The organism is Thiomonas sp. SCN 64-16 (genome assembly GCF_001725585.1).
In the GTDB taxonomy this organism is placed as follows: domain Bacteria; phylum Pseudomonadota; class Gammaproteobacteria; order Burkholderiales; family Burkholderiaceae_C; genus Thiomonas; species Thiomonas arsenitoxydans.
On record NZ_MEGQ01000018.1, the window covers coordinates 1 to 43,832 of the forward strand.

42 protein-coding genes are annotated in these 43,832 nt (G+C 66.6%); 19 read left to right on the plus strand and 23 right to left on the minus strand.

Features of this window, described 5'->3' with window-relative positions; genetic code table 11:
- From secF to yajC, 3 genes are all read right to left on the minus strand, one after another.
- The coding region (secF, locus tag ABT24_RS06470) for a protein translocase subunit SecF (protein WP_286737545.1) at window positions 1-732 on the minus strand (732 nt) is incomplete at its 3' end.
- Between the two features lie 39 nt (window positions 733-771).
- Window positions 772-2,742, minus strand: a complete 1,971-nt coding sequence (gene secD, locus ABT24_RS06475; protein WP_013121898.1) for a protein translocase subunit SecD — start codon at window positions 2,740-2,742, stop codon at window positions 772-774.
- A gap of 118 nt (window positions 2,743-2,860) precedes the next feature.
- Window positions 2,861-3,196: a preprotein translocase subunit YajC gene (yajC, locus tag ABT24_RS06480; protein ID WP_013104244.1), complete on the minus strand. Its 336-nt coding sequence runs from the start codon at window positions 3,194-3,196 to the stop codon at window positions 2,861-2,863.
- A 297-nt stretch (window positions 3,197-3,493) separates the two neighbouring features.
- Between yajC and argC the strand changes: the two genes are divergently transcribed.
- A complete protein-coding gene (gene argC, locus ABT24_RS06485; RefSeq protein WP_276729341.1) occupies window positions 3,494-4,552 on the plus strand; it encodes an N-acetyl-gamma-glutamyl-phosphate reductase in 1,059 nt (352 codons plus the stop codon).
- Window positions 4,553-4,628: 76 nt separating this feature from the next.
- Window positions 4,629-5,006: an iron-sulfur cluster insertion protein ErpA gene (erpA, locus tag ABT24_RS06490; protein ID WP_013104241.1), complete on the plus strand. Its 378-nt coding sequence runs from the start codon at window positions 4,629-4,631 to the stop codon at window positions 5,004-5,006.
- A 62-nt stretch (window positions 5,007-5,068) separates the two neighbouring features.
- Here erpA and ABT24_RS06495 read toward each other — a convergent pair whose 3' ends face one another.
- From ABT24_RS06495 to ABT24_RS06505, 3 genes are read right to left on the minus strand one after another with little or no spacing between them, the layout of a single operon-like run.
- Window positions 5,069-6,181: an anhydro-N-acetylmuramic acid kinase gene (locus ABT24_RS06495; RefSeq protein ID WP_276729343.1), complete on the minus strand. Its 1,113-nt coding sequence runs from the start codon at window positions 6,179-6,181 to the stop codon at window positions 5,069-5,071.
- A complete protein-coding gene (locus tag ABT24_RS06500) occupies window positions 6,171-7,649 on the minus strand; it encodes a M23 family metallopeptidase (RefSeq protein ID WP_276729345.1) in 1,479 nt (492 codons plus the stop codon). The genes ABT24_RS06495 and ABT24_RS06500 overlap by 11 nt, the downstream gene beginning before the upstream one ends.
- Window positions 7,642-9,060, minus strand: coding sequence for a M23 family metallopeptidase (locus ABT24_RS06505; protein ID WP_276729347.1), 1,419 nt, complete (start codon window positions 9,058-9,060; stop codon window positions 7,642-7,644). Before ABT24_RS06505 ends, ABT24_RS06500 begins: the two co-directional genes overlap by 8 nt.
- Window positions 9,061-9,362: 302 nt before the next feature.
- On the opposite strand from ABT24_RS06505, the gene tyrS reads away from it, so the two are divergent.
- On the plus strand, window positions 9,363-10,598 hold the full coding sequence (gene tyrS, locus ABT24_RS06510) for a tyrosine--tRNA ligase (protein ID WP_276729350.1): 1,236 nt from the start codon (window positions 9,363-9,365) through the stop codon (window positions 10,596-10,598).
- 27 nt (window positions 10,599-10,625) lie between these two features.
- Here tyrS and ABT24_RS06515 read toward each other — a convergent pair whose 3' ends face one another.
- Window positions 10,626-10,865 (minus strand): GlsB/YeaQ/YmgE family stress response membrane protein, encoded by a 240-nt coding sequence (locus ABT24_RS06515; RefSeq protein ID WP_013104236.1) that lies wholly within the window; start codon window positions 10,863-10,865, stop codon window positions 10,626-10,628.
- Between the two features lie 69 nt (window positions 10,866-10,934).
- Window positions 10,935-13,811: an excinuclease ABC subunit UvrA gene (gene uvrA, locus ABT24_RS06520; RefSeq protein ID WP_276729352.1), complete on the minus strand. Its 2,877-nt coding sequence runs from the start codon at window positions 13,809-13,811 to the stop codon at window positions 10,935-10,937.
- Window positions 13,812-14,072: 261 nt separating this feature from the next.
- On the opposite strand from uvrA, the gene ABT24_RS06525 reads away from it, so the two are divergent.
- The 3 genes from ABT24_RS06525 to ABT24_RS06535 all read left to right on the plus strand — a co-directional run bounded on the left by ABT24_RS06525 (window position 14,073) and on the right by ABT24_RS06535 (window position 16,313).
- The gene (locus ABT24_RS06525; protein WP_276729355.1) at window positions 14,073-15,335 is read left to right on the plus strand and encodes an MFS transporter; all 1,263 of its coding nucleotides are present in this window, start codon (window positions 14,073-14,075) and stop codon (window positions 15,333-15,335) included.
- Window positions 15,336-15,439: 104 nt separating this feature from the next.
- Window positions 15,440-15,910 carry a single-stranded DNA-binding protein gene (gene ssb, locus ABT24_RS06530; RefSeq protein WP_286737551.1) on the plus strand — a complete coding sequence of 157 codons (471 nt, stop codon included), beginning with the start codon at window positions 15,440-15,442 and terminating at the stop codon, window positions 15,908-15,910.
- A 133-nt stretch (window positions 15,911-16,043) separates the two neighbouring features.
- The gene (locus ABT24_RS06535) at window positions 16,044-16,313 is read left to right on the plus strand and encodes a hypothetical protein (protein ID WP_276729357.1); all 270 of its coding nucleotides are present in this window, start codon (window positions 16,044-16,046) and stop codon (window positions 16,311-16,313) included.
- 153 nt (window positions 16,314-16,466) lie between these two features.
- On the opposite strand, the gene ABT24_RS06540 is transcribed toward ABT24_RS06535, so the two are convergent.
- From ABT24_RS06540 to ABT24_RS06585, 10 genes are all read right to left on the minus strand, one after another.
- Window positions 16,467-17,162: a response regulator gene (locus ABT24_RS06540; RefSeq protein WP_013121890.1), complete on the minus strand. Its 696-nt coding sequence runs from the start codon at window positions 17,160-17,162 to the stop codon at window positions 16,467-16,469.
- A gap of 73 nt (window positions 17,163-17,235) precedes the next feature.
- The gene (locus ABT24_RS06545) at window positions 17,236-19,980 is read right to left on the minus strand and encodes a DUF4118 domain-containing protein (protein WP_276729359.1); all 2,745 of its coding nucleotides are present in this window, start codon (window positions 19,978-19,980) and stop codon (window positions 17,236-17,238) included.
- 10 nt (window positions 19,981-19,990) lie between these two features.
- Window positions 19,991-20,578 carry a potassium-transporting ATPase subunit KdpC gene (gene kdpC, locus ABT24_RS06550; protein WP_276729361.1) on the minus strand — a complete coding sequence of 196 codons (588 nt, stop codon included), beginning with the start codon at window positions 20,576-20,578 and terminating at the stop codon, window positions 19,991-19,993.
- Between the two features lie 50 nt (window positions 20,579-20,628).
- Window positions 20,629-22,716 carry a potassium-transporting ATPase subunit KdpB gene (kdpB, locus tag ABT24_RS06555; RefSeq protein ID WP_276729367.1) on the minus strand — a complete coding sequence of 696 codons (2,088 nt, stop codon included), beginning with the start codon at window positions 22,714-22,716 and terminating at the stop codon, window positions 20,629-20,631.
- Between the two features lie 51 nt (window positions 22,717-22,767).
- Window positions 22,768-24,561: a potassium-transporting ATPase subunit KdpA gene (gene kdpA / locus ABT24_RS06560; protein ID WP_276729369.1), complete on the minus strand. Its 1,794-nt coding sequence runs from the start codon at window positions 24,559-24,561 to the stop codon at window positions 22,768-22,770.
- Window positions 24,561-24,650 carry a K(+)-transporting ATPase subunit F gene (gene kdpF / locus ABT24_RS06565; protein WP_276729370.1) on the minus strand — a complete coding sequence of 30 codons (90 nt, stop codon included), beginning with the start codon at window positions 24,648-24,650 and terminating at the stop codon, window positions 24,561-24,563. The genes kdpA and kdpF overlap by 1 nt, the downstream gene beginning before the upstream one ends.
- 244 nt (window positions 24,651-24,894) lie before the next feature.
- On the minus strand, window positions 24,895-25,107 hold the full coding sequence (locus ABT24_RS06570) for a hypothetical protein (RefSeq protein WP_276729372.1): 213 nt from the start codon (window positions 25,105-25,107) through the stop codon (window positions 24,895-24,897).
- A 159-nt stretch (window positions 25,108-25,266) separates the two neighbouring features.
- Complete coding sequence (locus ABT24_RS06575; RefSeq protein ID WP_276729374.1) at window positions 25,267-25,404, minus strand: hypothetical protein; 138 nt, start codon at window positions 25,402-25,404, stop codon at window positions 25,267-25,269.
- Between the two features lie 174 nt (window positions 25,405-25,578).
- Complete coding sequence (locus ABT24_RS06580; RefSeq protein WP_276729376.1) at window positions 25,579-26,229, minus strand: class I SAM-dependent methyltransferase; 651 nt, start codon at window positions 26,227-26,229, stop codon at window positions 25,579-25,581.
- 48 nt (window positions 26,230-26,277) lie between these two features.
- Window positions 26,278-26,727, minus strand: a complete 450-nt coding sequence (locus tag ABT24_RS06585; RefSeq protein ID WP_276729378.1) for an OsmC family protein — start codon at window positions 26,725-26,727, stop codon at window positions 26,278-26,280.
- A gap of 204 nt (window positions 26,728-26,931) precedes the next feature.
- Here ABT24_RS06585 and cydD point away from each other — a divergent pair, with 204 nt between their 5' ends.
- Together cydD and cydC are read left to right on the plus strand one after the other, a co-directional pair.
- Window positions 26,932-28,689 carry a thiol reductant ABC exporter subunit CydD gene (gene cydD, locus ABT24_RS06590; protein ID WP_276729380.1) on the plus strand — a complete coding sequence of 586 codons (1,758 nt, stop codon included), beginning with the start codon at window positions 26,932-26,934 and terminating at the stop codon, window positions 28,687-28,689.
- Window positions 28,689-30,476: a thiol reductant ABC exporter subunit CydC gene (gene cydC / locus ABT24_RS06595; RefSeq protein WP_276729382.1), complete on the plus strand. Its 1,788-nt coding sequence runs from the start codon at window positions 28,689-28,691 to the stop codon at window positions 30,474-30,476. The genes cydD and cydC overlap by 1 nt, the downstream gene beginning before the upstream one ends.
- 6 nt (window positions 30,477-30,482) lie before the next feature.
- Here the strand turns inward: cydC and ubiM are convergent, their stop codons facing one another.
- From ubiM to ABT24_RS06615, 4 genes are all read right to left on the minus strand, one after another.
- Window positions 30,483-31,712, minus strand: a complete 1,230-nt coding sequence (ubiM, locus tag ABT24_RS06600; protein WP_276729384.1) for a 5-demethoxyubiquinol-8 5-hydroxylase UbiM — start codon at window positions 31,710-31,712, stop codon at window positions 30,483-30,485.
- A gap of 44 nt (window positions 31,713-31,756) precedes the next feature.
- A complete protein-coding gene (locus tag ABT24_RS06605; RefSeq protein WP_276729386.1) occupies window positions 31,757-33,160 on the minus strand; it encodes a dihydrolipoyl dehydrogenase in 1,404 nt (467 codons plus the stop codon).
- A gap of 93 nt (window positions 33,161-33,253) precedes the next feature.
- Window positions 33,254-33,586, minus strand: coding sequence for a YegP family protein (locus ABT24_RS06610; protein WP_156053888.1), 333 nt, complete (start codon window positions 33,584-33,586; stop codon window positions 33,254-33,256).
- Between the two features lie 203 nt (window positions 33,587-33,789).
- Complete coding sequence (locus tag ABT24_RS06615; RefSeq protein ID WP_276729388.1) at window positions 33,790-34,635, minus strand: 23S rRNA (adenine(2030)-N(6))-methyltransferase RlmJ; 846 nt, start codon at window positions 34,633-34,635, stop codon at window positions 33,790-33,792.
- A gap of 104 nt (window positions 34,636-34,739) precedes the next feature.
- Between ABT24_RS06615 and pyrE the strand changes: the two genes are divergently transcribed.
- The 11 genes from pyrE to ABT24_RS06670 all read left to right on the plus strand — a co-directional run bounded on the left by pyrE (window position 34,740) and on the right by ABT24_RS06670 (window position 42,994).
- On the plus strand, window positions 34,740-35,438 hold the full coding sequence (gene pyrE, locus ABT24_RS06620; protein WP_276729390.1) for an orotate phosphoribosyltransferase: 699 nt from the start codon (window positions 34,740-34,742) through the stop codon (window positions 35,436-35,438).
- A 32-nt stretch (window positions 35,439-35,470) separates the two neighbouring features.
- A complete protein-coding gene (locus tag ABT24_RS06625; protein WP_276729392.1) occupies window positions 35,471-36,934 on the plus strand; it encodes a sensor histidine kinase in 1,464 nt (487 codons plus the stop codon).
- Window positions 36,931-37,434 (plus strand): hypothetical protein, encoded by a 504-nt coding sequence (locus tag ABT24_RS06630; RefSeq protein WP_276729394.1) that lies wholly within the window; start codon window positions 36,931-36,933, stop codon window positions 37,432-37,434. The genes ABT24_RS06625 and ABT24_RS06630 overlap by 4 nt, the downstream gene beginning before the upstream one ends.
- Before the next feature lie 9 nt (window positions 37,435-37,443).
- The gene (locus ABT24_RS06635; protein WP_276729395.1) at window positions 37,444-38,814 is read left to right on the plus strand and encodes a sigma 54-interacting transcriptional regulator; all 1,371 of its coding nucleotides are present in this window, start codon (window positions 37,444-37,446) and stop codon (window positions 38,812-38,814) included.
- A gap of 238 nt (window positions 38,815-39,052) precedes the next feature.
- A complete protein-coding gene (locus ABT24_RS06640) occupies window positions 39,053-39,292 on the plus strand; it encodes a hypothetical protein (RefSeq protein ID WP_013121873.1) in 240 nt (79 codons plus the stop codon).
- Between the two features lie 40 nt (window positions 39,293-39,332).
- Window positions 39,333-39,776: a YeeE/YedE family protein gene (locus ABT24_RS06645; protein WP_013121872.1), complete on the plus strand. Its 444-nt coding sequence runs from the start codon at window positions 39,333-39,335 to the stop codon at window positions 39,774-39,776.
- Between the two features lie 24 nt (window positions 39,777-39,800).
- Entirely contained in the window at window positions 39,801-40,277 is a 477-nt protein-coding gene (locus ABT24_RS06650) for a DUF6691 family protein (RefSeq protein WP_276729398.1), read from the plus strand.
- A gap of 11 nt (window positions 40,278-40,288) precedes the next feature.
- The gene (locus ABT24_RS06655) at window positions 40,289-40,621 is read left to right on the plus strand and encodes a BON domain-containing protein (protein ID WP_013121870.1); all 333 of its coding nucleotides are present in this window, start codon (window positions 40,289-40,291) and stop codon (window positions 40,619-40,621) included.
- A gap of 159 nt (window positions 40,622-40,780) precedes the next feature.
- Window positions 40,781-42,040 (plus strand): OmpP1/FadL family transporter, encoded by a 1,260-nt coding sequence (locus ABT24_RS06660; protein ID WP_276729400.1) that lies wholly within the window; start codon window positions 40,781-40,783, stop codon window positions 42,038-42,040.
- A gap of 142 nt (window positions 42,041-42,182) precedes the next feature.
- A complete protein-coding gene (locus tag ABT24_RS06665; protein ID WP_013121868.1) occupies window positions 42,183-42,470 on the plus strand; it encodes a PepSY domain-containing protein in 288 nt (95 codons plus the stop codon).
- The gene (locus ABT24_RS06670) at window positions 42,467-42,994 is read left to right on the plus strand and encodes a cytochrome b/b6 domain-containing protein (RefSeq protein ID WP_276706744.1); all 528 of its coding nucleotides are present in this window, start codon (window positions 42,467-42,469) and stop codon (window positions 42,992-42,994) included. Before ABT24_RS06665 ends, ABT24_RS06670 begins: the two co-directional genes overlap by 4 nt.
- A gap of 42 nt (window positions 42,995-43,036) precedes the next feature.
- Here ABT24_RS06670 and ABT24_RS06675 read toward each other — a convergent pair whose 3' ends face one another.
- Window positions 43,037-43,675: an MBL fold metallo-hydrolase gene (locus tag ABT24_RS06675; protein ID WP_276729402.1), complete on the minus strand. Its 639-nt coding sequence runs from the start codon at window positions 43,673-43,675 to the stop codon at window positions 43,037-43,039.
- Window positions 43,676-43,832 lie beyond the last annotated feature (157 nt).

Below are 43,832 nucleotides of genomic sequence, written 5' to 3' on the forward strand. Positions count from 1 at the left end.
GCCGTGGGTGATGACGGTGCGGCTGATGGTGTTGGTGATGGCGCTGTCGATCACCTGCACCGTGGTGTATTTACGGTACTTGCGGAAGTTTTCGCGCACCCGGTCGAAGATCACCACCGACTCGTTCACCGAATACCCCAGCACCGCCAGCACCGCCGCCAGCACCGGCAGGGAGAATTCCCACTGGAACAACGCAAAGAAGCCGAGCACGATGATCACGTCGTGCAGGTTGGCGAGGATGGCCGCCACCGAAAATTTCCACTCGAAGCGCACCGCCAGATAGGCGACGATGCCGAAGATCACCAGCGCCAGCGCCTTGAGACCATCGGTAGCCAGCTCAGAGCCCACTTGCGGGCCGACGAATTCGGTGCGGCGCTGCTGCGCCTGCGGATCGGCGGCCAGCAGCCCGGCCATGACCTTGGTGCTCTGCTCCGAGCTGGTCTCGCCCTTGTGCAGCGGCAGGCGGATGACCACATCATTGGCGTTGCCGTAGGCCTGCACTTGCGCATCGGCGTAACCGAGTTTGCTTAGGGTGGCGCGGATGCCGTCGATGTTCGCCCCCTGGCTGTAACCGACTTCCATCACCGTGCCGCCGGTAAATTCGATCGACAGATTGAGCCCGCGGGTGAAGAGGAAGAACACCGCGGCGACAAACAGCACCGCGGAGACGACGTTGAACGTCAGCGCATTGCGCATGAACGGGATGTCGCGCTTGATACGGAAAAATTCCATGATGTGCCTTGAATCGGAAGTCTTTGGGCCGTCGGCGGATCAATGCACCTTGCGGCGCGGCTTGGTGGTGCGCGGCGTGGGTGCGTCCAGCGGCTTTCCAGCTTTCACCGCGTCACTCGCGGCGCCGGACGACAGCGCCCCCGCCGTGGCCTCAGCCGCTTGCGGCTTCCAGATCTGGCCGATGGAGATGCTGTGCAGGCGGCGCTTGCGGCCATACCAGAGGTTGATGATGCCGCGCGAGAAAAACACCGCCGAGAACATCGAGGTGAGAATGCCCAGCACATGCACCACGGCGAATCCCCGGATGGCGCCCGAGCCGAAGATCAGCAGCGCGACCCCGGCAATCAGCGTGGTGACGTTGGAGTCGAAGATGGTGGCCCAGGCGCGTTCGTAGCCGTGGAAAATCGCGTTTTGCGGACTGGCGCCATTGCGCAGTTCCTCGCGGATGCGCTCGTTGATCAGCACGTTCGAGTCGATGGCCATACCCAGCGCCAGCGCCATGGCCGCGATGCCGGGCAGAGTGAGTGTGGCCTGCAACATGGATAGCACCGCCACCAGCAGCAGCAGGTTGACCGCCAGACCGATGGACGACACCACGCCGAAGAACATGTAGTAGATCGACATGAAAATGACGATGGCAACAAAGCCCCAGGTCACCGAGTGGAAGCCCTGGCTGATGTTCTGCTGCCCCAGGCTGGGGCCGACGGTGCGCTCTTCGATGATGTTCATCGGCGCAGCCAGCGCACCGGCGCGCAGCAGCAGCGCGGTGTCGTTGGCTTCCTGCACGGTCATGTGGCCGGAGATCTGCACCCGGCCGCCGGCGATTTCGCTGCGGATCACCGGGGCGGTGATGATTTCGCCGCGGCCGCGGTCGAACAGAATCATGGCGGTGCGCTTGCCCACGTTCTCCCGCGTGACTTGCTGGAAGATGCGGGAGCCCTTGGAGTCGAGGGTGAGGAACACCGCGGGCTCGTTGGTCTGCTGGTCGAAGCCGGGCTGGGCGTCGGTGAGGTTGTCGCCGGTCAGCAGCACGTCGCGCTTGACCACCAGTTTGCCGCCATCGCGGTCCGGAAAGATCTGGTCGCCGGCGGGCAGCGGGCCCTGCCCGGCCAGCGCGGCCTGAGCTGCGGCGCTGTCGTCCACCATGCGCACTTCGAGTGAGGCGGTGCGGCCGAGAATGTCCTTGGCCCGGGCCACGTCCTGAATGCCCGGCAATTCGACCACCACGCGGTCGCGACCCTGTTGCTGGATGATGGGCTCGGCCACGCCGAGTTCGTTGATGCGGTTGTGCAGGGTCTGGATGTTCTGCTTGATGGCGTAGTCTTCTTCCTGCGACACGGCGGCAGGCGTCAGACTGGCGCTGAGGCTGTAGGGGCCTGCGGGCGCTTGCGGAGCCAGCTGCAAATCGGGATGCTGGCGGGTGATGAGTTCCTTGGCCGTGTTCAGTGCGCTGGCATCGACAAAAACGCCCTGAAGGGTGTCGCCCACGCGTTCGAGCTTGGTGTAGCGCGCGTCTTTGTCGCGCAAATCGCGGCGCAGCTCGCCGGAAATCGAGTCGAGCTTTTTGTGCACGGCCGCCTGCATGTCCACCTGCAGCAGGAAGTGCACGCCCCCGCGCAGGTCGAGACCGAGGTACATGGGATTGGCGTTGAGCGCCGTCAACCACGCGGGCGAACGCGACAGCAGATTGACCGCGACCACATACCGCGGATCGTCCGCATTGGGGTTGAGCGCCTTGGCCAGCACATCGCGCGCCTTGAGCTGCACGCTGGTGTTGCTGAAGCGGTAGTTGACCGTGGCGCCGTTGAAGTCGGCCGAATCGGGCTTGAGGTTAGCCGCGTCCAGAATCTGCTCGCCTTTGAGCAGCAGGGCGTTGTCGACCTTGCCGCCGTTGGTGCTTGAAATCTGCACTGAGGGCGATTCGCCGTACAGATTGGGCAGCGCATACACCACGCCAACCACCAGGACGACGACCATGATGAGATATTTCCACCAGGGATAGCGATTCATGACAACAACCTCGTTTCACCCGCCGATGCGGCGCGGGTTCAAATAAAAATCCCGCACAAGTCGGGCCTGCACGGTTGGGCCCGCGACGGCGCGGGCCGACAGGGACGCATGGACGCGCTCAGATGCCGCTCTTGATCGTGCCCTTGGGCAGCACCATGGTCACCGCGCTGCGCTGCAGCAGTACCTCAGTGTTGGCGGCGATTTCCAGCGTGACATAGTTGTCGTTGATTTTGCTGATCTTGCCCACGACGCCGCCCGTGGTCACCACTTCGTCGCCCTTGGCCAGCGCGGCCAGCATGGCGCGCAGTTCCTTTTGCTTTTTCATCTGCGGACGCAGCATGACGAAGTACAGGATGACGAACATCACGATGATGGGCAGCAGGCTCATCAGGGTGGAACCTGCACTGGGTGCGGGGGCAGCAGCTTGCGCGTGGGCAACAGAAATAAGGTTCATGGGGAAGATGGAACGGTAGATTTCATCGGCATCCTGGCTCGTGGCCAGGGTCGGTCAGCCGCGTATTGTCGCAAAGCTGAGGCCGGGTGCCGCAAATTTCTTCAAAGACCTCATGAGAAAACGCCGGGCCGCCCCTTCCCGACCTCCCCCACGAGGTGGGGGAGGTCAGATCACTCCCTCCCCGCTTGTGGGGAGGGTTGGGGGTGGGGATTGCCCGGACCAGGGGGCTCTCGTTCGCCCCGCCCCCTGTCGCACAAAGACCATAAGATATCCGCTTTCATTTGAGGGCCCAGCACCATGAAACGTCTGCGCATTGGCATCGTTGGCGGTACCGGCTACACCGGGGTGGAGCTGTTGCGGCTGCTGGCCCGCCACCCCCAGGCCGAGCTGGCCGCCATCACCTCGCGCAAGGAAGCGGGCACCCCGGTGGCCGATATGTTCCCCAGCCTGCGCGGGCAGGTCGATCTTGCCTTCACCACGCCGGACGACGCACCGCTGCACACCTGCGACATCGTCTTTTTCGCCACGCCGCACGGGGTGGCCATGGCTCAGGCCCGGCGACTGCTCGATGCCGGTGTGCGCCTTATCGATCTGGCCGCCGACTTCCGCCTGCAAAACCTGACCGAGTTCACCCAGTGGTACGGCATGGAGCACGCCTGCCCCGATCTGCTGCAAGAAGCGGTTTACGGCCTGCCGGAATTGCACCGCGAGGCCATTGCCAAGGCCCGTATCGTCGCCAATCCCGGCTGCTATCCCACCACGGTGCAGCTGGGCTTTGCTCCCCTGCTGCGCACCCCCGGGCTCGTGGAGGCTACCCACCTCATGGCCAACTGCGCCTCGGGGGTTTCGGGCGCGGGCCGCAAGGCGGAAATCGGTCTGCTGTTCAGCGAAGCTTCGGACAATTTCAAGGCCTACGGCGTCAAAGGGCACCGGCATGGGCCTGAAATCAACGAACAACTGCGCCGCATCGCGGGCGCGCCCCCCGGCAGCAGCGCGGTCGACTGCCTATTCGTGCCGCATCTCACCCCCATGATTCGCGGCATGCATGCCACCTTGTCGGCCCGCCTCACGCCCGCCGGGCAGGCCCTCGACCTGCAAGCGCTGTACGCCTCGTTCTATGCGAAAGAGCCTTTCGTCGATGTGCTGCCCCCGGGTAGCGCGCCTGAAACCCGCTCGGTGCGCGGCGCCAATACCCTGCGGCTCGCGGTACACAAGCCGCGCCCTGACATGGCCTTGATCCTGGTCGTTCAGGACAACCTCACCAAAGGCGCCTCGGGCCAGGCGGTGCAGAACATGAATGTGATGTTCGGCCTGCCCGAAAACATGGGACTGGACGGGCTGGCGGTATTGCCCTGATTTTTGCCGTAAACCCGCAGACGGGAACAAGGTCTTGCGCGGCACTAAAATTGCGTGCAACTTAAAGGAGTACCCCATGAGCGCCATGCTTGATACCGCCCCCACCGCCGAAATGGCCGCCCCGCCCGCCCCCCTGCTGTTCACCGACAGCGCGGCGGCCAAGGTCAAGGAGCTGATCGACGAGGAAGGCAACAATGACCTGAAGCTGCGCGTGTTCGTGCAAGGCGGCGGTTGCTCCGGCTTTCAATACGGCTTCACGTTCGACGAAGCGGTCAACGAAGACGACACGCAGATGGTGAAAAACGGCGTCACCCTGCTGATCGACGCCATGAGCCTGCAATATTTGGTGGGCGCCGAGATCGACTACAAGGATGGCCTCGAAGGCGCCCAGTTCGTCATCAAGAACCCGAACGCCACCACCACCTGCGGCTGCGGCTCGTCGTTTTCGGTTTGAGCGAACGCCTTCGGCTGGCTTAAAAACGCCCTGAAACCGCCTTTGAAGGCGGTTTTTTGGTTTCAAGCCGGATAGACCGCTCCGAGCACCCGTGGGCCAGCGGCCCCGGTAACGGCGGGCAGGTTGCCCGGCAACCCCAACAAGGTTTGCTGCGCCAGCCAGGCGAAGGCGGCGGCTTCGACCTGTTCGGCGGGTATGCCGCTGTGGTCGCTCGGGCGGCAGGTCACGCCGGGGAGCGCCTGCTGTAGGCGGCGGAGTAGGTCGGTATTGCGCGCGCCGCCGCCGCAGATCACCAGCTCGCAAACGCCGGGCATGGCGCGCCGCAACGCCTCGGCCACGCTGTGTGCGGTCAATGCCGCCAGCGTGGCCTGCACATCCTGGGGCGAAGCTTGGGCCGCATGAGCCGACAGATGGCGTTCGAGCCAGGCCGGATGAAAGTCGTCGCGACCGGTGCTTTTTGGGGCGGCACGCGAGAAGTAGGGATCGGCCAGAAATTGCGCGAGCAAATCCGCCCGCACCGCGCCGCCCGCCGCCCAGGCGCCTTGGGCGTCGTAAGGCTGCCCGAGATGGCGCTGCGTCCAATAATCGAGCAGGGCGTTGCCGGGGCCGGTGTCGAAACCGAGGGTGCTGCCATCGGCAAACAGCAGGCTGAGATTGGCAAAACCGCCGAGGTTGAGTACGGCGACATCGGCGCCCGCCACCGCGAACACGGCGCGATGAAACGCGGGCACCAGCGGCGCGCCCTGGCCGCCGGCCGCGACGTCGCGGCTGCGGAAGTCGGCCACCACCGCGATGCCGCAACGCTCGGCCAGCAAGGCCGGCGCATTGATCTGGAGGGTGTAGCCGAGATCGGGACGATGACGCACCGTCTGCCCATGCGCCCCAATAGCGCGAACCGATGCGGCGCTCACGCCGCTGTCGCGCAGCAGGATGGCGACGACTTCGGCATAGAGATCAGCGAGTTGCTGCGCGGCGAGGGCGCTACGGTGCAGTTCGTCGAATCCCGCGGTGTTGAGGGCGAGAAATTCAGCGCGCAACCCGGCGGGAAATGCCCGCGCCGCATGGGCCAGCACCCGAGGCGGCGTGCCGGGCGCAGATTCAAGCAGCACGCCATCGACCCCGTCGAGCGAAGTGCCCGACATGAGCCCGATGAACAGGCCCGGTTCAGTCGACACGCGCCAGCCGTACGGCGTCGTCACTGCCAGCCGCCTGGGCGAGTTGGGTGCGCATCACGGCGGTGGCGGCGAAGAACGAGGCTTTTTCGCCCGGCGGCAAAGGTTTGCCCTGCGGCACATAGCTGGCCATGCGCAGCGGATCGATCAGCCGCCCGGCGGCATGAAATTCGAAATGCAGGTGCGGCCCGGTGGAGGTGCCGGTATTGCCGGTCTTGCCGATGTTCTGGCCTTCGCTCACGGTCTGGCCCGGCTTGACGGCGATGCTGCTCAAGTGGGCGTAGACCGTCTCGAAACCGCCGGGATGCGCGATTTTGATCACATTGCCATAGCCGCTCTGTACCCCGGCAAACTTCACCCGGCCCTCGGCGACGCTGGGCACCGGAGTGCCGATGCGCGCGGCGAAATCGACACCCTCATGCATTTCACGACGCCCGCTCACCGGATGCATGCGCAGGCCGAAGGGCGACGTGACCTTGGCGCCCGGCAGCGGCGAAGAAGCCCAGGCTTTTTCCAGCCCCTGGCCGTCGGGGGTGTAGTAGCCACCGGCGGCATTGCCGTGCGTGGCGAACCAAACTGCCTGACGCACCACGCCACGGCTGCGCACTTCCGCCGCCAGCAGGCGGCCCGGGCGCAGCTCGCGGCCGTCGAGCGTTTGCATTTCGTACACCAGCGCGACCTGATCGCCCTTGCGCAGGCTGCGGCGCAAGTCGATCTGTGGAGCGAATGCCTTGACCAGTTGCGCACCGACCGGCGAAGGTACGCCGGACTGGCTCAGCGCAGTCGTCAAAGCGCCGCGCACCGAAATGTTGGCCAGCCGCGTGCGGGGTTCGAGCTTGCGTTCGGTGGTCGATACCTGCAAGGTGCCGTCGGCACCGGGCTGCACCGTGAGTTCGCGCCAAACCGGGGCGGCCAGCGAATCGGTTCCCGCAGGCATGGGAAGCACGGCGGCAAGCTGCAGCAATTCGCCCTGTGCATTCACCTGCGCCCGCACGGGTTCGGGCCCGCCGCCTGCGGCGAGCAGCGCGCGGAAACTTGCATTCTTGCCGAGCTGCGCGATGGCGGCCGGATCGGTCACGCCCAGTCGTTTGAGCAATTGCTGCACGGTGTCCCGATGCCGCACCGAAGTGCTGCTGGCATAACGCAGATCGACCGCAGCAAGCGCTTCGGTCTGTCCCTGCACATCGTTGTCGAGCACGGTAGCGAGAGTGGCGCGCGGCGGCAGCTGCGGCTGCGCCTCGACCAGGGCATAAGCCCCGGCGCTGCTCAGCAGCAGAGCGCCGCCCACGCTGGCGGCCAGACGCCGCGGATGCGCACGCAGCGCCTGCACCACCTCGGCCGAGCGTTGCGACACCCACAGCGCCGCCTTTTGAGCGCCCCCAGGGTCGGCTCGCCGACCCGCCCCCCATGGGGGACAAGGAAACTTGGGGCGGCCCTGCGTTTCCTTGAGAGCGCGAAGCGCCTTAGCCATGCTGCGGCTCCTTGGCGGCCTGCGCGGCGGCATCGACCACCGGGCTGCCGCCATCGATGACGGCGAGCAGATGGCGCGGTTCAGCCGTTTGCGCCAGAAATTCCGGCTTGAGCGCGGCCGGAACCGCCGTGCCCTTGGGCGAATAGTGCGCAATGTCCAGGGGATTGACCGGCGTGCCGTGCACGAAAAACTGGAAATACACATGCGGCCCGGTGGACCAGCCGGTATTGCCCGACAGCGCCACCACTTCGCCTTGCTTGACCGACTCGCCCACATGCACCTTGAACGCGCTCAGATGCGCATAGATGGTGGCAAAACCGCCGGGATGATCGACCTTCACATATTTGCCGTAGCCCGTGCCCCAGCCCGCATACACCACGCGGCCGTCGGCGATGGTCTTGACCGGCGTGCCCACGGGAATGGCCAGGTCGATGCCCTTGTGGAATTCATGGAAGTGCATCACCGGGTTTTCGCGCCAGCCCCAGCCTGAAGTGATGCGGTCGTAGGGCAGGGGGGACAGCAGGAAGGCGCGGCTCAGGCTGTCGCCATTGGGCGCGTAATAGCCGGAGACCTTGGCAACCCCCTTGGCGTCGAACCACACGGCTTTGTAGTCGTGGCCCTGGTTGACGAATTCCGCCGACACCAGGCGGCCATCGGCCAGCGTCTGGCCCTGCGCCTGATAGACCCGGTACACCACATTGAAACGGTCGCCCGGACGCAGATTGCGGCGGAAGTTGATCTGGGTGTCGAACACGTCGATCAGTTGCGAGGCCACATTGCGGGGCATCCCGGCCTCGTCGGCCGCGGCGAAAAAGCTGGATTTCACCGTGCCGCTGGCCACACGCAAAACCGGCTGAACGAGGCGCGATTGCGTCTGCACGTCCCAGCCTGTTGGCGTGGCCTTGACCGTCAGTTCGCGCAACTGGCGCGCCTTCTGGCCGCCCTCGGCCACCGGCTTGAGCCCGGGCAAACGGCCGTGCAGCGACTGCAATTCGCCCAGATTGCTCACCTGGGCCGCGACCACGCGGCCGGGATCTCCGTTGACCAGAGCCCGCAAATCGGCTTGCGCGCTGAGCTGGCGCAACTGCTGCGGATCGGTCACCTGCAGACGACGCAGCAGCGATTCGACGGTATCGCTCGCCCGCACATGCGCCGTGGTGTAGACCACCTGATCGGCATTCGAGAGCTCATCGGCCTGCTGCGGCGCGGTGCTCGCCACCGCCACGCTGACCCAGGTCGGCGCGGGCGGATGCGCCTGCGGCCCTTCGTAAGCCAGGGCGAAGGCGGCGGCGCTGGTCAGCAGCAAACCACTTCCCACCCCCGCCAAAACCCGTTTGTGATGCTGATGCATCCAACCGGCCAAACTCTGCGCGCCTTGCGCCGCAGACTGCTTGAATTCGACAAACGACATTCCCACTCCTCACACTTCAGGCTGTGGCGCGCACGCCGCCCCGACAATGGAAAGTGGCGCCGAAGGCTCTGCCTCCGACACCGTGATGGCACCACCGACAACGGGCGGCGAGACGCGGCAAGCATCTGCGAGCGCACCCTGGGCGCGGCTGAACGGTCTGCGCATATGTGTTTCACACTCGCTTGCCGCCCAACAGTCACGCTGTGGCACCGAATACACTGCACCCTTTGCTGAAGCAGGCGCAGCACGGACATAAAGGCGCGAGTCTAACAGCCCGCTTGGCGCATTTTTCGATTCTCCCCATGATGGACTCCAACTCTCCCGTCGAACTTCCCGACGCCGTGCGCAACGCACTGGCCATCACCAAACGCGGCTGCGCCGAACTGCTGGTGGAGGCCGACTGGATCGCCAAACTGACCCGCAGCCACCAAACCGGCCAGCCGCTGCGCATCAAACTCGGCCTCGACCCCACCGCACCCGACATTCATATCGGCCACACCGTGGTGCTCAACAAACTCAGGCAGCTGCAAGATCTGGGCCACACGGTCATTTTTCTCATCGGCGACTTCACCTCGCGCATCGGCGATCCGTCCGGGCGCAACGCCACCCGCCCGCCGCTGACGATCGAGCAGATCAAGACCAACGCCCAGACCTATTACGCCCAGGCCAGCCTGGTGCTCGACCCGCAAAAAACCGAGATTCGCTACAACTCCGAGTGGAGCGAGCCGCTGGGCGCCGACGGCATGATTCGCCTGGCCGCCAAATACACCCTGGCGCGACTGCTGGAGCGCGACGATTTCACCAAGCGGTTCAAGGAGGGCGTGCCCATCGCCATGCACGAGCTGCTTTACCCGCTGATGCAGGGTTTTGATTCGGTGGCGCTCAAGAGCGACCTCGAACTCGGCGGCACCGATCAGAAATTCAATCTGCTGGTCGGGCGCGAGCTGCAGCGCGAATACGGCCAGGAGCCGCAGTGCATTCTCACCATGCCGCTGCTCGAAGGGCTGGACGGTGTGGAAAAAATGTCCAAGTCCAAGGGCAATTACATCGGCATCCAGGAAGCTCCGGCGACCATGTTCGCCAAGCTGCTGTCCATCAGCGACGTGTTGATGTGGCGCTACTACGAGCTGCTGTCCTTCCGCCCGATGAGCGAGATTGCCGCACTCAAGGCAGAAGTCGAAGCCGGACGCAACCCGAAAGACGCCAAGGTGATGCTGGCGCGCGAACTCGTCACCCGCTTCCACTCTGCGTCCGCGGCCGACGCGGCCGAGGCCGACTTCGCCCTGCGCGCCAGCGGCGGCATTCCCGACGACATCCCGCAAGTGCAACTCGCCCTGCCCGATGGCGGGCTGGCGCTGCCTCAGGCGCTCAAGCAGGCCGGGCTGGTGCCCTCCACCGCCGAAGGCGTGCGCATGATCGAACAGCGCGGCGTGCGCATCGACGGCACGGTGGCCGAAGACCGCACCCTCAAACTCGGCGCGGGCACCGTGGTGCTGCAGGTCGGCAAACGCAAGTTCGCCCGGGTGACGCTGGGCTGAGCCGCGCCTCGCCGGGCTGCCTCTGGCTCATTTCACCAGCCGGATGAGCCAGAGCAGCACGATGGCGCCGATAGTGGCCACGATCAGGCTGGGCAGCATGCCGCCGCCGGGAAACAGGCCCAGCAGGCGGAACAGAAAGCCGCCGATGAAGGCGCCAACCACGCCGACCACCAGATCGCCCAGCACGCCGAAGCCGCTGCCTTTGGTGATCTTGCCCGCCAGCCAGCCCGCGATCAGGCCGATGATCAGAAATCCGATAAGTCCCATGCCGCGCTCCTTTGCCCGCAAGGGCGGTTGACGATGGGCGCAAGGTAACAGCGTTGCCGCCGTTTTGTGTTACGTGCCGCGCAGCACCTGGCCGAGGTAGGGGCCGGTGACGCTGTTCGGATGGGCTGCGATGTCTTGCGGCCTGCCTTCGGCAATGAGGCGGCCGCCGCCCGCGCCGCCATTGGGGCCGAGTTCGACCACCCAGTCGGCGCTGGCGATGACGTCGAGGTTGTGCTCGATGATGACGATGGTGTTGCCGGCCTCGCGCAGTTTGAACAGCACGCCCAGCAGCAGTTCGATGTCGGCGAAGTGCAGGCCGGTGGTGGGCTCGTCGAGGATGTAGAGGGTGCGGCCGGTGTCGCGCTTGGAGAGTTCGAGCGCCAGTTTCACCCGCTGCGCCTCGCCGCCCGACAGGGTGATGGCCGACTGGCCGAGGCGGATATAGCCCAGCCCCACGTCCTTGAGCGTCTGCAGCTTGCGGGCGATGGCGGGCACCGCCGAAAAGGTCTCCAGCGCCTGCTCGACCGTGAGTTCCAGCGCCTGCGCAATGCTCAGGCCGCGGTAGGTGACTTCGAGGGTTTCGCGGTTGTAGCGCTGGCCGCCGCACACATCGCAGGGCACGTAGAGGTCGGGCATGAAGTGCATTTCCACCTTCACCGCGCCGTCGCCCTGGCAGGCTTCGCAGCGGCCGCCTTTGACGTTGAAGGAAAATCGTCCGGCGTCATAGCCGCGCTCGCGCGCCACGGGCGTCTGCGCGTACAGCTCGCGGATGGGGGTGAACAGCCCGGTGTAGGTGGCCGGGTTGCTGCGCGGGGTGCGGCCGATGGGCGACTGATCGACCGCGATCACCTTGTCGAGCTGATCGAGCCCGTCGAGGGCCGCATAAGGCGCGGCCTCCAGAGAGGCGCGGTTGAGTTCGCGCGCGCAGGCGGCGTAGAGCGTGTCGTTGATCAGGGTGGATTTGCCCGAACCCGACACCCCCGCCACGCAGGTGATGCGCCCCAGCGGAAAGCGCGCGGTCACGTCGTGCAGATTGTTGCCGCAGGCGCCGCTCAGGGTGAGCCAGTGTTCGGGCGCGGCGTCCTGGCGCGGCTTGCCGCGAAACACGCTGCGCGTGCCGCTCAGATAAGCGCCGGTGATCGAGTTGGGATCGGCCATGATGGCCTGCGGCGTACCCTGGGCGATGATGCTGCCGCCATGCTCGCCCGCACCGGGCCCCATGTCCACCACATAATCGGCGCAGAGGATGGCGTCGGCGTCGTGCTCCACCACCAGCACGCTATTGCCCAGATCGCGCAGCCGCTTGAGGGTGGCGATCAGCCGGTCGTTGTCGCGCTGGTGCAGGCCGATGGACGGCTCGTCGAGCACGTACATCACCCCGGTCAGGCCCGAGCCGATCTGGCTGGCCAGGCGGATGCGCTGCGCCTCGCCGCCTGAGAGCGTGTCGGCGCTGCGATCCAGCGTGAGATAGTCCAGCCCCACGTCGATGAGAAAGCGCAGGCGGCTGCCGATTTCAATCACCAGCCGCGCCGCCACTTCGGCGCGCTGGCCTTCGAGCTGCAGGGTGGCGAACCAGTCGTGTAGCTCGCGCAGCGGGCGATGCGCCAGCGCCTGCAGCCGCTCGCCGCTGATGGTGACGTTGCGTGCAATCGGCCCGAGCCGCGCGCCCAGACAGTCGGGGCAGGTCTGCACGGTGCGCATGCGCGCGAGTTCCTCGCGCACCGCCGGGCTGTCGGTCTCGTTCCAGCGCCGGTCGAGGTTGGGGATGATGCCCTCGAAGGGGTGCGACTTGACCGTGGGCTTGTTGCGGTCGTTGAGATAAGTAAAGGCGATGGCCTCCGAGCCGCTGCCGTGCAGCAGCACCTGGCGCACCGCCTGCGGCAACTGCTCGTAGGGCGTGTCGAGATCGAAGCCGTAATGCGCGCCCAGCGCCTGCAGCATCTGAAAGTAAAAGGCGTTGCGTTTGTCCCAGCCGCGAATCGCGCCGCTGGCCAGACTGAGCTCGGGGTGGGCCACCACCCGCGCCGGGTCGAAGCGCTCGACCTCGCCGAGCCCGTCGCAAGTCGGGCAGGCGCCGACCGGATTGTTGAAGGAGAACAGCTTGGGTTCGAGCAGCGGCGCCGTCGTGCCGCAAATCGGGCAGGTGGGGCGGCTGTGAAACGTGGTCAGCGCGCCGCTGTCGGCGTCGAGCGCGCCCACCGGGCCTTCGGACAGACGCAGCGCCGTCTCCAGGCTCTCGGCCAGACGCTGACGCAGATCGGGGCCGGTCTTGATGCGGTCCACCACCACCTCGATGCGCTGCGGCGGCGGCGCGTCGGCATCGGGCAGGCTTTGCGCATCGACCACCACGCCGTCGAGCCGAAAACGCACAAAGCCCTGCGCCCGCAGCGCCGCCAGTCGCCCGGTGGCCGAAGCGCCCATTTGCGCCGCAGGCAGCGGCGCGAGAATGAGCAGCCGCCGTCCCTCGGGCCAGGCGACGAGCGCATCGACCATTTGCGAAATCGTCTGCGCTTGCAAGGGCTCGTCGGGATGGTTGGGGCAATGCGGTGTGCCCGCGCGGGCATAGAGCAGCCGCAGGTAATCGTGAATTTCCGTCACCGTGCCCACGGTGGAGCGCGGGTTGTGGCTGGTGGCCTTCTGCTCGATGGCGATGGCCGGGGCCAGCCCTTCGATCAGATCGACATCGGGCTTTTCCATCAACTGCAAAAACTGCCGCGCATACGCCGACAGACTTTCCACGTAGCGGCGCTGCCCCTCGGCGTACAGCGTGTCGAACGCCAGCGACGACTTGCCCGAACCCGACAGCCCGGTGATGACCACCAGCTTGTTGCGCGGCAGATCGAGCGAAATGTTTTTGAGATTGTGGGTGCGCGCCCCGCGCACGCGAATCAGCGCCTCGGCCTGGGTGCTGGCCAGCGGTTCAAACGAGGAGGCAAGGTCATTCATGGGCGAGGGCGGAAAAAAGTCAACCTGACACTATAAGGCGCCAAGCCACTTCAGGCGAAGCCGGGAAATTCACGCCGAGTAAATTGCGCCAGGCACCGGTTTTGCTGAAACGGTATGTAAACACGGGCACTTCTCGACAGAGTCCGTCACGAATCTGGGCGGCGTTTCAGCGAAAATGTCGCTTAAATCTTGCCGAGCGCTTGTGCATCGCCCTGTTTGTTTCAGGCCCCGCCGTGGCGCGGCCCTCCAGAGTTCCAGACGATGGCTTCCAAATCTTCCCGATCGACCAAAACCACAGCCCCCAAGGACGCCATGACGCCCGCCGAGCGCCGCGCCAGCAGTACGCTGGCGTCGATCTACGGCCTGCGCATGCTGGGGCTGTTTTTCATCCTGCCGGTGTTTTCCGTCTACGCCGAGCATCTGCCGCACGGGCACGATAAATTCCTCGTCGGTCTGGCGCTGGGCATCTACGGCCTGACGCAAGCGGTGCTGCAGATTCCCTTCGGCGTGGCCAGCGACCGCTTCGGCCGCAAGCCGGTGATGGTGTTCGGACTGCTGATTTTCGCCATCGGCTCATTCGTCGCCGGAGCGAGCGACAACCTCTACCTCATCATCATCGGCCGCGCCATTCAGGGCGCCGGGGCCATTTCGGCGGCCATCTCGGCCATGATTGCCGACTCCACCCGCGACCAGCACCGCACAAAGGCCATGGCCATGGTGGGCATGACCATCGGCTTTTCCTTCATCCTCTCGCTGGTGCTGGGCCCGCCCATCTATCACGCCATCTCGGTGCCCGGCATGTTCGACCTCACCGGCATTCTTGCGCTACTGGCCATTGCCGTGGTCATCTGGGTCGTGCCCAACGTGCCCATGACCACGCACTCCGAAGAGGTGCAGGGCCACTGGGCCAAGGCGGTGTTCACCCCGGCGCTGCTCAAGCTCGACTTCTCGATTTTTGTCGTCAACTTTCTGCAGGTGAGCATGTTCGTGGTGGTGCCGGTGGCGCTGGTGAAATACGCCGGCATTCCCCTGCTGCATCACTGGATGGTTTATCTGCCCGTCACGCTGATTTCGTTTGCCGTATCCATTCCCGGCATCATCTACGCCGAGAAATACGGCTATATGAAACCCGTGTTCGTCGGCGGCGTAGCGCTGCTGGTGCTGACCATGCTGGGCTTTGCCGCAGGCTACAAAAACCCCGTGGCGCTCATCGCCGCGCTGTTCTTCTTCTTCCTCTCTTTCAACCTGATGGAAGCGCTGCTGCCCTCGCTGGTGTCGCGCACCGCGCCTGCCAACCGCAAAGGCCTGGCCATGGGCGTGTACAACACCGGGCAATCGCTCGGCCTGTTTGCCGGGGGCGCGGTGGGCGGATGGCTGTCGCAATACAGCAGCGAAGATGTGTTCTTTGTCGCTGCCGCGCTGGCCGCGCTGTGGCTGCTGGTGTCGTTCACCATCCAGCCCCCGCCCAATCGCCACAAACCCGCCGAAGCCGACGCCGCCCCCGCGCAGCCGCAGAGCGCCTGAACCCCTAGCCGCACCTCACCCCGGCCGCGAGTGAGGCGGCGGCTGGCGTTATGCTTGCCGCCATCGTCCCGCAGCCCGCGGGACGCCGCAATTCAGGACACCTCATGGCCTCCGTCAACAAAGTCATTCTCGTCGGCAATCTCGGCCGCGACCCCGAAACCCGCTTCGCCCCCAGCGGCTCCGCCATCTGCAACATCACCCTCGCCACGTCGCGCAACTGGAAAGACAAATCCAGCGGCGAAAAGCGCGAGGAAACCGAGTGGCACCGGGTGGTGTTCTATGACAAGCTCGCCGAAATCGCGGGCGAATACCTCAAAAAAGGGCGCCCGGTGTATGTGGAAGGCCGCCTGAAAACCCGCAAGTGGACCGACAAAGACGGCGTCGAAAAATACACCACCGAAATCATCGCCGAAGAAATGCAACTGCTCGGCGGCCGTGAAGGCGGTGGAGGCGGCGGCGCAGACGACGAAGGCTACAGCCGCAACCGCGAGGCCGACTCAGGCCGCGCCCCCGCCCCGGCCGCCAGCAAACCGGCGAGCGACTTCAGCGATATGGACGACGACATTCCGTTCTAGATTTTGATAAGAAGTCGTTCTGTATCGTTGGATCCTTAAGTTACTGACAGCGCTTGATTTTTATGTCGAGCGCTGTTTCTTTTTCTGAATCCGGCAGACACTGATAATCGTTTAGGAAGATCTGGGCGAGTTTGTGCAGTGCTACCATCCGGCGAATCGGCATGACCGGAACGCCACGTGGTCAGCCGACAACCCCGAATGCCGCTGGCGCACCTACGACTATGAAGAACGCATCAACCGCGACAAGGCCAGTCCGGACATTTTCTGGCTGAAGGACGATTCACTTTCCGACACGGACAACCTGCCCGCGCCAGAGGTGATCGCCGCCGAAATCGTGGACGATCTCGAAGCCGCACTGGGGCAGTTCCGCCTGATTGCCGCCGAGGCCGAAGCGCTGCGTTGACCGGGCGGCCAGCGACGACTCGGCACTTCAACCCAGCTTGACCCACAGTCAGCACGGTGCACCTTGTCGTGTGCTGGCGAGCGGTTAGGCTGGGGAAGCTCTGAACCCTGCACTGCAGACTTCACCAAGCCGAACCGATACACCCCCCGGGGGTCAATCCGCCATGAAGCGGTAGCCCACGCCCAACTCGGTGAGCAGGTGCTTCGGGCGGGCGGGGTCGTCTTCGAGTTTGTGGCGCAGGCGGCCCATGTAGATACGCAGGTAGTGGCCATGCTCCACCGCACCGGGGCCCCAGACTTCGCGCAGCAGTTGCCGGTGGGTGAGCACTTGGCCGGGGCGGCTGGCCAGGGCACAGAGCAGGCGATATTCGACGGCGGTGAGGCGCAGGTCTTCGCCGTCGCGCCGCACGAGGCGGCGCACGCGGTCGAGCTCGACGCGGCCGAAGCGCAGCGGCACCGATGGCGCGGCCTCGCTCACGGGCGGGCGGCGCAACGCGGCGCGCACCCGCGCCAGCAGTTCGGCCACACCGAAGGGTTTGCCGAGAAAGTCATCGGCGCCCAGATCGAGGGCACTTACCTTGACGCCTTCGGCCGAGCGGGCCGAGAGCACGAGCAGCGGCGCGCCGCTCCAGCCGCGGAACTGGTGGATGAAGTCGATGCCATCGCCGTCGGGCAGGCCCAGATCGAGGATGACGAGGTCGGGCTTGCGCGAGGCGGCGTCGATCAGCCCGCGCGCCATGCTGTCGGCCTCGCAGACGCGCCAGCCCTCGGCTTCGAGCGCCGTGCGCACGACGTGGCGGATCTCGGCCTCGTCTTCGATCACCAGGATGAGGCTGGAGGGTGTGGTCATGGCACGACCCTCCGTGCTGCGCGCAACTCCCCAAGGGCGTTGCGCGCCTCCTCGCAGCGACCGTGCGGCGCAGTCATGGGGTCGGCCCGGCGGGTTCAGTGCCGAGTTCGGCGGCGGCGTCGAGCGGCGGCATCTCGTGCAGGGGCAGGCGCACGTTGAACGCAGCCCCACCCTCGGGGGCGTTGGCTGCCGTCACCCGGCCCCCATGCGCTTCGACGATGGCGCGGCAGATCGCAAGCCCCAGGCCTACACCCGGGATGGGCGATTCAGGATCGCCACGGGTGAAGGTCTCGAAGACCGCCCGCTCGCGCCCTGCGGGCAGACCCGGCCCGCGGTCCCAGACGGTGATCTCGGCTTCGGCTCCGCGCACGCGGGCGCGCACGCCCAGCGGGGTGCCGGGCGGGGTGAACTTGAGCGCGTTGTCGAGCAGGTTGACCAGCACGCGTTCGAGCAGCACGGCGTCGGCCCGCACCAGCGGAAAGTCTGCGGGAAGGTCGATCTGCAGCGGATGCTGCGCCAGGGCAGCGGCATCGACGGCGCGCAGCGCGCTGCCAACCAGCTCCTCGACCGATTGCCAGTCCTGCCGCAGCGTGACCTGCCCGGACTGCAGGCGGGCCATGTCGAGCAGATCGTCCACCATGCGGGCCAGCCGCCGCGACTGCTGCAACAGGCTGAGCGCCTGGCCGTGCAACGTGGCGGCATCGCCTGGTGGATGAGCGGCCAGACGCGTGGAGAGGACTTCAGCCGTGCCCACCAGGGCGGTCAGCGGGGTGCGCAGATCGTGCGACAGCGCCGACAGCAGGGAGTTGCGCATGCGCTCGGCCTGCATGGCCAGCAGGGTATCTTGTGCCACGCTGACGAAGTGGATGCGTTCGAGCGCAATAGCGATCTGGGTGGCGCAGGTTTCCAGCAAGCGGCGCAGCTCGGGAATGGTGGATAGGCGGGTGTTACCGGGGTCAACGACGAGCACGCCGCGCACCCGCATCGGCGCCTTCAGCGGCAGGTAGAACAGCGGCGCGCCGGGCAGGGTATCAGTGCCTTGGCCGGCTGGCGCGCCGCGCTGCAAGCACCAGCGCGCCAGCTCGGCGTCGAAAGGCAGGAGGGCATCGGCAGCCACGTCTGCCGCAGGCTGCGGGCGCTCGTCCAGACCGAGCACCAGCAGCGTGGCCCGGCAGCGGAAACTGGCCTGCACCACGCGTGTGCCGATCTCGGCCACCTGATCGACGGTGAGCGCGCCCGAAAGCTCGCGCGAGAGTTCGTAGAGATCGTGGGTGCGGCGCTCGCGCTGACCCGCGACTCGGGCCTGGAAATGCAGGTGCGAGGTGAGGTGGCCGATGAGCAGGCCCACGCCCAGCATCACGCTGAAGGTGAAGACGTATTGCACGTCGCTCACAGCGAACGAAAAGCGCGGCGGCACGTAGAAGAAATCGAAGGCCAGCACGTTGACCACCGCCGCCAGTGCCGCGGGCCCGCGGCCGAAGCGCAGCGCCACCGCGACCACGCCGAGCATGAACAGCATGACGGTGTTCGACAGGTCGAAGTAGCTGCGCAGCGGGCTGGCCAGCAGGGTGATGGCGCCAGAGATCAGCAGCGCGGCCAGGTAGCGCCGCATCAGTGCATCGGCCGACGGCAGAGCGGGATGCAGCCCGGCCAGGGCCGTGGGCGGCGAACGCGCGTCGCGGGTGATGAGGATGAGGTCGAGATCGGGCGCCTGCCGCGCCAGCACCGCCGTGGTCGAGCGCCCCAGCACCCGGCGCCACCAGGGCCAGCGCGGGGCGCGGCCGAGCACGACGCGGTTGAGGTTGTGGGTTCGGGCATAGGCCAGCGCGGCCTCGGCGGCGTGGGGACCGGCCAGCATGGCGGTCTGCGCACCCAGGTCGCGGGCGCGCTGCAGCAGCGCGAGGGCATGGTCGCGCTGCGCCTCGCTGGCGCCTTGCAGCGCGGGGGTCTCCACCGTGATGACGTGCCAGCGCGCATGTAGCGCGTCGGCCAGGCGGGCGGCGGCGCGCACCAGGCCGATGTCGTCGCGCGGGCCCGCGCACACCAGCAGGGCCTCGGCCGCGTCCCACACGGCACCGCCCACGCGGCGGCTGCGGTAGTCGCGCATCTCGCCTTCGACCTGCTCGGCGGTGAGCCGCAGCGCGAGCTGGCGCAGCGCCAGCAGATTGCCTTTGCGAAAGAAATTGCGCACGGCGTGCGCGGCCTGTTCGGGGAGATAGACCTTGCCGTCCTTGAGGCGTTGCAGCAGGTCGTCGGGCGGCAGATCGACCAGCACCACTTCATCGGCCCGCTCGAAGATGCGGTCGGGCAGGGTTTCGCGCACCTGCACGCCAGTGATGCCACCGACGATGTCGCTCACGCTCTCGAGGTGCTGGACGTTCAGCGTGGTGTAGAGGTCGATGCCGGCGTCCAGCAGTTCCTCCACGTCCTGCCAGCGTTTGGGATGTCGGCTGCCCGGGGCGTTGCTGTGCGCCAGTTCGTCGACCAGCAGCACGGCGGGGCGACGTGCCAGCGCCGCGGCTGGATCGAACTCGCGCAGCAGGTGCGCGCCGTGACGCACCTCGCGCAGTGGAATCTGCTCCAGCCCTTCCAGCAGCCGGGCCGTCTCGGCGCGGCCGTGGGTTTCGACCAGGCCGACGCAGACGTCCACGCCCTCGTCGCGCAGACGGCGCGCGGCCATGAGCATGGCGTAGGTCTTGCCGACACCGGGCGAGGCGCCGAAAAAGAGCTTGAGCCGACCGCGCTGCGCCTGCTCGGCGTCCTGCTGGACCTGGGCCAGCAGCGCATCGGGAGAGGGGCGAATGTCGGGATCGGTCAAGGTGTCAGGGTCACTCGGCGCGTTGCAGCGGCGTGCCGTCGAGGGCCAGGTTCAATTCCAGCACATTCACCCGCGGTGTGCCAAACAGGCCGAGCCAGCGCGGGTGCGCCTGCGCGTCGATCAGCGCCTGCACCCGAGCCAGCGGCAGATGCCGCACCCGCGCCACGCGCGCCGCCTGATACCGGGCCGCGGCCAGCGAGATGTCGGGATCGAGCCCACTGGCCGACGCGGTGACCAGATCGACCGGCACCGGCGCGGTGTTGCCCGGATCGGCCGCGCGCAGCGCGGCGATGCGGGCACGTACGGCCTCCAGCAGCGCGGGATTGGTCGGGCCGAGGTTGGAGCCGCCGGAAGCCAGACCGTTGTAGGGGTAGGTCGCCGTGGCCGAGGGGCGGCTCCAGAAGTAGCCCGGGGCGGTGAAGTTCTGCCCGATCAGCGCCGAACCGACGGCACGGCCTTGCCGCGCCAGCACCGAGCCATTGGCCTGCCAGGGAAAGACGAGCTGGGCCAGGCCGGTGACGGCCAGCGGATAGAGCAGGCCGGTGATCAAGGTAAGCAGGATCAGCAGGCTGAGTGCGGGGCGCAAATGGGATGTCATGGCGGTGAAAGCGGTGTGAGAGCAACGGATGGGAATCAGGCCGACGCGGCTCAGGTCCAACCCATCAGACGCAGCAGCATGTCGATGAGCTTGATGCCGACGAAGGGCGCGACGATGCCGCCAAGCCCGTAGATCAGCAGGTTGCGGCGCAACAGCACGGCGGCGCCCAGGGCGCGGTAGCGCACGCCCTTGAGCGCCAGCGGAATGAGGGCGACGATGATCAGGGCGTTGAAGATCACCGCCGAGAGGATGGCCGAATCCGGCGAGGCCAGGTGCATGAGGTTGAGCGCGCCGAGCTGCGGATAGGTGGCGACGAAGGCCGCCGGAATGATGGCGAAGTATTTGGCGATGTCGTTGGCGATGCTGAAGGTGGTGAGCGCGCCGCGCGTCATCAACATCTGTTTGCCGATCTCCACCACCTCGATCAGCTTGGTCGGGTTGGAGTCGAGATCCACCATATTGCCGGCCTCCTTGGCGGCCTGAGTGCCGCTGTGCATAGCCACGGCCACATCGGCCTGGGCCAGCGCCGGGGCGTCGTTGGTGCCATCGCCCGTCATGGCCACGAGCCGGCCCTCGGCCTGGGTCTGGCGGATGAGCGCGAGCTTGTTCTCCGGCGTGGCCTCGGCGAGGAAGTCGTCCACCCCGGCCTCGGCGGCGATGGCCGCTGCGGTGAGCCGGTTGTCGCCGGTGATCATCACCGTGCGGATGCCCATGCGGCGCAATTGCGCGAAGCGTTCCTTGATGCCGCTCTTGACGATGTCCTTGAGTTCCACGACGCCGAGCACACGGGCAGGCGACCCGGCCTCGAGCGACGTGCGCTCGGCCACGACCAGGGGCGTGCTGCCGCGCCGCGCCACCGCTTCGACATGCCGCACGACCGCCTCGGGCCAAGCGCTGTCGGTCTCGAGGATCCAGCGCTTGAGCGCGTCGGCCGCGCCCTTGCGGATGAGGCGGTCAGGCAGGTCCACCCCGCTCATACGGGTCTGGGCCGAGAAGGCGACGAAGCTGGCGGCCGGATCGGCGGCGGGCTCATGGGCCGAGCCTTCCTGTCGCGCCAGGGTCACGATGCTGCGGCCTTCGGGTGTCTCGTCGGCCAGCGAGGCCAGGCGCGCGGCGTCGGCCAGTTCAGCCACGCTCACGCCGGGCGCCGGCAGGAACGCGCTGGCCTGACGGTTGCCGAGGGTGATGGTGCCGGTCTTGTCCAGCAGCAGCACGTCGACATCGCCCGCCGCTTCGATGGCGCGGCCCGAGGTGGCCACCACATTGGCCAGCAGCATGCGCCCCATGCCGGCCACGCCGATGGCCGACAGCAGACCGCCGATGGTGGTCGGGATGAGGCAGACCAGCAGTGCGATCAGCACCGTGAGAGTGACCGGAACACCCGCGTGATTGGCGTTCACCGCGTAGATGGAAAACGGCAACAGCGTCACCGTCACCAGCAGGAACACCAGGGTCAGCGCCACCAGCAGAATGGTCAGCGCGATCTCGTTGGGCGTCTTGCGCCGCTTGGCGCCTTCAACCAGGCCGATCATGCGGTCGAGGAAGGACTCGCCGGGGTCGGCCGTGCAGCGCACCACGATCCAGTCCGACAGCACCTTGGTGCCTCCGGTCACGGCGGAGAAGTCGCCGCCGGACTCGCGGATCACCGGGGCCGACTCGCCGGTGATGGCGCTCTCATCCACCGCGGCCACGCCTTCGATCACCTCGCCATCGCAGGGCAGCAGATCACCGGCTTCCACGAGCACCACATCGCCACGGCGCAGACTCTCGCCGGGCACCTGGGTCCACGGGGCGCCGGAGCGCGGTTCGGCTAGCTTCTTGGCGACCACGGTTTTTTTCATGCCGCGCAGCGAGGCCGCCTGCGCCCGGGCGCGGCCTTCGGCCAGGGCCTCGGCAAAGTTGGCGAACAACACCGTGAACCACAGCCACAGGGTGACCGCGCCGATGAACCAGGCCGGTGCCTCGCCGTGCCCGGCCAGCGCCTGCAGCCACAGCGCGCTGGTGAACAGGCTGCCCACATAAACCACGAACATCACCGGGTTGCGCCATTGCACACGGGGATCAAGCTTGGCAAAGGCATCCACCACGGCTGGCCGCAGCAGATCGGCGTCGAATAAGGGAAGGGATGAGCGCGTCATATCAGATGCGAAGAGGCCCGTAGCAAGTCAGGGGGTTGTTTCATATCCGGTTCATTTCCAGAGCTGCAACTGCTCGACGATGGGGCCCAGGCCCCAGGCCGGGAAGAAGTTCAGCGCGCCCACCAGCAGCAGCACGCCGATGAGCAGGCTGACAAACAGCGGGCCATGCGTGGGCAGGGTGCCGCCGCCTGCAGGAATGCGCTTTTTCGCCGCCAGCGAACCCGCCAGCGCCAGGGTGGGCACCATCACGGCGAAACGTCCGAACAGCATCGCCGCACCGAGCCAGCCGTTGTAGAACGGCGTGTTCACCGACAGCCCGGCGAAGGCGCTGCCGTTGTTGTTCGCGGCCGAGGTGAAGGCGTAGAAGATCTCGGAGAAGCCATGGGCCCCGGGGTTGGCCAGTCCCGCCAGCCCGGCCGGCACCACTACGGCCAGTGCCGTGCCGAGCAGCACCAGCGCGGGCATGAGCAGCACGGCGATGGACACCATCTTCATGTCGAAGGCCTCGACCTTCTTGCCGACATATTCGGGCGTGCGGCCGATCATCAGCCCGCCGACGAATACGGCCACCAGCGCGAAGACCAGCATGCCCGCCAAGCCCGTGCCAACACCGCCAAACACCACTTCGCCGAGCTGCATGAGCGCCATCGGCACCAACCCGCCCAGCGGCATGAACGAGTCGATCATGGCGTTCACCGCGCCGCAGGAGGTGGTGGTGGTCACGGCGTTGAACAGCGCCGAGGCGGCGATGCCGAAGCGCGTCTCCTTGCCTTCCATATTGCCGCCGGACTGCAGCGCGCCGTGCGCCTGATCGACGCCGAGCGCGGCGATGGTGGGGTTGCCCTGCTGTTCGGCTGCGGCCAGACCGGTGACGGCGACCGCGAACACCAGCGTCATCGCCGCCAGCAGGGCCCAGCCCTGGCGGGTGTCGCCCACGGCCAGGCCAAAGGTGTAGACCAGCGCGGCGGGAATCAGCAGCACCGCGATCATCTCCAGGAGATTGCTCAACGCGTTCGGATTCTCATAGGGGTGGGCAGAGTTGGCGCTGAAAAACCCCCCGCCATTGGTGCCCAGCTCCTTGATCGCCTCCTGCGACGCCACTGGCCCCATGGGCAGAATCTGCTGGGTGACGGTCACGGGCTGCTGCACCGACTGCCCGGCGGCATCGCGCATCGGCTGGCCCGCGGTGTCCAGCTTGGGCGCGACGTAGGTCGTGGGCTGCAGCGTGGTGACGGGCGTGTCGGCCGAGAAGGTCTGGATGACGCCCTGGCTGACCAGGGCCATCGCCAGCAGCATCGACAGGGGCAGCAAGGCATAGATCGTGATGCGATAGAGATCCACCCAGAAGTTGCCGATCTCGGTGGCACGGTGACGCGCGAATCCCCGGATCAGGGCAAAGGCCACGGCGATGCCCGACGCCGCCGAGACGAAGTTCTGCACCGCCAGCCCCATCATCTGCGTGAGGTTGCTCAGGGTCGATTCGCCCGCATAGCCCTGCCAGTTGGTATTGGTGACAAAACTGATGGCGGTGTTAAAACTGGAGTCGGGGCTGACCGCGCCGAACTGCTGCGGGTTGAGCGGCAGCACGCCCTGCAGCCGCTGCAGCGCATACACCAGCAGCGTGCCCAGCAGGCTGAACACCAGCAAGGCCACGGCATAGCGCGACCAGCGCATCCCGGCGGCATCGACGCCGCATAGCCGCAGCAGACCGGCCTCCAGCCGGGCCAGCGGCCGCCAGGCGGGACCGCCGTCCATGATCCAGGCGAAGTAACGTCCCAGGGGGCGGGCCGCGCCCAGAACCACCAAGAGCAGCACCGCCAGCAAGGCGAAGAATTCGGGCGTCATCAGAAGTCCTCCGCGCGGAACAGCGCCACCAGCAGGTAAATCAGGAGCGCCAGCGCGGCGACCGCGCCGATCCAGACGAATGGACTCACCTCAGCTCCTTTGCAGCAGACGGTCACAGAACGCCACCAGGGCGAAGACCGCGGCGAACAGCGCCAGCGTCAGAGCAATCCAGAACAGATCCATGGAGTTCGACGCCACTGCGCCGCCTCGTGCCATTGATGGATCGAAAGCGTATGCAGATGCGTGTAAACCGCGCGTAAAAAAATGCGGGCCAAAGTACAAGCGCCCACGCACGGCTGCGGAGGGCCTTGCGATCTCAGTCCGTGGCCAGGGTCAGTAGGTGGCCAGCACGTTGAGGAACACGCCCCGGTTGTTGTAGGACAGGTCGGTGAGGTTGTCTGTGAAGTTGGTGAAGTTGTCGCCGACGCCCATTTTGACGTGCTCGTTCATGCGCCGGTACACGGCTAGCAACGCCCCGCTCTGGGCATCGCCGGCCTCTTTGGCGTGCAGGCGACGCCACCCGACCAGGCCGCTCCATTTGCGCACGAAGTGTCACTCGCCGCGCAACACCACGAGGCTGGCGCTGCTGCGCGCGAGGTCGAGCTTGCCCAGCAGGCGACAGGCGGCGGTGAGCTGCTGGCCGAAGCTGTTGCGGGTGAGCCAGGAGGTTCGCTCGCCGGTGAGGTTGCTCTGGTCGTGGCGGTATTACAGACTGGAGGCAAGGACGGTGGCGTTGTAGCCCATGGAGAGCGCGACGACACGGCGCCTGATGTCGCCGTTGAGCGGGTCGCTGATGGTGCCGGTTTCCATTTTCAGCCCGGTGCTCCAGCGCTCGGTGAGCACGAGGTCGACGCCGAAGGCATGGAGCAGGCCAGCCTGACCATAGCCGGTGGTGCGCCGGGTTTATTCGTACAGGCTGACGCGGTCGTTGAGCTTGCTGCGCGAGCCGACCAGCAGAGTGCCGAAGCGCCCGCGGTAGAGCTGGTCAGGGTGCTGCGTTTCCATCAAGTACCGCACTCAGCGCTTGCGCGCTACCGCATCGACCAGCGCCGAACGCCCAACGTGGCCCGTGCCTTCCTGCAGGGTGGCTTCGTGCTCTTGCAGCAGCAACCAGTCGGCCTCGGGCAGCAGCTCGCGCAGCAGTTCGGGAGTGTAGAGATGGTCGGCGCGGCCCGGGCCGCCGGTGCCGTATTCGAGCTGTTTCACCGCGTAGCCCTGCACGCACAGCAGGCCGCCGGGTTTGAGGGTGCGCCACAGGCCAGAGAACAGGCGCTCGCGCAGGGCCGGGTCGGCGAACTGCACGAAGATGGCCACGGCGGCATCGAATCGACCCGGCGCCCAGTCCCACTCATCCACCGAGGCGACGTGAAAGTCCACCGATACGCCGCGCTCCTGCGCCCAGCGGCGGGCTTTGTCGACGGCGACGGGCGAGAGGTCGAACGCGGTGACGTGGTGGCCCTGCTCGGCCAGCCAGATGGAATTGCGGCCTTCGCCGTCGGCCGCGCTGAGGATGCGACTGGCGGGCGCAAAACGCGCGGATTCGCGCACGAGAAAGGCGTTGGGCTCGGCGCCGTAGTGCAGGCCGGGCTTGGCGAAGCGGGCGTTCCAGGTTTCGCGCGGATCGGAAAAACTGCCGGCGGGCGGCGTGGCGGGAGTGTGGGGAGTCATGGCGGTATGGGCTGACATAGGCAAAAGCAAAGCCGCCATTTTGCGCAGTTATTTGAGTTTTTGCCCGGTGCCGTCGAATACCGAAACCGTCACCGGAATGCCCTGGCGCACGCTTTCGCCCACGGTGCAAAACTGCTCGAACTGCATCAGCACGCGGTCGAGCCGATCCATGCCTTCGGCGGCAGCGCCCATGCGAATATCGACCGTGATGGACAGCACACGCAGGCGACCGGCTTCGTTGCGCCCGATCTCGCCCGTGGCGGTGGTGGTCAGCCCCTTGGGGTCGAGCTTGAATTTGCTCAGGGCGAAATACAGGCTGGAGCTCATGCAGTTGCCCACGGCAGCGAGCAGCAGGTGCGAGGGCGACGGCCCCGCGCCCTCGCCCAGCGGCGGCGGCTCGTCGGTCAGAATGGTGGGGCGATCGTCGGCAAAATGCAGGTCGAACTGGTAGGCGTTGATCTGCTTGAGGGTGACGCTGGGGGGCTGTTTGTCGTCCATGAAAGCTCCTGAGTGAGACGCTGCCTGGCGTTGTGCAAGGCTGGCGAGGGGGCTGGCCGGTCCATTCTGCGACCAGACCGATGACGGTCAACTTTAATACCTGAGGCGCGACCCATCCCTTGGCGGCGCCCTCTAATATGCGAGTTTCGCCGCGGCTTCTCTGCGGCTGACTGCTTCCGCTGTACCCCTAGCTCCACCCCGATCTTGGCAACCCCCGAAGAACTCTGGCTCAAGGCCCGCAAAAAGGATATCCGCCCGCAGCTCAATCGCGCCGTGGGGCTGGGGCTGTTTGCCGGCTGGCTGATCATCGTGCAGGCCTGGCTGCTGGCGCGGGTGGTGTCGGCGGTGATCATCCGCCACCAGCATCTCGCCGAGGTGTGGGGTTATCTGGCGGCGATGCTGCCGATTTTCGCGCTGCGTTTCGCGCTGATGCGGGCGTCTGAAAACGTAGCCTTCGAAGCCGCTGCGCAGGTGCGGCGCGATTTGCGCGGACGTCTTTACGAGCATCTGCAGGCGCTGGGGCCGTTGTGGCTCACGCGCCAGTCCAGTGGCGACATCGCCAATACCATCGTGACCGGCATCGACGCGCTCGAAGCCTATTACGCGCGCTACCTGCCCAATATGTCGCTCACCGCGCTGGTGCCGCTGTCGATTCTGGTGTTCGTGCTGCCTCAGGACTGGGTGTCGGGGCTGGTGCTGTTGTTGACCGCGCCGCTGATTCCGATTTTCATGATTTTGATCGGCAAGGGCACGGAAACCCTCAATCAGCAGCAATGGCAGCTGCTCTCGCGCATGAGCGCGCGGTTTCTCGATTCGCTGCAGGGGCTGACCACGCTCAAACTGTTTGGCGTGAGCCGCCACGAGGCCGAGGTGGTGGCCGCGCTCACCGAGGAATACCGCATCGGCACCATGAAGGTGTTGCGGGTGGCGTTTCTGTCTTCTGTGGCGCTGGAATTCATGTCCACCATCAGCATTGCGATGGTGGCGGTTTTTATCGGCTTTCGCCTATTTTACGGTGAAATGCAGTTTTTTAACGGCTTTTTCGTGCTGCTTTTGGCGCCCGAGTTTTATCTGCCGCTGCGCAATATGGGCACCTTCTACCACGCCCGCATGGAGGCGATCGGCGCGGCGCAAAACTTGCTCAAGCTGCTCGATACCCCGATTCCGCCGCACGCCCAAGCCACCGGCGGCACGCAGAAATTGGACGCGGGGCAAGAGGTGCGGATTCGCTTCGAAGCGGTGACCGTGCGCCACGCCGCCGATCTGCCGCCCGCGCTCGACGCGGTGAGCTTTACCGCCCTACCACGCGGCCTCACCGCGCTGGTGGGCGCCAGCGGCGCGGGCAAGAGCACCGCGCTGCACGCGCTGATGGCGCTGGTGCAGCCTGAGGCCGGGTGCATCCTGGTGAATGAAACGCCGCTGACCGCGCTCGACGCCACCGACTGGCTGCGGCATGTGGCCTGGGTGCCGCAGCGTCCGCATGTGTTCGAGGGCACGGTGCGCGACAACATTGCGCTGGGCCAGTCCGACCCGCCGCAGGACGAAGTGGAGCGTGCCGCCCGCGCGGCGCAGGCGCATGACTTCATCGCCGCGCTGCCGCAGGGCTACGACACCCCGCTGGGCGAACGCGGTCTGGGCTTGTCGGGCGGACAGGTGCAGCGTCTGGCGCTGGCGCGGGCGCTGCTCAAGCCAGCAAAGCTGGTGCTGCTCGACGAAGCCACGGCGCAGCTCGACGCGCAGACGCAGGCGCAGGTCGGCGCGGCCATTCTGGCCCTGGCAAAAGAGCGCTGCGTCATTCTTGCCGCGCACCGCCTGAGCACGGTGCTGCAGGCCGACCACGTGGTGGTGCTCGAAGCCGGGCGCGTGATCGAACAGGGCGCGCCCGCCGATCTGCTGAGGGCCGACGGCGCCTTTGCCCGGCTGGTGCGCGCCCACGAGCCCGCTGTTCAGGAGCAAGCCTGATGCGCTGGAACCCGCTGCCGCCCGATTTCGATCTGCCCCAGGCCCGCGCCGACCTAAAGCGGCTCGTCGGTTTGTTTTCGCCCTACCGCAACTGGATGTTGTGGGGCGCGCTCGCCGCGCTGCTCACCCTGCTCGCCAATGTGGCGCTGATGACGGCCTCGGGCTGGTTCATCGCGCAGATGGCGCTGGTCGGCCTGGTGGGCGCAGCGATGGATTACTTCACCCCGGCCGCCTTCATCCGCGGCATGGCCATCACCCGCACCGCCGGGCGCTATATCGAACGCCTGATCACGCACGAAGCCACCTTCCGGCTGCTGCAGGAACTGCGGGTGTGGTTCTACCGGCGGCTGGAGCCGCTGGCCCCGGCGCGGCTGCAAGAACTACGCAGCGCCGACCTGAGCAGCCGCCTCATCAGCGACATCGACGCGCTCAACCACCTCTACTTGCGCGTGCTCGTGCCCGTGGGCGTGGCGCTGTTGGGCGGCGCGCTCATTCTGGCGATGATGGCGCTCTACAGCGGGCGAGTGGCTGCGTCCACCCTGCTGTTCCTGCTGCTGGCCGGGGTGGCCGTGCCCCTGCTCACCTTCCGTCTGGGGCATGGCCCGGGGCGGCGGCTGGTGACGCTGCGCGCCGAATTGCGCAGCGCCGCCGTCGATGGCTTGCAAGGGCTGGGCGAGCTGCGCGTGTATGGCGGGGCGGCGCGGCAGGCGCAGCGCATCGACGCGCTGACCGACGCCATGATCGGCCAGCAGCGCCAGCTCAGCCGCGCCACCGGCCTGTCACAAGGCCTGCTCGGGCTGTCGGCCAATCTGGCGATGTGGTGTGCGCTGCTGCTGGCCATTCCGCTGGTAACTGATGCCTCCATCACCCCGGCCGAACTGCCGATGCTGGCGCTGTTCGTGCTCTCCAGTTTCGAGGCGGTTTTGCCGCTGCCGCTGGCGCTGCAAATGCTGGGCGAGACCTTGGCCGCGGCGCGGCGGGTGTTCGGCATTCTCGACGCCCGGCCGCAGGTGGAGGAGCCCGCCGACATGCCAGTGCCGCAGTGGGAGCGTGCCGACGTCGAGATCGACGGCCTGCGGCTGCGCTACCCCGGCGCACGCGGCGAGGCGGCCTGGGCGCTCGACGGCCTGAGCCTGCATCTGCGCGCGGGCGAGCGCGTCGCCCTGGTCGGCCCCAGCGGCGCGGGCAAGAGCACGTTGGTGCAGGCGCTGCTGCGGTTCTGGGACTATCAGGAGGGCAGCGTGCGCATCGGCGGCCACGACCTGCGCGCCTGGCCGGGCGAGGCGCTGCGCGCGCACATCGCCGTGGTGTCGCAAGACACCTATCTGTTCAACACCACGATCCGCGACAACCTCATGCTGGCCAAGCCCGAGGCCACGGAGGACGAAGTGATCGCAGCGTGCAAGGCGGCGCAGTTGCACGACTTCATCGCCGCGCTGCCCGAGGGGTATGAAACCTGGGTGGGCGAAGCCGGCATGCGGCTTTCGGGCGGACAGGCGCGGCGCGTGGCCATCGCCCGCGCGCTGCTGCGCAACGCGCCGCTGCTCATTCTCGACGAACCCACCGAGGGTCTGGACGCGCTGACCGAGCGCGATCTGCTGCGCGACCTGGTGCAACTGATGCAGGGCCGCACCGTGCTGCTGATCAGCCACCGCATCGCCGCGCTGCCCGCTGCGGTCGACCGGGTGCTGGTGATGGAAGCCGGCCGGGTGGTGGAGGCCGGCGCGCCCGCCGAGTTGCTGGCGCGGCAGGGCGGCGCCTTCCGCGCGCTGCACGACGCGCTGTAAATCGGCTCAGGCCAGACGCGGCAACAGCCCGCGCAGGCTCAATCCGTCTTCGCTCAGCGCGGTGGCGATGGCCAGGCGCAGGGGGCCGATGCGGCTGGAAGCATCGAGCACCAGTCGGCGCACCAGGCGGGCCGGGCCGCGGTCGTCGGTGTAGAGCGTGGCGATGGCTTGCGTGGCCAGATACAGCGGGCGCGTCGCGCGGCGATGCGCCGCCTCGAAGCGCTGCAGGCGCTCGGGCGCGGCGATGTCGGTACCCGCGCGCGAGGCGGCCAGAATTTCGCGCGACAGCAGATCGACGCCGTGCAGCCCGAAGTTGAAGCCATGCGCGGTCACCGGGTGCATACCCACGGCGGCGTCGCCGATCAGGGCGAAACGCGGCGCGACGAAGCGCTGGGCATAAACCCCGACCAGCGGATAGGTGTGACGGCTGCCCGCGCGTTTCATTTCGCCCAGACGACCCTGATAGCGCCGGGTGATGTCGCGCTCGAAGTCGGCATCGGGCAGCTCCAGCAAGGCCTGCATCTCGTGCGGCGGCAGGGTGAGCACCACGGACGAGAGGTGTTCGGACAAGGGCAGCAAGGCCAAGGTCTGGCCGATGCCGAACCATTCCCACGCGGTGTGGTGATGCGGCTGCTCATGCTGCATGCGGCACACCAGCATGGTCTTGCCGAAGTCGTGCGAGTCGGCACCAATGCCCATCTTGCGGCGGGTTTCGGAAAACCGGCTGTCGGCGGCGATCAGCAGCTTCGCCCGGATAGTCTGGGCCGGGGCAGCAGGCGCCGATGCCTGCGCCGGCTCGAGGTCGAGTTCAACGCCCTGCGCATCGGTGCGCACCGCGCCCAGACGGGTCTGGTCGAACAGGGTGTATTCGCTTTGGCCCTGCACCGCAGCCCAGACCGCGCGGCGGATTTGCTGATTGGGCACGAGAGCGCCGAGCTGGGTTTTGCCGCGCAGCGGCGATACGCGCATGGGATGCGGATCGTTGCCGTTGAGCACCACGGCGTGTTCGAGCGGAAACACCTGATCGGGCGCGATGTGGTCGAACACCCCGGACTCGCGCAAGGTGCGCAGGGTGCGCAGGCTGAGCGCAATTTCGCGGCCGTCGAAAGGGGGGTCGGCCAGCGCGGCCGCGCTTTGCTGCTCGACGAGGGCGATGCGCAGGCCGCTGCCAGCCAGCGCCCGCACCATGGACAGACCGGCCGGGCCGGCGCCGATGATGGCGAGATCGAACGTCATGTCAAAGTCCTGTGAAGCGGTCATAAAGAAAGTTTGTCCAGTGTTTACAGCCGCGCCATTTCCAGCGGCGCTTCACCATACACCGCGCGCGCCAGCACCCGCAACGCCGCGCGCAAACCCTCTTCGAGCACCGGGTGATAGAAGGGCAGGGTGAGCAGTTCGGCCACGGTCATGTTGCGTTGCAGGGCCAGGGCCAGCAGATGCCCCAGATGCTCGGCGCCGGGCACGCACATTTCCGCCCCCAACAGTTTGCCGCTGCCGGGCTCGGCGTACACATGCAATTGTCCGGCCGCGCGCAGCATGGCCATGGCGCGCGCCTGCTGGGCGAAGTTGAACCCGCCGGTAGCAAACGACCGCCCCTGCAACGCCTGCCAGGTCTGGCCGACCACGGCAATCTGCGGATCGGTGAAGGCAATGGCCAGCGGCACGCGACGGCGAAAGCGCGTCGGGCCATGCAGGGCATTGAAGGCGGCGATGAAGCCTTCGTCAGACGCCTCGTGCAGCACTTGCAGCTCGCCGTTCACGTCGCCGGTGAAATACACCGGCAGTTCGCCGATCTGCAGGGTGTTGCGGTCGAAGTCGGGCAGGCCGCGGGCGTCGAGCGGCACGCCCAGCGTCTGAAGCCCAAGGCCGTCGGTGTTGGTGCGCCGCCCCATCGCTGCCAGCACGGCATCGACCTCGACCGGGCTTTCGCCGTTATCCACGATCAGCGTGCCCGCCGCCCCTTCGCGCAGATCGACGGCGCGGCCCAGATGCAGAGGAAATTCGGCGCCGATGCGGTGTTGCGCCTCGGCCTGGATGACCGGATCGGTCAACGGCCCGAGGCTTTCGCGCAGCTCGAAGCCGTGCACGTCCAGGCCCAGCCGTGCCAGCGCCTGCCCCAGTTCGAGGCCGATCACCCCCAACCCGACCACGGCGATGCGGCGCGACAGATCGGGGCGCTCAAACAGGTCGTCGGTGGTGAGAATGCGGTTGCCAAACGCCTGCCACGCCTGCGGCACCACCGGACGGCTGCCGGTGGCGATGAGAATGCGGTCGGCAGTGATGACCTCTTCGCGTCCGTCGTCGTGGGTGACGATGACGCGACCCGGCCCGTCGAGCCGGGCCCGCCCGGCGATGTTCTGCGCAGGCTGCAGGCTGTGAGTCGCGCCCATCACCCCGGCCACGCGCGCATCGCGGTAGTCGCGCACCCGCTGCAACACGGCGGGCAGATCGACCTTGAGCCCCTCGCCGCCCCGAATACCCAGGGTAGCCAGCTGACTGCCGCGATGAAAGTCGTCGGCCGCCTGGATCAGCGCCTTGGACGGCATGCAGCCTACGCGGGCGCAGGTGGTGCCGTAGGGGCCGTGGTTGATGATGACAAAGTCGTCGGTGTGCTTGCGCACCTGCGACAGCGCGGTGAGCCCGGCTGTGCCGGCGCCAAGGATGGCGATATGAACGTGACGCACGGAGGAACTCCGGTGAAGTGGACTGCGCGCCAGTCTATCGGCGCGGCTTGACGCCCGTTTTGGGCAGGGTCAAGCCGCGCGGTGCAAAACACTTCAGGTGTGATCGTGCACGGCGGCGTGCTCGGCCTCGGCGTGCACCATGGCGAGCATGGCATCGCGCTTGTCGGCGGTGCCGAACATCGGGCTGGTGCCCACCACCTGATGGTTGGCCGCCTTCAGCGTGAAGTAGGCACGACCGTCGCTGGCGACCTGTTTTTCAAAGCGCTCGGGCAGCACGCTGTTCTTTTTCACCGAGGCCATGCCATTCTCTGCGGAGGCCTTGCTCTCGTAGTGCTCGCTGCTCAGCAGCGTGCCGCCATCGGCCGCTTTGAGCGAAAAGTGGAACTGGCCTTTTTCGTTTTTGTGCAATTCAAAGCTGACTGCCATAGAGAACTCCTGGATGGGTAAGTCGAAGCCGGGCGACGCAGGCGCTTGTCGGGCAACGCGCGCGCCGATGGACGAATGGGAACAAGGGCAGGGACGACGCATCCCCACACGCCCCGAATGGTCGGCGCGTTCTGTGACAAATGCAAGACTTGCGACCCAACTTTTGACAATAGTTGACAGATCGGCCGCGTTTTAAGGGTGAGTCAGCCGGCCTGCTGCTCCAGCGCGAAATGCGCCCCATTGAATTGCCCGAGCACCCCGGTCAGCCAGGGCAGCACCTCGCGCAAGGTGACGTGCAGCGTCCACGGCGGGTTGATGAGGAACATGCCGCTGCCCAGCAGGCCGAAGCCGCTGGCGTCGGGTTCGCGCACCTGCATGCGCACATCGAGCCAGTCGGCCTGGCCTGCGATGCGGCGCAGCTGTTGTGGCAGCAGATGCGACTCGCGCCGCTGCAGCACCGGATACCACACCGCATAGGTGCCGACGGCAAAGCGCTGCAGCGCGTCGCTGACCGTGTTGCGCAGCGCGGCGTAATCGGTCTTGAGTTCGTAAGACGGATCGAGCAGCACGACGGCGCGGCGGTCTTGCGGCGGCAGCAGGCTTTTAAGGGCGACAAAACCGTCGGCGCAGCGCACCTGCACCCCTGGCTGCGCGCCGAAGGTGGCGTCGAGCACGCGGTGATCGGTGGGATGCAGCTCGAACAGCCGCAGCTTGTCTTGCGGCCGCATGAGCTGGTGGGCAATGGCGGGCGAGCCGGGATAATAAAGAAGGTGGCCGCCGGTGTTGAAGGCACGGATCTGCGCGAGATAGTCTTGCACCGCCTCCGGCGCGTCCTTGCGGCTCCAGAGGCGCTCGATGCCGTCGGCATACTCGGCATTTTTTTGCGCGGAGGCTTCGTGCAGCGGGTAACCCCCGGCGCCCGCGTGGGTGTCGATCACCCAATAGGGTTTTTCTTTGCGGTTCATGTGCCGGAGCACCTGCACCAGCACCAGATGTTTGAGCACGTCGGCGTGGTTGCCGGCGTGAAAGGCGTGTCGGTAGGCGAGCATGTGTGCACTGTAGCCGCTGACGGGCCAGGGAGAAATCCTGCGGCACAATGCCGCTTTGAATCTGCGGCGCGTCTTGCTGCGCCGCCCCACCCTGCACCGCCATCATGTCCTCCCCTTCTCCTGCAACCGCTTCCGCGCTAAGTGCGCGCCCCAACGCGCTCGACTTCATCCGTTTCGCCGTCGACAGCGGCGTGATTGCCTTTGGCGACTTCACCACCAAGGCGGGGCGGCAGTCGCCCTATTTTTTCAACGCCGGTTTGTTCAACGACGGCGCCATGCTGGCACGGCTGGCGCAGTTTTATGCGCGCGCGCTGCTCGACAGCGGCGTGACGTTCGACATGCTGTTCGGCCCGGCGTACAAGGGCATTCCGCTCGGCGCGGTGGTCGCGGTGGAACTGGCACGGCTGGGCCGCAATGTGGGCTTCGCCTACAACCGCAAGGAAGCCAAGGATCACGGCGAGGGCGGCAGCACCGTGGGCGCGCCCATCCGCGGCCGGGTGGTCATCGTCGATGACGTGATTTCCGCGGGAACGGCCACGGGCGAGTCGGTCCGGCTGATCCGCGCGGCCGGGGCCGAACCCGCCGCCGTGCTCATCGCGCTCGACCGCCAGGAGAAGGCCGCAATTCAGGGCCGCACCCTCGATGTTTCGGCCGTACAGCACGTCAGCCACGAGTACGGGCTGCCGGTCATTTCCATCGCCAATCTCGACAGCCTGCTCGCCTACCTGGCCGACAGCGGCCACCCAGAGCTGGCGCGCTGGCGGCCCGCGGTACAGCAGTACCGCGACACTTACGGGGTCTGACACAGAGCGCAAGAGTCGCGAACGAATCCGCCATGACCCTCAAGCTGCGCGCGCCGCTGGGCATCTCTTTTTCCGCGCTGCTGTTGTGGAGCTTTGCGCTGGTGGGGCTGCCGCTGCTCATCGGGCTGTCGGTCACGGCGTATCTGTTCGATCAGGTGGCCACGCAGGCGCGCAGCTCGGTGGCCGTGGCGGTGCAGCTCACGCGTACCTCGCGCCAGATCGCCCAAGACATCGACAACCTGCAGCGGGCCAGCGGCCAGTGTCTGGTGTTGCAGGACGCCGCGCTGTGCAGCGGGGTAAAGCAGGCGCATGAGGCTTTCGTGCACGATGCCTCGCAACTCCAGGCCATGCCGCTGCCGCCCGACCAGCAGCACACCCTCCACAGCCTGAACACGCAGGAAGCGGCGCTGTTTTCCGGGGTCATGGCCTCGGGCAAGGTGAAGGATGGCGCCCGGGTGTTCAACGCGCTCAACCCGCAATTCGACGCCATGCGCCTGTCGGCAGACAGGCTGATCAACCACAGCAACGGCCTGGTCGATGCTCTGGAAGCGCGGCTGCTGCAGGTCTCCAACCGCGTGTGGTCGGTGCTGGGCTGGCTGGCGCTCGCCAGCGTGAGCCTGTCGGTCTGTCTGGCGCTGCTGTTCTCCTGGCTGCTCAGCCAGCCCTTGCGACAGATCAAACGCTCCATCCGCCGTCTGGGCGAAGGGCAGCTCGATCAGGCGCCCAGCGTGGCCGGGCCGCGCGATCTGGTCGATCTGGGCGTGCAACTCGACTGGCTGCGCCGCAGGCTGGCCGATCTGGAGGCGCAGAAAATCCAGTTGCTGCGGCATGTGTCGCACGAGCTCAAAACCCCGCTGGCCTCGATGAAAGAGGGCGTGGACTTGCTGGCCGAAGGCGTGCCCGGCCCGCTCAACGCCGAGCAGCAGTCGATCACCCGCATCATGCGCGGCAATGTGCGCGACCTGCACCACCGCATCGACAGCCTGATCCATTACGACAGCGCGCTGCATCACCCCGAACCGCTGCAGATCGGCCCGGTGAAGCTGCGGCTATTGCTCGCCAGTTTGATCCGCCGCAATCATCTCACGCTGCGGGCGAAGGGCGTGCATGTGGAGTGCGGCTGTGCTGCGCTACAAGTGCAGGGCGACCGCGCCAAGCTGGAAAGCCTGTTCGAGAACCTGCTGGTCAACGCGATCCGCTTCAGCCCGCAGGGCGGCCGAATCGGATTCGACGCCAATCGGGTCGAAGGCGGCGTTGAAATCTGCGTCAGCGATCAGGGCCCGGGCGTGGCGCCGGAAGACCGCAAGCAGTTGTTCCAACCGTTTTTCCAGGGCCGCAACCAGCCGGCCAGCGCCTTGCGCGGCACCGGGCTCGGTCTGGCGCTGGCGCGGCAATACGCCCAGATGCACGGCGGCACCTTGGAGCTCGCGCCCCACCCCGGCCCCGGCGCGGTGTTTCGCGTGTTTCTTCCAGACCAAGCTCAAAATCCGGTATGACCTTGCCACGTTTTCTACGCCAACGCTTCATTCTTTCTCTCGCGCTGCCGCTCGCGCTAACCTCCTGCGCCGAACTGCCGCGGTTGGCTCAAATGGCCGCACCAACGACCTCCGGCTCGGCCCCGACCGATCGCCTCGACGGAGCCACCCTCGACCGCCTGCTGCGCGACACCCCGCAGACCGCGGGCCCGGCGCTGCAGAGCCAGACGGCGCGGCTGCTGGCGCTGGGCAAGCGGCGCGGGGTTGCAGAACAACTGCAGCTCGCCATGCTGCTGCTGGCGCGCGGCGAGGCGGGCGACGCCGAACTTGCACAGAATTTGCTTGAAGGTGTGCGAGCCCGCGCTGACGATGTGCCGATGCGCAACTTCATCACCCTGCTGCAGCGCGATGTCGCGCAGCAACTCGCCCTGCAGCAGGCGCAGAAAAACGTCCAGGCCCTGCAAAAGCAGATCGACCAGATCAAATCGCTGGAGACCCAGCTTCAGAACCGCAGCCGCTGATCCCACCCCATGCCCGCAACCGTTCTTCTGGTGGATGACGACCCCGACCTGCGCCAGCTGCTGGCCATCCGTCTGCGCTCGGCCGGTTATGCGCCCGTCACCGCCGCCAGCGGCGCCGAGGCGCTGGGCAGCCTGGCGGCCAGCCGCCCCAGCGCGGTCATTACCGATCTGCGCATGGACGGTATGGACGGGCTGTCGCTGTTCGAGCACATCCGCGCGCAAGACCCGTCGCTGCCGGTCATCATCCTCACCGCGCACGGCACCATTCCCGACGCGGTGGACGCCACGCAGCGCGGCGTGTTCGGCTTTCTGACCAAGCCGTTCGAAGCGCGCGAGCTGCTTGCCCTGCTGGAGCGTGCGATCGCGCTGCAGCCCAAGCAAGCCGCCGCGCCCTCGCCCAAGGACGAAGCCTGGCGCGCCGACATTCTCACCGCCAGTCCGCGCATGCTCGCACTGCTGTCCGAAGCCGGACTGGTGGCGCGCAGCGAGGCCAGCGTGCTCATTCGCGGCGAGTCGGGCACCGGCAAGGAAATGCTGGCCCGCGCCATTCACCGCGCCAGCCCCCGGCAGGCCGGGCCGTTCATCGCCATCAACTGCGCCGCCATTCCCGAAACCCTGCTCGAGTCGGAACTGTTCGGCCATGCCAAGGGTTCGTTCACCGGCGCCAGTCAGGCGCAGACCGGGCTGTTTCAGCAGGCCAGCGGCGGCACGCTGTTTCTCGACGAGATCGGCGATATGCCGCTGCCGCTGCAGGTCAAGCTGCTGCGCGTGCTGCAAGAGCGCCAGGTGCGCCCGCTGGGCGCGGCGCAGGCGGTCGATGTGGACGTGCGCATCGTCTCCGCCACCCACCGCGATCTCGACGCCGCCATCGTGGAAGGCCAGTTTCGCGACGACCTGTATTACCGCCTCAATGTCGTCACCCTGCACCTGCCGCCGCTGCGCGAACGGCGCGAAGACATCGCCATGCTGGCGCAGCATGCGCTGAAGATCCTCACCCCCCGGCTGCACCGGCGCATCACCGGCTTCACGCCCGACGCGCTCGATCTGCTGCAACAACAAGACTGGCCCGGCAATGTGCGCCAGCTTATGAATGTGGTCGAGCAGTGCTGCGCGCTGAGTACCACCAGCCGCATACCGGCCACCTCGGTGACGCGGGCGCTGCGGCTCAAACCCACCACCCTGCTGCCTTTCGCTGAAGCCCGCGAACAGTTCGAGCGCGACTATCTGGCCCAGTTGCTCAAGATGAGCAACGGCAATGTCGCCCAGGCCGCGCGGCTGGCGCAACGCAACCGCACCGAGTTCTATCGCCTGCTCGGCAAGCACCATCTCGACCCGGCGCAGTTCAAAGCCGCTGCCGAAGAAGCGCCGCCGCAAGACTAGGGCTTGTCGCACTGTCGCTCCACCGCGACAAAAATCATTCGATAAATCAAGGTGTTGCCAAAACACCGGGCAATCCGTCGCCGCTGCCCGACGCTTTTCTTGGGCAAATCGGCCGTTTGTCGCTGATTTGTGTGATTTTTTCCCTCACTCCCTCTGAAAGCACCCCGGTGGCACAGGGTTTGCACTAGGACTGCGCGCAGATCGCATTGGGTCGATCCGCACCAACCGGAGAATCCTCATGCACACCCATCCTTCCCCCGCAGCCCCGCATCCCGAAATCGCCCTGGCCCGGTTTCACGCCATGCAGCGCCAGCTGTACGCGCTCGCCGCGCAACTGCGGGCGCTTTACCAGCCCGATCCGCTGGCCCGGCTGCAGCGTCAGCAGGCGCACGACCTCGACCTTCTGCAACGCGAGTTTGACGCCAGCGCCTTGGGCGCATCCCCGCGCCCGATCCGCTCGTCCGGGCCGCGGCGCTGACTCGCCCCTGCCCCCAACTCACCCTGACAGGAGAACCGCCATGTTCACTATCGACTGGTCTGTATTCACCCCTTATTCCGCCCTTGCAGGGGGCGCGTTGATCGGCGCCGCAGCGGGCGCGCTCGCCTTGGGCGGCGGCAAGATCGCGGGCATCAGCGGCATTCTGGGCGGCTCGCTCAGCGACGCTCTGGCCGCGCGTCGCCCAGCCTCGTGGCGGCTGAGTTTTCTCGTCGGCGTGCTCGCGGCTTCGGTGCTGTGGGCGCTGTCGATGCCCCTGCCCGGCGCGCAATTCGAAGCGCCCTGGGGGCTGCTGCTCGTCGGCGGTCTGCTGGTGGGGGTGGGCGCGCGGCTGAGTTCGGGCTGCGCCAGCGGCCACGGTGTCTGCGGGTTGGCGCGGCTGTCGCGCCGCTCGCTCGCCGCGGTGGCCACTTTCCTCTCCACCGGCATCGTCACTGCGGTGTCGGTTCATGCCCTGCTGTACTGACCCCGAGTTCTCAAGGAGATCCTCATGAACAAGCTCGCGTTTTTCTCCGGCCTGCTGTTCGGCCTGGGCGTATTGCTCTCGGGCATGACCAACCCCGACAAGGTGCTGGGTTTTCTCAATATCGCCGGCGCCTGGGACCCCAGTCTGTTACTGGTTCTCGTCACCGCCGTCGTCGTGGCCTTCGCGCCCATGCAGCTTGCGCAGCGTCGCAGCAAGGCGCTGCTGGGCGAGCCCATCGCCTTTCCCGATACCCGCAGCATCACCGGCAAGCTGATTCTGGGCAGCGCGGTGTTCGGTATCGGCTGGGGCATGACCGGGCTGTGCCCCGGCCCGTCGCTGGCCTCACTGGCTTCGCTGCACGCGCCGCAATGGCTGTTTTTCGCCAGCATGATGGCCGGCATGGCGGGCTTCGAGCTGTGGCAGCGCGCCGCGGCCAAGTCATCGCAAACCGCACCGCTCCAAACAAACCGCAAGGCCGCCCCGCTGACGGCCAAACCCTGAAGGAGGCTCTCATGTCCACAACTTCCCCGATGCGCTACCCGCTACGCCCTGCCGGAACCGAGCGGCCGCGCTCCAACACGCCCCGCCCGGCGCTACCCGCCGCCCCTGACGACGCCGACCAGCGCCTGCGCGCGCAGGTGCTGGAGCGTCTGAGCCAGACTTCTCTGCGCCACCTCGGCATTCAGATCGAGGTTCAGGAAGGCTTGGTGCGGCTGTGCGGCACCCTGCGCGACCCCAAGCTGCGCACCCATGCGGAATGGCTGGTGTTCACCACGGCAGGGGTGCAGGCGGTGTGCAGCGATTGGCAGATCGACCCCGGCAGGGCTCCGTCCTCGCCGCATTAACTCCCGATCACGCCCATCCCCGAATTCGGCGCCTGCGCGCCGTCCCCAGCGACTTGTCGCGCTCCTCGCACGCCCACCCGTCTGCGCGACGGGTCGGGAGTGTTTTCGCCGCAGCTTTTCGGCTGCGGCGATTTTCTCCCCCTTCCAGCCCCCAGAGCCATGAAAAAACTTGCGTTCGTATTTGCCAGCCTCGCCGCACCGGCCGCCCAGGCCACCGACGGTTACTTTCAGCCGGGTTACAGCATCAAATCCAACGGCATGGGGGGCGTGGGCATCGCCCTGCCGCAGGATGCGCTGGCCGCAGCCACCAACCCGGCCGGCATGGCGCTGATCGGCAACCGCGTGGACGGCGGACTGAGCCTGTTCAAGCCCGACCGCAGCGTGAGCACCACCGGCAGTCTGGGGTCGGCCATGGGCCCGGCCGCTGGCACGCCGATCACCGGCACCTATTCGGGCAATGACCAGTCGCTGTTTCTCATCCCCGAAATCGGGATGAACTGGATGCTCAACCCGCGCATGGCCGTCGGCATCAGCATGTACGGCAACGGCGGCATGAACAGTGGCTACTCTGAAATTTTTCCGCCCCTGCAAGCGGGCACCGGGGTCGATCTGCAGCAACTTTTCATCTCGCCGTCCTTCGCCATGAAGCTCGACGACAACAACGCCGTGGGCATCGCCCTGAATCTGGTCAAGCAAACTTTTCGCGCCAACGGCCTGAGCAATTTCAAGGCCTACTCGGTTGATCCGAACAAGCTCACCGACAACGGCCACGACAGCTCCACCGGCGTGGGCGTGCGGCTGGGCTGGACGGGTACGGTCGCCCCCGGCCTCACCCTGGGCGCCACCTGGCAGCCCGAAACCCGCATGAGCAGTTTCAGCAAATTCACCGGACTGTTCGCCGGAGGCGCGCATTTCGACATTCCCGAAACCTACGGCCTGGGCTTTGCCTGGACGCCCGCGTCGCAGTGGACCCTGGCTGGCGACGTGGTGCGCATCAACTACGCCAAGGTCAAGGCCATCGGCAACACGGCCGACTGCTTCTATCAGCAGCAATGCCTGCTCGGCCAGGACAACGGCCCGGCTTTCGGCTGGAAGAACATCACGGTGATCAAGCTCGGCGCGGCCTACCAGTACAGCCCCGACCTGACCCTGCGCTTCGGCTGGAACCACGCCGAAAACCCGGTGCAGAGTTCACAGGTCTTTCTCAACACCATCGCCCCCGCGGTTACCCAAGACCACCTCACCCTCGGCGCCACCTATGCGGTGAGCAAGGACATGGAAGTCTCGGTGGATTACGTCCATGCGCTCGACAACAGCGTGACCGGCCCGCTGCCGCCCGGCTTCGCCACGGCGGGCTCGACGGAAACCGTGCGCATGAACCAGAACACGCTGGGCGTGTCGGTCGGCTGGAAGTTTTGAGCGCCCCTACGGCCGGGCTGCGGCATTGACCCGAAGGAGCGCAGGGAATTGTCCCGCAAACAAATGCGAATCGTTATTATTTTTTACATTATTTTCGTCGTCTCGCATTTCGCCCCCCCTTCCCCCCTTTTTTGGAGCCTCCATGTCGCATCCCGCCCTTTTCCTCTGCCGTGCCGCCGTGGCCGCCTTTGGCGCGCTGAGCTTGTCCACCGCCTTCGCCGGGCCGCAGTGCACCAACCAGCCGCAATCGGCGTGGATCGATGCGGGCAAGTTCCAAACAGAGTTGAAGGCGCAGGGCTACGAGATCAATAAATTCAAGATCACCTCGGGGCAGTGCTACGAGATCTATGGCAAGAACCAAGCCGGTAAAAAAGTGGAGATTTACTTCGACCCGGTGAGCGGCAAAATCGTCAAACAGGAAACGCGATGAGCGCCACAGCCGACGCTGAGCGGGTGCCGCTGGCCATCCGGTTATTCCACTGGGCGTTGGCGGCGGCTTTCATCGGCGCGTGGGCGCTGGAAGCCGACTGGCGCGCAGCGCACGAATGGCTGGGCTACGCCGCCGCGGCGCTGGTCGTCTGGCGTCTGGCCTATGCCTGGCGCGCCCCGGCGGACTGGCGCTGGCGCGCACTGCTTCACCCCCCGCGCAAGGTGCTGCGTCATGCCGCGCAGTTGGCGCGCGGACGGGCGGAACTGGCCGCGGGCTACAACCCGATCGCCGCCTGGAACGTCCTCGCCATGTTCGCCATGCTGCTGGCGATCGCCGCCAGCGGCTGGGCGCTGACCACCGACCGCTACTGGGGCGACCAGACGCTGCAGGCGCTGCACGCTGCGCTGGTCGATCTCATGGGGTGGCTCGTCGGCTTTCACCTGCTCGGGGTGGCCGTGGGCAGCTTGCGCGCCCGGGGGTTTTTGCCGCGGTCGATGCTCGACGGGCGCAGGCTGCCGCATTGAGGGCTGCGCACCCGCCGCACGCCTTGGCGCTTGCGGCGCTTTTCAGGTGCCGCGCACGTAAGGGTTGCTGCGGCGTTCTTCGCCGAAGGTCGACTCTGGCCCATGCCCGGGAACGAACACCGTGTCATCGCCCATGGGCCAGAGCTTGCCGGTGATGCTGTCGAGCAACTGCTGATGATTGCCGCCGGGAAAATCGGTGCGGCCGATCGACCCGGCGAACAACACATCGCCCACCCAGCAACGCCGCGCCTCGGGCTGGTGGAACACCACATGACCCGGCGTGTGGCCCGGGCAATGGCGCACGGTGAAGGGCAGCGAGCCGAGCTGCAGGGTGTCGCCATCAGCCAGCCAGCGGTCGGGCGTGAACGTCTTGGCGGGCGGAAAGCCGAACCTTTGCGACTGCTGCGGCAGGGCGTCGATCCAGAACTGATCGCCCGGATGCGGGCCGATGATGGGCACGCCCGCGCGCTGCGCCACTTCCGCCGCGGCGCCCGCGTGGTCGATGTGCGCGTGGGTCAGCCAGACCGCACGCAGCGTCACGCCGGCCTCGACCACCGCCTGCAGCAAACGATCCACCTCGCCGCCGGGGTCGGTGAAAACCGCCTCCTGCGTGGCGTCATCCCACACGAGACAGGTGTTCTGGGCAAAGGCGGTGACCGGGAGAATGCGGTAGCGGAGCATGGCTTGAAGCGGATGATTTGAAACAGAAAGGGCATACGACCCAGTCTATAGCGGAATCTTCTGCCTCCCCCGGCTGAGAGGGATTGAAGCGACTTGTGCCGCTCCCTACACTGGTTTTCCCTTTTTCCGACCGCCCGGCCAGTTCGCCCATGCCCCG

Bases quoted from the DNA above. Each gene is read 5' to 3' on its own strand.
- kdpA (WP_276729369.1), bottom strand. From the start codon at position 24,561: ATGACGCCCGAATTCTTCGCCTTGCTGGCGGTGCTGCTCTTGGTGGTT.
- ABT24_RS06525 (WP_276729355.1), top strand. From the start codon at position 14,073: ATGGCTTCCAAATCTTCCCGATCGACCAAAACCACAGCCCCCAAGGAC.
- ABT24_RS06650 (WP_276729398.1), top strand. From the start codon at position 39,801: ATGAACAAGCTCGCGTTTTTCTCCGGCCTGCTGTTCGGCCTGGGCGTA.
- ssb (WP_286737551.1), top strand. From the start codon at position 15,440: ATGGCCTCCGTCAACAAAGTCATTCTCGTCGGCAATCTCGGCCGCGAC.
- ABT24_RS06625 (WP_276729392.1), top strand. From the start codon at position 35,471: ATGACCCTCAAGCTGCGCGCGCCGCTGGGCATCTCTTTTTCCGCGCTG.
- ABT24_RS06665 (WP_013121868.1), top strand. From the start codon at position 42,183: ATGTCGCATCCCGCCCTTTTCCTCTGCCGTGCCGCCGTGGCCGCCTTT.
- argC (WP_276729341.1), top strand. From the start codon at position 3,494: ATGAAACGTCTGCGCATTGGCATCGTTGGCGGTACCGGCTACACCGGG.
- ubiM (WP_276729384.1), bottom strand. From the start codon at position 31,712: ATGACGTTCGATCTCGCCATCATCGGCGCCGGCCCGGCCGGTCTGTCC.
- secD (WP_013121898.1), bottom strand. From the start codon at position 2,742: ATGAATCGCTATCCCTGGTGGAAATATCTCATCATGGTCGTCGTCCTG.
- yajC (WP_013104244.1), bottom strand. From the start codon at position 3,196: ATGAACCTTATTTCTGTTGCCCACGCGCAAGCTGCTGCCCCCGCACCC.
- kdpB (WP_276729367.1), bottom strand. From the start codon at position 22,716: ATGACGCGCTCATCCCTTCCCTTATTCGACGCCGATCTGCTGCGGCCA.
- ABT24_RS06670 (WP_276706744.1), top strand. From the start codon at position 42,467: ATGAGCGCCACAGCCGACGCTGAGCGGGTGCCGCTGGCCATCCGGTTA.
- ABT24_RS06610 (WP_156053888.1), bottom strand. From the start codon at position 33,586: ATGGCAGTCAGCTTTGAATTGCACAAAAACGAAAAAGGCCAGTTCCAC.
- erpA (WP_013104241.1), top strand. From the start codon at position 4,629: ATGAGCGCCATGCTTGATACCGCCCCCACCGCCGAAATGGCCGCCCCG.
- ABT24_RS06540 (WP_013121890.1), bottom strand. From the start codon at position 17,162: ATGACCACACCCTCCAGCCTCATCCTGGTGATCGAAGACGAGGCCGAG.
- kdpC (WP_276729361.1), bottom strand. From the start codon at position 20,578: ATGACATCCCATTTGCGCCCCGCACTCAGCCTGCTGATCCTGCTTACC.
- tyrS (WP_276729350.1), top strand. From the start codon at position 9,363: ATGATGGACTCCAACTCTCCCGTCGAACTTCCCGACGCCGTGCGCAAC.
- ABT24_RS06640 (WP_013121873.1), top strand. From the start codon at position 39,053: ATGCACACCCATCCTTCCCCCGCAGCCCCGCATCCCGAAATCGCCCTG.
- ABT24_RS06675 (WP_276729402.1), bottom strand. From the start codon at position 43,675: ATGCTCCGCTACCGCATTCTCCCGGTCACCGCCTTTGCCCAGAACACC.
- ABT24_RS06645 (WP_013121872.1), top strand. From the start codon at position 39,333: ATGTTCACTATCGACTGGTCTGTATTCACCCCTTATTCCGCCCTTGCA.
- ABT24_RS06635 (WP_276729395.1), top strand. From the start codon at position 37,444: ATGCCCGCAACCGTTCTTCTGGTGGATGACGACCCCGACCTGCGCCAG.
- uvrA (WP_276729352.1), bottom strand. From the start codon at position 13,811: ATGAATGACCTTGCCTCCTCGTTTGAACCGCTGGCCAGCACCCAGGCC.
- ABT24_RS06505 (WP_276729347.1), bottom strand. From the start codon at position 9,060: ATGTCGTTTGTCGAATTCAAGCAGTCTGCGGCGCAAGGCGCGCAGAGT.
- ABT24_RS06580 (WP_276729376.1), bottom strand. From the start codon at position 26,229: ATGACTCCCCACACTCCCGCCACGCCGCCCGCCGGCAGTTTTTCCGAT.
- ABT24_RS06630 (WP_276729394.1), top strand. From the start codon at position 36,931: ATGACCTTGCCACGTTTTCTACGCCAACGCTTCATTCTTTCTCTCGCG.
- pyrE (WP_276729390.1), top strand. From the start codon at position 34,740: ATGTCCTCCCCTTCTCCTGCAACCGCTTCCGCGCTAAGTGCGCGCCCC.
- ABT24_RS06660 (WP_276729400.1), top strand. From the start codon at position 40,781: ATGAAAAAACTTGCGTTCGTATTTGCCAGCCTCGCCGCACCGGCCGCC.
- cydC (WP_276729382.1), top strand. From the start codon at position 28,689: ATGCGCTGGAACCCGCTGCCGCCCGATTTCGATCTGCCCCAGGCCCGC.
- ABT24_RS06615 (WP_276729388.1), bottom strand. From the start codon at position 34,635: ATGCTCGCCTACCGACACGCCTTTCACGCCGGCAACCACGCCGACGTG.
- ABT24_RS06515 (WP_013104236.1), bottom strand. From the start codon at position 10,865: ATGGGACTTATCGGATTTCTGATCATCGGCCTGATCGCGGGCTGGCTG.
- ABT24_RS06655 (WP_013121870.1), top strand. From the start codon at position 40,289: ATGTCCACAACTTCCCCGATGCGCTACCCGCTACGCCCTGCCGGAACC.
- ABT24_RS06500 (WP_276729345.1), bottom strand. From the start codon at position 7,649: ATGGCTAAGGCGCTTCGCGCTCTCAAGGAAACGCAGGGCCGCCCCAAG.
- ABT24_RS06585 (WP_276729378.1), bottom strand. From the start codon at position 26,727: ATGGACGACAAACAGCCCCCCAGCGTCACCCTCAAGCAGATCAACGCC.